The 46,418-nt window shown below is 29.1% G+C and carries 34 protein-coding genes and 2 pseudogenes; 4 read left to right on the top strand and 32 right to left on the bottom strand.

Annotation, left to right across the window (positions count from 1 at the left end; translation table 11 throughout):
- Positions 1-186 (top strand): annotated as a pseudogene (locus L3B96_RS25100) (hypothetical protein); the annotation flags it as partial.
- A gap of 156 nt (positions 187-342) precedes the next feature.
- On the opposite strand, the gene L3B96_RS25095 reads toward L3B96_RS25100, so the two are convergent.
- The 3 genes from L3B96_RS25095 to L3B96_RS25085 all read right to left on the bottom strand — a co-directional run bounded on the left by L3B96_RS25095 (position 343) and on the right by L3B96_RS25085 (position 4,490).
- Positions 343-2,046, bottom strand: coding sequence for a [FeFe] hydrogenase, group A (locus tag L3B96_RS25095; RefSeq protein WP_238948900.1), 1,704 nt, complete (start codon positions 2,044-2,046; stop codon positions 343-345).
- Between the two features lie 79 nt (positions 2,047-2,125).
- Positions 2,126-4,006, bottom strand: a complete 1,881-nt coding sequence (gene nuoF / locus L3B96_RS25090; protein WP_238899808.1) for an NADH-quinone oxidoreductase subunit NuoF — start codon at positions 4,004-4,006, stop codon at positions 2,126-2,128.
- Entirely contained in the window at positions 3,996-4,490 is a 495-nt protein-coding gene (locus L3B96_RS25085; protein ID WP_238899809.1) for an NAD(P)H-dependent oxidoreductase subunit E, read from the bottom strand. Before L3B96_RS25085 ends, nuoF begins: the two co-directional genes overlap by 11 nt.
- Positions 4,491-4,900: 410 nt before the next feature.
- Here L3B96_RS25085 and alr point away from each other — a divergent pair, with 410 nt between their 5' ends.
- Entirely contained in the window at positions 4,901-6,064 is a 1,164-nt protein-coding gene (alr, locus tag L3B96_RS25080; protein ID WP_238948899.1) for an alanine racemase, read from the top strand.
- A 442-nt stretch (positions 6,065-6,506) separates the two neighbouring features.
- On the opposite strand, the gene L3B96_RS25075 is transcribed toward alr, so the two are convergent.
- The 17 genes from L3B96_RS25075 to L3B96_RS24995 all read right to left on the bottom strand — a co-directional run bounded on the left by L3B96_RS25075 (position 6,507) and on the right by L3B96_RS24995 (position 31,078).
- Positions 6,507-8,312, bottom strand: a complete 1,806-nt coding sequence (locus L3B96_RS25075; RefSeq protein WP_238899811.1) for a dynamin family protein — start codon at positions 8,310-8,312, stop codon at positions 6,507-6,509.
- 5 nt (positions 8,313-8,317) lie between these two features.
- Entirely contained in the window at positions 8,318-10,090 is a 1,773-nt protein-coding gene (locus L3B96_RS25070; protein WP_065418749.1) for a dynamin family protein, read from the bottom strand.
- A gap of 6 nt (positions 10,091-10,096) precedes the next feature.
- Positions 10,097-10,786, bottom strand: a complete 690-nt coding sequence (locus L3B96_RS25065) for a hypothetical protein (RefSeq protein WP_077843286.1) — start codon at positions 10,784-10,786, stop codon at positions 10,097-10,099.
- A gap of 8 nt (positions 10,787-10,794) precedes the next feature.
- A complete protein-coding gene (locus L3B96_RS25060; RefSeq protein WP_238948898.1) occupies positions 10,795-13,308 on the bottom strand; it encodes a dynamin family protein in 2,514 nt (837 codons plus the stop codon).
- 774 nt (positions 13,309-14,082) lie between these two features.
- A complete protein-coding gene (locus tag L3B96_RS25055; RefSeq protein WP_238899813.1) occupies positions 14,083-14,814 on the bottom strand; it encodes an aminotransferase class IV in 732 nt (243 codons plus the stop codon).
- Positions 14,814-16,169: an aminodeoxychorismate synthase component I gene (pabB, locus tag L3B96_RS25050; protein ID WP_238948897.1), complete on the bottom strand. Its 1,356-nt coding sequence runs from the start codon at positions 16,167-16,169 to the stop codon at positions 14,814-14,816. The genes L3B96_RS25055 and pabB overlap by 1 nt, the downstream gene beginning before the upstream one ends.
- Positions 16,156-16,746 (bottom strand): aminodeoxychorismate/anthranilate synthase component II, encoded by a 591-nt coding sequence (locus L3B96_RS25045; protein ID WP_238948901.1) that lies wholly within the window; start codon positions 16,744-16,746, stop codon positions 16,156-16,158. The genes pabB and L3B96_RS25045 overlap by 14 nt, the downstream gene beginning before the upstream one ends.
- Before the next feature lie 312 nt (positions 16,747-17,058).
- Complete coding sequence (locus L3B96_RS25040) at positions 17,059-18,240, bottom strand: cyclopropane-fatty-acyl-phospholipid synthase family protein (protein ID WP_238899815.1); 1,182 nt, start codon at positions 18,238-18,240, stop codon at positions 17,059-17,061.
- A 228-nt stretch (positions 18,241-18,468) separates the two neighbouring features.
- Complete coding sequence (locus L3B96_RS25035; protein ID WP_238948896.1) at positions 18,469-19,656, bottom strand: class I SAM-dependent rRNA methyltransferase; 1,188 nt, start codon at positions 19,654-19,656, stop codon at positions 18,469-18,471.
- 342 nt (positions 19,657-19,998) lie between these two features.
- Positions 19,999-20,436, bottom strand: coding sequence for an Hsp20/alpha crystallin family protein (locus L3B96_RS25030; RefSeq protein ID WP_238899817.1), 438 nt, complete (start codon positions 20,434-20,436; stop codon positions 19,999-20,001).
- A 208-nt stretch (positions 20,437-20,644) separates the two neighbouring features.
- The gene (locus L3B96_RS25025; protein ID WP_238899818.1) at positions 20,645-22,345 is read right to left on the bottom strand and encodes a methyl-accepting chemotaxis protein; all 1,701 of its coding nucleotides are present in this window, start codon (positions 22,343-22,345) and stop codon (positions 20,645-20,647) included.
- Between the two features lie 432 nt (positions 22,346-22,777).
- Entirely contained in the window at positions 22,778-24,151 is a 1,374-nt protein-coding gene (locus L3B96_RS25020) for an MFS transporter (protein WP_077829434.1), read from the bottom strand.
- A gap of 242 nt (positions 24,152-24,393) precedes the next feature.
- Positions 24,394-26,055, bottom strand: a complete 1,662-nt coding sequence (locus tag L3B96_RS25015) for a glycoside hydrolase family 43 protein (RefSeq protein WP_275297368.1) — start codon at positions 26,053-26,055, stop codon at positions 24,394-24,396.
- Between the two features lie 161 nt (positions 26,056-26,216).
- Positions 26,217-27,953 (bottom strand): dihydroxy-acid dehydratase, encoded by a 1,737-nt coding sequence (ilvD, locus tag L3B96_RS25010; protein WP_077829436.1) that lies wholly within the window; start codon positions 27,951-27,953, stop codon positions 26,217-26,219.
- Between the two features lie 65 nt (positions 27,954-28,018).
- A complete protein-coding gene (locus L3B96_RS25005) occupies positions 28,019-28,906 on the bottom strand; it encodes a dihydrodipicolinate synthase family protein (RefSeq protein WP_012060285.1) in 888 nt (295 codons plus the stop codon).
- Positions 28,907-28,990: 84 nt separating this feature from the next.
- Positions 28,991-29,767 (bottom strand): IclR family transcriptional regulator, encoded by a 777-nt coding sequence (locus L3B96_RS25000; protein WP_236898731.1) that lies wholly within the window; start codon positions 29,765-29,767, stop codon positions 28,991-28,993.
- A 150-nt stretch (positions 29,768-29,917) separates the two neighbouring features.
- Positions 29,918-31,078 (bottom strand): MerR family transcriptional regulator, encoded by a 1,161-nt coding sequence (locus tag L3B96_RS24995; protein ID WP_173715272.1) that lies wholly within the window; start codon positions 31,076-31,078, stop codon positions 29,918-29,920.
- Between the two features lie 189 nt (positions 31,079-31,267).
- Here L3B96_RS24995 and L3B96_RS24990 point away from each other — a divergent pair, with 189 nt between their 5' ends.
- Positions 31,268-32,089: a FlxA-like family protein gene (locus tag L3B96_RS24990; protein WP_238948895.1), complete on the top strand. Its 822-nt coding sequence runs from the start codon at positions 31,268-31,270 to the stop codon at positions 32,087-32,089.
- A gap of 94 nt (positions 32,090-32,183) precedes the next feature.
- Here L3B96_RS24990 and L3B96_RS24985 read toward each other — a convergent pair whose 3' ends face one another.
- The 5 genes from L3B96_RS24985 to L3B96_RS24965 all read right to left on the bottom strand — a co-directional run bounded on the left by L3B96_RS24985 (position 32,184) and on the right by L3B96_RS24965 (position 39,921).
- Positions 32,184-33,359: a DegT/DnrJ/EryC1/StrS aminotransferase family protein gene (locus L3B96_RS24985; RefSeq protein WP_238948894.1), complete on the bottom strand. Its 1,176-nt coding sequence runs from the start codon at positions 33,357-33,359 to the stop codon at positions 32,184-32,186.
- Positions 33,360-33,756: 397 nt separating this feature from the next.
- Positions 33,757-35,472, bottom strand: coding sequence for a ribonuclease J (locus L3B96_RS24980; RefSeq protein ID WP_238948893.1), 1,716 nt, complete (start codon positions 35,470-35,472; stop codon positions 33,757-33,759).
- A gap of 233 nt (positions 35,473-35,705) precedes the next feature.
- Entirely contained in the window at positions 35,706-36,476 is a 771-nt protein-coding gene (locus tag L3B96_RS24975; protein ID WP_012060291.1) for a DUF4931 domain-containing protein, read from the bottom strand.
- Between the two features lie 28 nt (positions 36,477-36,504).
- Positions 36,505-38,478 carry a type I pullulanase gene (pulA, locus tag L3B96_RS24970; protein WP_238948892.1) on the bottom strand — a complete coding sequence of 658 codons (1,974 nt, stop codon included), beginning with the start codon at positions 38,476-38,478 and terminating at the stop codon, positions 36,505-36,507.
- 99 nt (positions 38,479-38,577) lie between these two features.
- Complete coding sequence (locus L3B96_RS24965) at positions 38,578-39,921, bottom strand: alpha-amylase family glycosyl hydrolase (protein WP_238948891.1); 1,344 nt, start codon at positions 39,919-39,921, stop codon at positions 38,578-38,580.
- 259 nt (positions 39,922-40,180) lie between these two features.
- Between L3B96_RS24965 and L3B96_RS24960 the strand changes: the two genes are divergently transcribed.
- On the top strand, positions 40,181-40,654 hold the full coding sequence (locus L3B96_RS24960) for a hypothetical protein (protein ID WP_238948890.1): 474 nt from the start codon (positions 40,181-40,183) through the stop codon (positions 40,652-40,654).
- Positions 40,655-40,724: 70 nt separating this feature from the next.
- Here the strand turns inward: L3B96_RS24960 and L3B96_RS24955 are convergent, their stop codons facing one another.
- The 7 genes and pseudogenes from L3B96_RS24955 to L3B96_RS24925 form a co-directional block, all read right to left on the bottom strand.
- Positions 40,725-41,753: an alpha/beta hydrolase gene (locus L3B96_RS24955; protein WP_238948889.1), complete on the bottom strand. Its 1,029-nt coding sequence runs from the start codon at positions 41,751-41,753 to the stop codon at positions 40,725-40,727.
- 299 nt (positions 41,754-42,052) lie between these two features.
- Positions 42,053-43,120 (bottom strand): HD-GYP domain-containing protein, encoded by a 1,068-nt coding sequence (locus L3B96_RS24950; RefSeq protein ID WP_238948888.1) that lies wholly within the window; start codon positions 43,118-43,120, stop codon positions 42,053-42,055.
- A gap of 339 nt (positions 43,121-43,459) precedes the next feature.
- Positions 43,460-43,618 carry a hypothetical protein gene (locus L3B96_RS24945; RefSeq protein ID WP_170816496.1) on the bottom strand — a complete coding sequence of 53 codons (159 nt, stop codon included), beginning with the start codon at positions 43,616-43,618 and terminating at the stop codon, positions 43,460-43,462.
- A gap of 117 nt (positions 43,619-43,735) precedes the next feature.
- On the bottom strand, positions 43,736-44,083 hold the full coding sequence (locus tag L3B96_RS24940) for an arsenate reductase family protein (protein WP_238948887.1): 348 nt from the start codon (positions 44,081-44,083) through the stop codon (positions 43,736-43,738).
- Between the two features lie 396 nt (positions 44,084-44,479).
- Complete coding sequence (deoD, locus tag L3B96_RS24935) at positions 44,480-45,193, bottom strand: purine-nucleoside phosphorylase (protein ID WP_238948886.1); 714 nt, start codon at positions 45,191-45,193, stop codon at positions 44,480-44,482.
- Between the two features lie 74 nt (positions 45,194-45,267).
- Positions 45,268-45,918 (bottom strand): deoxyribose-phosphate aldolase, encoded by a 651-nt coding sequence (gene deoC, locus L3B96_RS24930; protein ID WP_023973129.1) that lies wholly within the window; start codon positions 45,916-45,918, stop codon positions 45,268-45,270.
- A gap of 210 nt (positions 45,919-46,128) precedes the next feature.
- A pseudogene (locus L3B96_RS24925) lies at positions 46,129-46,418 on the bottom strand (ABC transporter permease); the annotation flags it as partial.

Here is a 46,418-nt window from a genome sequence, read left to right as displayed (position 1 = left end):
CCTGTGCTCCCTTCATTTGATAATTTATTATATCATTCTAATGAAGTTTACACAGACTATTTTACACTCTCATCCTTGAAAAAAATGTATGGCTTAGATGATACCATCTTTGAAGTGTTTTATCTAGAAGATGCCGTTGTAACATTTAATTCTTTTTCTAGTGGTCCTAAAACAATTAGACTATAATAATTATTTGTAATAGTCTAAAAAAGCTATACTCTTGCTTGATGTATAGCTTTTAATTTTATGATTGCCAAAATACCTAACTAATCTCAATATACCCTAATTATATTTCACAAGTATACGTTGATATTTCTATTAATCCTTCTGCGAATTCATATTTTAATGTTCACTTTTATCATAATGAACATGTAGTAATTCTTTCGTCCTATTCTTTAGCAATCCTTCATATAAAGATTTAACCACCAGATTTTCTTCGCTTCTTTTAATTTGCGTAACCTTATCTATCTTATATAGTCCCTTTGCCCTTTCATTTTTCTCTTCCATTAATCCAAAATGTTGCCCCGCACCAGCTATGCATCCTCCAGGACATGCCATAACTTCTATAAAGTCAAAATGTTCTTCTCCACTCTTAATTTTTTCAATTAGATTTTCTGCATTTCTAAGTCCACTAACAATGCCGATTCTAATGGATTCATCTTTAACTTGAAGTTCACATGTTTTTACTCCTTTCATACCTCTAACACCTATAAATTCTATGTCCTTTAATACTCTTGAAGATTTATCTTTAATAACTTCACGAATAACAGCTTCCGTTACTCCTCCAGTAACCCCAAATATTACTCCTGCTCCAGAGTAAAGGGAAAGTGGTATGTCTGAAGCTTCTGCCTCAATTTCATCAAACTGTATTCCAATTTCTTTTATCATTGCACATAGTTCCGCTGTAGTAATTACATAATCAACATCCGGAATATTATCCCTTATAAATTCTTCTCTAGCCGCCTCTGCTTTTTTAGCTGTGCATGGCATAACTGCTACAGATATTGTTTCTCTATTCTCTAAAGAATCTTTTTCTTTGAAATACGCCTTAACAACAGAGCCAAACATCTCCATTGGTGATTTACAACTAGATACATACGGCAATAATTCAGGGTATTTATTTTCTACATATCTTACCCATGCTGGACAACAAGAAGTAAATAATGGAAATTTATTATCATCAGACTCTAACTTCTTTAAGAATTCTTTTGATTCTTCAATTACCGTTAAATCAGCACTTAAAGAAGTATCATAAATATTTTCAAAACCCAATTTTCTCATAGCCGCAACAATTTTCCCCATAACATTTTCACCAGATTTTATACCGAATTCTTCACCTAAAGCAACGCGCACTGCAGGAGCAACTTGTACCACAACCCTCTGCTTAGGATTATATATTGCTTTCCAAACATTTTTAATATCACTCTTAACAACTATTGCTCCTGTCGGACATACAGTTGCACATTGTCCACAATTCACACAATCTGTCTCTGCAAGGCTTTTCCCAAACGCTGGACTTACTACCATATTTGAACCCCTATTGACGAAATCAATCGCTCCTACACTTTGTATTTCACTACACATCCTAACACAGTCTCCACATAAAATGCATTTATTAGGATCTCTAATGATTGATTTAGATGATGTATCTAAATCTTTTTTTCCCTCAATGCTTTTAAATCTAATATTTGTTAAACCAAAACGTGATGCTAATTTTTGGAGCTTACATTTTCCATTCTTTTCACATATAGTGCAGTCTCTACAATGTGTTGCAAGTAGTAATTCTAAAATTACCTTACGATACTTTTGAAGCTTTGGTGTATTAGTTCTAATTGACATCATATCTTTTGGTGGCGTAGAACAAGATGTTAAAATGCTACCTCTTTCATCCTCGACCACACACATTCTGCATGCCCCATAAACTGATAAATCTGTATAGTAACAAAGAGTCGGTAAATCAATTCCTGCTTTTCTAACTAAATCTAAGATATTCTTTTCTTTATCAAATTCTATCCTATTGCCATCAATCACCATATATTTTGACATAGTTTCTTACCATCCTTTCTGTAATTTATAAATTTCATATGATAGATAATGAGAAGAGATAATATTATAGAAGAAATATTTAAATTACTCTAATCGCCTTAAATACGCAGCCTTCAATGCAATTACCACATTTAATGCATTTTGACTTATCAATGACATATGGTTTCTTTATTTCTCCTGTAATAGCTTCTACAGGACATCCCTTAGCACACTTTGAACAGCCTCTGCATTTCTCCTTATCAATCTCATATGAAATTAGTGACTTGCATACACCCCCTGAACACTTTTTATCTACAACATGTTCTATATATTCATCTCTAAAATACCTTAATGTGCTTCTAACTGGAAATGCTGCGCTCTTTCCAAGCCCACAAAGCGCCGTATCAGAAATAGTCTCTGCTAATTCTTCTAATGTATCAATATCCTCCAAGGTCCCTTTACCCTCTACTATATCATTAAGTATTTCTAACATTCTTCTAGTACCTTCTCTACATGGTATACATTTACCGCAGGATTCATTTTGAGTGAAATTCATAAAGAAACGTGCCATTTCAACCATACAATTTTTATCATTCATAACGACTAGGCCTCCACTCCCAATCATTGCACCTACTTTCTTTAACGAATCAAAATCCAAAGTTAAATCAAGATGATTTTCACGAAGGCATAGACAACCTCCAGACGGTCCACCAATTTGGACTGCCTTAAATTCTCCACCTTTTACTCCTCCTCCAATGTCAAATATGATCTTTCTCAATGTTGTCCCCATAGGAACTTCTATTAATCCTGTATTATTAACATTTCCCGTAAGAGCAAATGCTTTAGTTCCATAATTATTTTCGGTTCCCATAGTTTTATACCAATGTACCCCTTTGTTAATTATTGGGGATACATTACAAAATGTTTCTACATTATTCAATACTGTTGGTTTACCAAACAAGCCTTGTTCTACAGTTCTTGGAGGCTTAACTCTAGGCATACCACGATTCCCCTCAATCGAAGCTGTTAGTGCACTACCTTCCCCACATACAAATGCTCCTGCTCCCTGATTAATCTGAATATGAAAATCAAAACCTGAATTTAATATATTATCACCCAAGAGTCCTTTTTCCATAGCTTGTTCAATAGCTATGCGTAATCTTTTTACTGCAAGAGGATATTCTGCACGAACATATATATATCCATTGTGTGCTTTTGTTGCAATTCCTGCAATAATCATCCCCTCAATAACACCGTGAGGATTTCCTTCCATCATGCTTCTATCCATAAATGCTCCCGGATCACCTTCATCGCCATTACATACAATATATTTTTCTGATTCTTTCTGCTTTAATACCTGAGCCCATTTCTTTCCTGTGGGAAATCCTCCACCTCCACGCCCTCTTAAATGTGCCTCAGACATTTCATTTATAATTTCTTCAGAAGTCATGTCAAAAAGAGCTTTCGCAGTAGCACTATAGCCACCTTCTGCTAAATATTCTTCAATAGACTCCGCATTAATATGACCACAATTATTTAAAGCTACACGAGTTTGCTTTTTATAAAACGGAATATCTTCTTGCTTACTATAAAGCTTATCTCCATCCTTATAACTTAAACCAGTAACTACTTCATTCCCAATAATACTTTTTTCAATAATTTCTTCACAATCATCTATACTTACCTTTATATATAACCATCCCTCTGGTTCAATTCTTATTAAAGGTCCCATTTCACAAAATCCATGACATCCGCTCTTTTTCAAGCCTATAGTATTGTCATGTGGTTCTTCCTTTAATTCTAATGTAACCTCCAATCCCTTTTCTTTTATTATCTCCTTAAATCTTCTATAAATGTTTAAAGATCCACCTGCTACACATCCAGTGCCTGCACATACTAATATTTGCTTACGTTGCCTGACTAAAGCAGCCTTATATTTTGAGCTTATAGAATTTAGCTCTTCTCTTGTATTAATTCTCATTTGATAACTCCTCCTTTAACTGCTTCACTAGCTTTCTTGCTTTCTCTGGTGTCATTGACGGATATACTACATCGTTTACAGTACAAACCGGAGCTAATCCACATGCTCCTAGACACGATACTGTTTCTACTGTAAAATGCATATCATCGGTTGTAAGTTTTTTCCCAGAAAGCCCTAATTCACTCCTAAACTCACTAAGAATAGGATCTGATTTCCTTACGTGACAAGCAGTTCCATCACAAATTCTAATCACGTATTTTCCTTTCGGTTCTAAAGAGAAATTTTCATAAAATGTTGCTACTCCATATACTTTAGCTTCACTAAGCTTAAGTTCTTTTGCTATATAGCACAACGCCTCTTCTGGCAGGTACCGGTATTCCTTCTGAATTTCCTGCATAATAGTAATAATTTGTGTCTTGTCATAATTGTTAGAAATTAAAATATCATCTAGTCTTTTTATTTCTTTTTGATTTACCATGATCATCCACCCTCCTATTATATATAATTAGGTACCTTTTATATCAAGACCACTATGAGTCAAGATTTCTCTTATTAGTATCTATTATTCTACATGTAATCATTTTCTCCTTTGTTTTAACATTGATTACATAAATAACTCACTATGTAAAATAATGTATGTTACTTCACAATTATTTATCCATATAATTTTTTGCAAAAAGAACATATAAAATATTAAAAACTCCTAATTAAACAGGTAGAAAATAGTATAAAAACCACTGTATATATAAATTCTAACATTAGTGGTTCTTTTTTTATTTCTATCTATTAACTAAAATATATTTTGTAAGAATACTTAAATTAGTTTATAATCAATAGCGATTAATATACTAAACATAGTTTTTAATATAAATAATAATTGTGAGGTGTAGGCAAATGCAAAAGATACTTAGACCTGTATATGCAGAAATAGATTTAGATGCAATAGCTTATAATATGAAAAATATAAAAAACTTAGCGAAAGATAAAGAGGTAATCGCGGTAGTTAAAGCGGATTGTTATGGTCATGGAGCTTTAGATGTGGCTCCAACTTTACTTGAAAATGGTGCATCAAGACTTGCCGTAGCAGTCTTAACAGAAGGAATTGAACTCAGAAATGATAATATAAAAGCCCCTATTATGATACTCGGATATACCCCTTCATATTTAAATGAAGAATTAATAAAATATGATCTTGAACAAACTGTATACGACTTAGATTATGCGAAAGAATTATCAAAAACAGCATTAAGCCTTAATAAAAAAGCTAAAATTCACATAGCGATTGATACTGGAATGGGAAGAATAGGATTTCTACCAACTGAAAAAGCAATAGATGATATTTGTAAAATCTGTTCTTTAGAAGGACTAGAAGTAATCGGAATATTTACTCATTTTTCTACTTCTGATGAGAAAGATAAAGAATATACTAATGAACAATTTGAAAAATTTACGAATTTGCTAAAGAAGCTTTCAAATCTTAATATAGAAATTCCTATAAAACACGTCTCTAATAGCGGTGCAATCATGGACATGCCAAAAACTTACCTAGATGCTGTTCGTGCTGGAATCATACTTTACGGATATTATCCATCAAATGAAGTAAAAAAAGAAAATCTTTCTTTAAAACCAGCATTGACATTAAAAGCAACTATAACACGTGTTCAAGAAATGGATGCAGGTATGTCTATAAGTTATGGAAGAACTTTTAAGACTGAGCGAAGAAGTTTAATCGCTACTATACCAATAGGATATGCAGATGGTTATTCTAGATTACTAGCTAAAAATGCTAAAGTCATTATAAATGGACAATTTGCTCCCATTGTCGGAAGAATATGCATGGATCAATGTATGATAGATATTACAGATATTAATGGTGATATAAAAGTTGGCGATGAAGTTATAGTTCTCGGCGAACAAGATGGACTCAGATTTAATGCAGATGATTTCGCTGAAATAATGGGAACAATCAATTACGAAATACTTTGTATGCTTAAATATAGAATTCCTAGGGTTTATGTTAAAAACGGAAAAATATTTAATGTAAGAAATTATCTCTAGATCCAATCAACTTTACTCATAAAAATAAACTTGATATTTAATTATTTCTAATTAGTTAATAAGTTATAAATAAGATACTTCTATGTGAGCGCAAATAACGATGTATATGTAAATATGCATATACATCGTTATTTATATTTATTAATAAAATCTTATATTACTAATTTCAATGTTTATCCTATAAACATTCTGGCATACTAATTTCAGAGAATATCGCCTCAAAATATAACTTTAATTGACTACCTTCCTATAGATCAAAGTTTATAAAGGGTTCTTTATTAAAAATCTGAAATATATCCAGCAGCGAAATTTTCATATTCACATGGAACAAATATGTATTCAATTTCGGCTGATATCCACATAAGTTTAGCTCTCATTGCAGAACCCTATATTTCTGTGCACTTTGAATACATTAAATATTCTTATTTGCTTGAATATGCCTTTACTTTGTCAGATTTATAAGCAGGCATTTATATAATAAGAATTCTATTTCCTTCTTTAATCTAACTAATTCTTCGGAACTTATATTTTTCAATTCATCTTTTGTATTGGTGAATTCCTCACTTAATTCATCAAATAAAACTAATACTTCTTCTTTACTTATTTCTTTCAATTCATCTAAGTATTTTCTTAAAGACCCTTCAATATTATTAGCCCAATTATCTATAGCAGTTACAGATATTTCATTTATCTTTTTCTGCCATGTCAATGAATCATATAAAAAGAATATTGAATCCGTAAAAACATTTAAAGATTCAGTAATTCCCTTTAAAGATGTAGCCCTTATTGTTTTTAATAAATGATTTAAATTATTATTAACTTCTCCAACAGATGATTTTTCAAATGTATTAGAAAGCTTCTTTAAATTTTTACTAATAGCATAATCCTTTTCTGAATTATTGAATTTACCTTTATATACTGTCCTAAACATTTCTCCTGTAGCTCTTTCAATAGAATCCCCTCTATGCTTTTCTATGATATCTTCTACAACCTTGTTATATGAAGGTGTACTTCTTTTAACATTCTCCTTTAGCTTAATAATTTCTGCGTTTAGAATGTTCTCAACTTCTCTATTTAAATTAATAACTTCATCTTCAATATAGGTATTTAAGTTTTCAGTTTCCTCGCTTGTTAACTTTGGAACATAGTAGTGCTGCATTAAGGTGAAGGTTTCTTCCTTCATTGACCATTTGCTTTCATCGTATATATAGTTCGTAATATTCTCTTTGATTTTCATATCGGATTTTCCTATAAGCCTTACTGCTTTTAATTTTATTTTTACAAATCCGTTTTCTATAACATCTAGTATCTCATCTTTTTTATCTAAGAATTCCTTAATTACATTAGCTTTTTCTACTACCTCTTCTTTTTTACATTCTATTTCCGCAATTCTAGAACTGATTTTTATATCGCATTCACGCAATAAGTAATCCTGATAATTCTTTAGAGTTTCTGAAAGCTCTCCTTCTTTATCTGGATCATTAACTTTTTTGTATATATAGTTCCAGAGCTTATCTGTGTCAGGATTCTTTTCAATACTGCTTTCAATAAGAAATGTTTCTATATCTTTATGGATACATTCACAAACGCTATTTTTAATTTCATTGATTCTTTTATTATCCATATCTATGTTTTGTGGGCACATATTTACTGCGAGTACAACTTCCACATTATTGTTTATAATTTCGCTAACATACTTTAAAAACTGAAAATCGTCTTCTCCAACTCCAGTTTTATACGACACAACATATATTATAAAATCACTTTCTGGTATAAAATTCTTTAAAACTTCTTCGTGCCTTTCAACAAGTGATCCATATCCAGGAGTATCGAAAATCCTCATTCCAGAATATCTCGAATCTTTACATGGTCCAATATATCTTAATCTATTTATATTACCATCTGGTTTTACTGTAAAATTCGAAAAACTATCATCATCCAAAACATCTATGCTTAAATCATTATTTATAGCAAATAAGGTTTCTTCAGAACTCTCGTCTATTATAACTTCTGTGACAATTCCAGTTGTTGGTTTAACGCTCTCCACTAGTATTTTCCTTTGAAAAATACTGTTTATTAACGCACTTTTTCCTGAGCTAGTTTCGCCTAGCATGACAATATAGTGAGCTGGATTAATTATTCTATCCTTTATTAATAAATTCTTCGATGTAATTTCATCATTATCAAGAATATTAACTACCTTATCAATCCTGTTTTGTCTATCAACGCAGTTTTTAAAAATATTCATAATATTTATTTCTCCTTATATTCCTCGATTAATTCCCTTAATATTTTTAAATCTTTTTCAAATTCTAAAATACTTTCTTCGTTATAAGTAGTTTCATACTGTTTTTCCAAGTCTTCCATATCTTGTTTAAAGACATTTTCTAAATTAGATTTCATTGCCTTTATAGATTCGTCTATTTCCTTTTGTTTTGCCATTAAATCTCCGGTTATTTCTTCTTTTAAATATATTTCTAAATCTTCTATCATTGGCTCCAAATCTTTTAAAGTATAATTAGCTCTACTTTCAACTATTTTTTTCCTCATATGATCTCCAATCAAAGAAAAGGCTAAACTTATTCCCATCCCAACCAAAATTCCTACAGGACCACCAAGCATTCCTACTGCTCCAACTGTCCCAATTACTCCGGTTGATACCCCAAGTAATGCTGGAATTGACTTTTCATATTTTATTGAACTCTTTTTATTAAAGAATGATATATTCTCATAGGTTCCATTAAAACCTTTTATTCTTATATTTTCAAATCTGCTATTTATATTTTTTATAAATTCACCAATACTGTTCAAAATCTCATCCATTATATCATTTATTGCTTTATCAGACGTCTCTTTATATATTAAGCTAAGTCTATTGCCATCAACTATTCCTTTATTTATAATTCTTCTTAATTCTACTCGTAAATTTTCAATGTTCTCTTTTATTACTTTAGATGAATTATCTATAATATTATTCATTTCATCTTCTGCATAAGTTCGAAAATCTCTTAATTTTCTTTTATTCTCCGATAACATTGTTTTTATCTCTTTGATTCTTTCTTCCTTTTCTAAAGTATTTTGATTGTCCTTATTTAATGCTAAAGTTTTATAAGTATTTATCCTATCATTAATGTTTTCTAAAGCTTCATTAACTCTTTGGCTTAAGACCTTCATTAAATCTTTATTATATTCCTTTGAAATATTTTTAATTTCTTCTATTACATTAACTATTCCTGAATTATTATAAGCTGCTTCATCTCCAGTGAATTTCCCTTTTACAGCCTCATAAACATTTACTATATCAACTTTTATATCTCTTTCTTCATTATGAGAATAACTTATACTACTTAATACGCCAGAGTTATGTTCTCTTGCCTCATTTGCATCTTCAACACTTTCATCATTCCATTTATTTTGAACAAAAATAGTATTAGCTAATTTAGGCCACAAAGCATTTATAAAGCTTTTCTCCGATCTTGTAATTGGTGGATTTGTCCTAATTAAAAATATTCCTGCTGTTAGCTTGTCTACATATTCTAAAGTAGTCTTCTGATTTTGTGGTGTCAAACTTCCAACACCAGGCAAATCTACAAGTACTATATCATCTTTTAAAACATCGCTCTTGTTATATAATACTATTTTCGATACTTTAAGATTATTGGCTTCATTATAATCATTATGTACATATTTTTCCAATTCTTTTATGCGTATATGCTCTTTTCTTCCGTTTAGATAATATACTACAGCTTCATCAGTATTTTCTCCATATCTAACCTCAACTGGTACGCAAGTTGTTTCATCAACATCTGTGGGTAATACATTTTCCTCCATTAGTATGGCATTTAAAAAACTACTCTTTCCTGCACCTTGAATCCCTAAAACAGGAACCATTATTTCTTTCTTATTCAAATTCTCAATAAAATGTTCAAAGTATCTGTTATAATCTATACCTTGCTTATCATTATTAAGATATTTTTCTAATAAGTTATAAAACCTTTCATCTTCTATTAAATTTATATATGTCATTTCCTATTATCTCCTTCTTCCAAAAAGCTTAGAAAAGAATGATTTATTTCCCCACTCTACCTCTTCTTGTATATAATCAATCTTATTATTAAGCTCATCCTCTAATTTACTTATTAATTCTATTATACTATCTTTATCTTCAATTTTACTGTCAATATCCTTAATTTTTCCTAAAATTGAATTTTTATTATTAATTAGATTATATTCTATAGATTTGTCTAAATATTCAACTTTATTTTCAATAGATTTTTCAACCAAGTCTACTTTTTCTTCTATCTTATCTAAGTTAATATTATCTAATTTATCTAAAATCGCTTCTTTATTACTTGCCGCATCTTTCACTACCTTTAATCCTAATATTGCCAATCTTTCTTCTATAGATTCAAATAATACCTTACTTTGCTCTTCCACACTCTTTTGTATTACTGCTTCCAATTTCGTTTCTGTCATTTCTCTTATTTTTAATATGCTTTTATTTAAATCTTCAAGTTTTTCTTCGAATTCTTCTTCATGAAACTCTTGAAAATTTTCTCGCAAGTCATTTATTTTTCTCTCAACTGGCTTTAATTTTTCAGTTAGCTCTTCTGTCATATTTCTAGATGCCCTTGAAAGTAAACTTAACATATCGTCCTGTATTTCGCCCATTATATTTTTTGTAACTTCATCGCTTTGAATTAAAATTGATCTTTCTTCCATATATTCATTCATACTCCTTCCTCTTTAGAGGTATTCAAAAAATAGCTTAAAATCTTTTCAATAGTTTCTTGTTCTTCTACTCCTCTTGACAAAGGATTTTCAATCAGTTTTTCTTTTATAACTTTATAATCACTTATCAAAAATTCATGAATTTCCTGTGATTCTATTAATGCCATATTATATATTGGATTTTTGGAATTAATTAATATATATTCAGTCCTTATACTACTAAACCTACTAATAACTTTATCTTTTAGGTTTTTAACTTCTATCAGAAGCTCCTCTATATTATTTGCATTTATAAATTCTCTGCATGAATCTATTACTAAATTCACTGATAAATTACTATTCTCCTTAAAGAAATAGTTTAAATTTCTGCTTTCTAAAATCTGCTTCTTAGAATTTCCAATTTGTATTCCATTAAAAATAATAAACATACTATAAGTCATATCTTTTATCTGTTTAAGTTTTTCATAAAATTTAAGCGTACCTTTTCCAGATTCATAGATAATAGCTATATCTTCAAAACTATATAAACCTTCTCTCTTTATTAATTCACATTCTTCAAAATCTAGATCAATTCCATACATTCTAGAAATGAAATCTCTGCAAGAATCTATATCCCATGTCCAAAAAAGCTTTAGGCCCATACTGTTAGACTTTTCTTCACACTTTTTATTTATATATTTTCCAACTAATAGGTAGTTCTTTTCTAAAATTTTATTACTCAGCATATAAAAGTTATAATGTAACCTTGAAATACTGTATGAAATATTTTTTTCATAATTATCACTTGTTATTGCTACCTCATTTTTCACATCAACTCTTAAATTAGAAAGCTTGTCTTTAATACCTATTAGATCCTTAGTTACTTCTCCTATATCATAAAGCTCTATATTTTGCTCTTTTTTTTCTTCAAATTCTTCTGTTCTTCTTGATACTTCCTCATAGAAAGTATCTATTGCTTTTGTATATTGATTACTCCATTCCTTTAATATACTTATATATTTATTCTTATTTTCACTACATATTTTTTGGGCCCTCTTAATAGTCTCATCTTTATCAATTATTCTCTCGTCATATCCTACTTCTTTATATCCCCAGTCCTTGTCAAATATATTAGACAATAATCTTTTCCCCTTATTTAGAACCCCTTCTTTCTTAAATAACACAGTTCTTTCTTCATATTTATGCTTAATCTCAATATTTTTACTTTCGATACTCGGCAAAACATAAGAGGATCTTATATCTAAATTAAGACTATCATATATTCTTCTTTTATCTTTTTCACACCTCTTAACAGTGCTTAAAATATCACTTTCAATATATAAATTTTTATTGTTAATTCTATCTACTATGTCTAAATAATCTTCAATATTTTCAGATGATACAGATGATATTTCCTTTATTATATTTGAAGTAATGTTTTCAATTTCTTTAATCTTTTCAGCTATTTCATTCCGAGCAATCTCAAATTTATTTGCAAGATTATCAAGCTCTTTATTACTTACTTTTATTAAATCTTCTATTTCACCTAAATTATTTCCCTTTATAATTTCTTGATCAGTTGAAATTATGCTATTAATTTTTTCTATTAGACTTTCAGCTCTCCGTCCATTAAGCTTTGGAATAGTATTTTCCGCACAATTTTCTATAGCATTAATAAACATTTCAAAATTAGAATTATCATATCTTTCCTTATCTTTATCTACAATTCCCAAAAGTCCATTAAGTGCTGATATTTGAATAACTTCCGATATTTCTTTATCATCTGTAATTTCCATTAAGAGCCTCTCTGCTCTCTTTTTATACTTTTTTAATATAGTAACTTTATCTTCTTCAACTATTCCATTCCTGCCAATCTTTTCTTCAATTGAATCTATCATGTTTTGTACTAGGATTATCTGCTTGTCTTTCTCACTTACTATCTTAATTTTTTCAGCATTCGTTGCATCACTATTAGCCTTAACCGTAGTCACAAATATGCATATATCTATAGTTGGAAGTAATATCTCCAATGTCAATTTTTCATGATTTTCTAAGTTCCATGCATCTAATCCTGGACTATCGATTATATGTATTTTCTCATCTAACATAAAATAAGGTGTTTTTATATCAATCTGAGTAACATTAAGCGTATTTCCAGGATTCCTGCTCTCATCCGCATATTCTGCTATAGCATCTTCATTTAGATTTTCCGTCTCTAATATTTTAGGTCCACTATCCTTAAAATAAATAACAGCTTGTCTCTTTAGTCCTTTTGATGCCGTAATTATAATACTTGAACTAGGCCTTATAGCCATTGGTAAAATCTTTTCACCAAGAAGTGCATTTACTAAAGTAGATTTTCCACTACTAGTTATTCCCATAATAGCAATTCGTATTATATTATCATTATAAATACTTTTTCGTTCTTCAAGCCACGCTATATCCCTATTGTATCTATTCTCTCTATAATTATTTTTACTTAAAACTCCTCTTATCTGATCAATTATATTCAATATGTAATTATCTTTTCTCATAAAACTCTCCATAACAACTATACTAATTCATACTATATCTTCCTTATGTATTTTCATAGTTCTGATAAGGCATATGAAATAAAATAACAAATTCAAAATGCCATGATTATTTTTCATTAGGCAAAAAATGGACTCATAGCAAGTCTATTAGTGCAATCTGCTGATAAGTAGATAAGTTAAAGTCCAAATCTATGATTTGGTTTCTTGAACTTAGTTAACCTATTTATTAGTTAATCTCCTATAAAAATTATTTGGTGTGACTCAGTTAAGCAGACATCCAAATCTGTGATTTGATGATGATCGCTTACTCTGTGAGTACTCATGGAGCGTAGCGAGTCGAGTTTCCTCTATAATGAGAAATAGACTCGACAGATGAACTTATTGTTTTTTTAATTATGCCTAAATATATCTTATCATAATTAAGCATACTTATCTAAGCAAATACTTACTGAATAATAAAAATTTCACAATTTTATTTCCAAATTCTACACAATAATATGTGTTATTGCTAAAAAACCCCTATTATATATTTTAACTTGTCAGATTTATTATTAATTAAGAATCACTTATATTAATTTGCCAAATATAAAAACTTGAAAGAAATATCTAAGTATTCTTTCAAGTTTTTTATAAATGTATATATTGCAAAAATAATTTTTCATCATAATTCTAAAAATATTGTAAGGATTTTAGTCGTGATTGTGAATTTCAATATATATATCAAAATCTTCATAAACCAGAAATTTGTGCTTTGTTTTAATTATAAGTATTATTCTAATTTCTCAAATTTTCATTAAATATATGTCTAAACTTTTCACTATTATATTTAGTTTCATTAATCTGTTTTATAGACATTGCCCCCATTATACTATTTGTTATAATTACCTCTTCTGAATGTGTTAAATCATCTATAGTAATGCTTTTTTCAGTCACCTTAAATTTTTTCATAATCTTATCTCTTATTATACCTTTTAATAATCCATCTTCACTATTTGGAGTAAAAATTTCATTATTTTTTATCATAAATATATTTGCACAGCTCGTTTCTGTAACATTACCTTTTTCATTTAAAAATATCACATCATCGTAGCCTAATTTCTTAGCATTCTCTTTTTCAATTATGTTTTCTATATAGCATGTAGATTTGATAGAGGCCAATCTTGAAGTACTGTTACGTCTTACCTTTGAAATTGTTAACGACATTCCTTTTTTATAATCGTCATTTTTATATGCAATTTCTCTTTCGGTTATTATAATGTTTAAAGGTGTAACAGTTATTTTTAATACTTTGTTTTTTATCTCCAACTTATTTAAATGATCTCTTAAAAATTTTTCTTCCACTAATGGCTGTAAATTTAATTCCATCATATCTTTTTTTAATCTCTGTAAATGCTCTTCTAAATATATTGGTTTTTCCTTACAAAGAATTGTTTCAAATATTCCTCTTCCAAAAAATAATCCATCGTCAAGCATTACTTTATCATAATTATGAACTATCCTTCTCACTATAATACCTCCATCAACGCTTTAGCTTTGTCTATTGTCTCTAACCACTCCTCTTCTTCAATAGATTCCCATGTTATTCCTCCACCAACTCCTAAATACGCTTTATTACCTTTTTTTAATATAGTTCTAATAACTATATTAAAATCACTATTTCCTCTTAAATCGAAGTATCCTATAGACCCTGTATATATATTTCTTTTTAGCTTCTCAAGCTCTTCTATTATTTCCATTGCTCGTATTTTAGGCGCTCCTGTAATTGATCCCCCTGGAAAACACTCCCTTATGCACTTTACTGAAGACACATTTTCTCTTAATCTTCCTTCTATTGTTGCCACAAGATGAAATACAGTCTCATACTCCTCTAATTTAAAAAGCTCTGTAACTTTTACTGATTTAGGTTTACAAACTTTACTCAGATCATTCCTTTCTAAATCAACAATCATTAAAAGCTCGGATTTATCTTTTTCCGAAGCCATTAACTCATTTCTATTTCTCTCATCTTCCTCATAATCTTTTCCTCTAGGTCTAGTTCCTTTAATTGGCCTTGTTTGAACCTTACCATCTAAAATTGATAAAAATCTTTCAGGTGAAGAACTTATTATTTGAAAATCCTTAAAATTCATATATGCTGAAAATGGTGCTTTATTTGTATTTCTCAATTTTCTATATATTTCATATGGCTTTTCATTATTATTACACCATATCCTTCTAGTCATATTAGCTATATATACATCTCCACTTCTTATATATTCTTTAAGAGATGCTATAGCTTTTTTATACTCTTCCTTATCAAAATTTGAAAAGAATTCATTATTTGTTTTTTCTAAATTTACTGGAATCCCCTTAATATAATTCTCTAGGCACTTTTCTATATTTAATATGCTATTTTTAGATTCTTCAAGTTGCCCAGCTGAAGTTATATAAGTTTTTTTATTTTGTAAATCAAATATTATTAGATTGTCAAAGAAAATAAAAATACTATCAGGTATACTAAAATCTTCCTTTGATTCATCTGGCAGATCCTCTAACACTCTTCCTATATCATAAGAAAAATAACCAATAGCACCACTAACAAAAGGAAGTTTGCTATTAATACTAATTTTATAACTCTCAATAATTTTATCCAATTTTTCAAATGGATCTACATCATTATATTCTTCATTATCAATAGTTACTTTTCTCCCCTTAGAGATAAATTTTTTATATGGATTCAATCCGATAAAAGAATACTTGGATAATAATTTGTCTTCTTTCGAACTATCTAAAAATATAGAATCTTCACTATCTTTAAAAATATCATATGTATAAAAAGGATTATAATATGTATTTAACTCTTTAATCTTAAAATCTACCATTTCTAAACCTCTTGCACTCTAAAATAAAATTTCCTAAGATTTTATGCCCTTCTTCCGTAAGTTCTGCTTCTGGATGGAATTGAACTCCATATATAGGTAATTCATTATGTCTAATTCCCATGATTACCCCATCTGACGTTTCTGCCGTAACCACTAATTCTTTTGGGAGTTTCTTCTTATCAATAATTAGAGAATGATATCTTGTTACCTTTAATGGATTTTTAACATTATGGAATATTCCGCTATTATTATGTGTTACTTCACTTATTTTACCATGCATAGGCCTGTCGCCTTTAATTATTTCTCCGCCAAAATAATGTCCTATACACTGATGTCCAAGACATATACCCAATATAGGAGTTTCATTTTTAAATTTATTAATAATATCTAGGCACAAGCCTGCTTGCTTGGGATCTTTAGGTCCTGGTGAAATAACTATACCATAATATTTATTGTTTCTGATGCTCTCAATATTAATTTTATCATTTCTAACTACATCCACAATTTCTCCAATCTCTTCAAAATATCTGACCAGATTATATACAAACGAATCATAATTATCTATCATTAGTAACACTTTAATCATTCCTTTTTAACTTTAATTATTATAACTATATATGTTATTATTAAGTTTCTGCATTTCTATCTTAATTGGACTCTTGTTCTTGAGCTACTATAATTTTAAATATAAATTTATTATTTCAACATATATACTATTAGTCACATATTTATTTTAGCATTAAATAAAACTCTGTTCTATTGGTTGTATTTTCTCGTTCGTAATTTAAAATAATATCTAGTCAGTCTTACTCTTCACAATAAATTACATTAAGTATCTTGTATTACTACATAAGAATTACTTATATGTATAATAAATAATATATAAATTTTATTTATTGTACATATATTCTCTTGTCATAGGAATATCATCATTTATTCCTTTAGAAATTAGTAATTGATGAATATCTATCACTCCATTATTAAATATTGCCGCACATGAACAAAGATAAAGTTCCCACATTCTTACAAATTTTTCATCAAACATTTTAGAAACTTCACTTAGATTGTTATTAAAATTCTCTCTCCAATATAGTAAAGTCTTAACATAATGCCTTCTAAGATTTTCAACATCGATGGTATGGAAATTATAATTACTACAAATGTCTATAATTTCTCTAAAACTTGGAATAACCGCTTCTTTAAGAATATACTTTTTAATCCATGGATCTACAGAATATTCTTTTAATGAATTGATATAATCTAATAAACATAACCCTTTTGGTTTTAAGACAGAATCAATATTTTTTATAAATAATTCATAATTCTCTCTTCCTATATGCTCAACCATGCCAACACTTACAATTCTATCAAATGATAATCCACTTTCAGCTAAATTTCGGTAATCCATAAGTCTAACTTCTAGTAATTTTTCAAGCTTTCTTTCTTTTATTCTTTCATTAAATTTTTTATATTGCTCTTTGCTTAATGTAATTCCAATACCATGAATACTATATTTTTCTGCTGCTTCAATAAGTAAAAATCCCCACCCACATCCTACATCCAAGACGCTCATACCTTCTTTTATGTCTAACTTTGCTAGTATATGATTAATTTTATTAATTTGTGCGTCATGCAAACTATCATTATTTGATTTAAAATATCCACATGAATATGTCATAGTATCATCAAGCCATAAACTATAGAAATTATTCCCTATATCATAGTGCTCTTGAATCTCACCTTTTTGTTTTTTTGAAGAATTGGATTGAAAAATCGTATTTTTTACTGGCTTACTACCTGATGAGATTTTATCAATCTGACTAATAAATATATTTATAACTTCAAATAAATCTCCTTTTATCTCTATATTCCCTTTCATGTAAGCTTCACCAATAGCAAGGAACGTACTTCTAATTAAGTCTGTTTTACTTATTTCTCCCTTAATATTTATTTCGAATTGAGGTGTGCCCTTCCCTATAATAAATTCTTTATTATTTTGAAACTTAATCCTATATGGTATATCATCAAACTTTGACAAATATTTAACATAAAGACTATTTATTAGATTCATATAGAATTCCTTTCTATAATTTAAATACTGATTAATTTATACTATTATATAATTTCAAATATGCTATACATTAAATTCTATATTCAATATAAATAATTAAAGAGACAGTCGAGAACGCACAATAATTTTACGCTTCTCTAACTATCTCTTAACTAACTTCTCAAGTCATTTCATTTTGTATAATTATCTTTTTCCTCATTTTATTTGCTAATTTTTTTGTTACTTTCTTTAGTACATTTTTACAATCACAACTTTTAAATAATTTCCCTCAGGAAATTTATCTGTAACTGCAAAATCTTCTGGAAGAGTATGTTCTTCTAGAATTTCATAATTTCTATGTGATTCTTTAAAAGCTTCATATATAAATTTCTTAAATTTGCCCATATTAAAAGTAGCACAGTTTGTTGAAGCTACAATTACTCCTTCATCCTCTGTTATATCTATAGCTGATTTAACCAATCCTTTATAGTCTTTTGCTGCACTGAATCTATTATCTTTTGATGTTGCAAAGCTTGGCGGATCAAGAATAACCACATCAAATTTTAATTCTTCCTTTTTTGCACGTTTAAAATATAGGAAAATGTCTTCAACAATTATTTCATGTTTTGTGAAATCAATATTATTTATAGTAAAGTTCTCAGTTGTTTTTTCTAGACTTCGGCTTGCTAAATCAACACTTGTAGTAATAGCACCACCTTTTGCAGCTGCCATTGAAAATGCTCCTGTATATGAAAAAGTATTTAAAACTTTTTTATTATTGGAGTATTTATCTTTGATAGACTTTCTTACTTCCTTTTGGTCTAAAAATATTCCAACCATAGCCCCATCATTTAAATAAATTGAGAAATTAACTTTATTTTCTTTAACTATAAGAGGTTCAGGTGCTTTTCTTCCACAAACATAGCTATCTTCATCTACAACCATACCATTTTCTTCAAATCTCTTTTTTTCATATATACCATCAAAAGAAACTAAGCTTTTTATAGCTTTAATTATATTGTCTTTAAATGTATATATACCTCTGCTATACCAAGTGATGAGATAATATTCATCGAAATAGTCAATCGTAAGCCCACCTATTCCATCGCCTTCACCATTAAATACTCTAAATGCAGACGTGTCTTTTGAATGATAAAATTTCATTCTTTTGGAAAATGCATTCCTAATCTTATCATAGAAAAATTTATAATCCAAATTGCTATTTTTACTGTTACTTAAAATCCATCCACAGCCTTTATTTTGTTTCCCATAATACCCCTTTCCTAAGAAAGTCTTTTTTTCATCTATAAGGGTTATGATTTGTCCTTCCTCTTTTAAATCTTTTATATTATCAAAAGCTTCTTCAAGAATTAAAGGATATCCATTTTTATATTTCTTAACAAATTCTTTTTTTACTGTAAGTATTGCTTCTTTCATATATGTATTTACCTTCCCGAAAACTATTGTATTAAATTCTAAATAATTATACCATAAATCTAAACTAGTTAATTACTAATTTAAAATTACATATTTTATCGTGTACACTATACATTATTGTTTCTTTGCTCCAGATTAGATACTGATTAATTTATACCATATATAATTTTAAATATGCTATAGATTAAACGCTATATACAATAGAAGTTATTTAAGAGATAGTCGTGAACCCGCAATAATTGTACGATCCAACTATCTCTTAAATAACTTCTTTATTCATTTCATTTTTGTCTAATATTTTATACATCAAATTACATATAATATACTTGTTTAATCTATAAACTATTGAATTGAAATTCTACTATCGTCTCTTATAGCTTCGTTTAATTTAGGTAATATAATTTGCAATTCTCCATTTTGGAATTTTGCAGAAATTCTTGATTTATCAACGTTCTCAACATGAAAAGTCCTTGATATTTTTCCATAAGCTCTTTCTCTTCTAATATAATTATCTTTTTCTTCATTTATTTCTTCATTTCTAAGAGCAGAAATAATTAAAGTATTGTCTCTGTATTCAAGGTTTATATCTTCTTTCTTAACACCTGGTAATTCTGCACTAACTAAATATTCATTTTGAGTTTCTCTTATATCAGCATTAAATTTTTGGTTATTTCCAAGGCCAAAACTCATTGGTGAAAAGAAATCATCATTGAAAAAATCTTCAATTGAGCCTCCCTTCTTGTCTAATCCATTAGTTCTAAAAGGTATCAATCCAAACATACTAAGACCTCCTTAAGATATTTATTATTTGTTTTTACAAGTAAATTATAGCTAAAAGGTCAAAGAAGGTCAAAATCAGTTTTTGTCCTTTATTTTTTTTCTCTTACTATATATTTCTATAATATTAAATTATCTTTTACTTAATAGTATTTGCTTTTATTTTCTCTAATTTTTTATTGCTTATATATTTTTCATAATCTCTATTCTTTCACTTTGATTTCAAATCATATTTAGACATCTTTTCGGCTATATTTTGGGCTTGAAGTGATAATTCTTCAGTTGATGCCGCAGTTTCTTGTGCCTTAGCTGTGTTAATCTGTATAACTTCAGAGATTTGGTTAACTCTCGTTGTCATTTTCATTATCTCATTTGTTTGATCTTGCGATGCTAGTGATATTTCATTGACCAATTTAGCACTATTATCTACATTAACCACTATATTTTGTAATGAATTCGAGGCCTCTTTTGCTAAACCTTCACCTTTTTTAACTGCAAATAAAGAATTTCCTATTAACATATTAGTATTTTTAACTGCATTTGAGCACTGTTCGGCTAAGCTCTTAACTTCATTAGCTACCACCGCAAATCCTTTTCCAGTTTCTCCAGCTCTCGCAGCCTCAATAGCTGCATTCAGCGCCAAAAGGTTTGTTTGTGATGCTATATTTTCTATAGAACTTGTAATCTTTGAAATCTGATCGGAAGATTCAGCAATCTCCTCTATAGATTTCATTAACTCTTCCATTTTGTGATTTCCTTCAGATACAATATTCTTGGTACTTTCCGATACTTTATTAGCTTCCTCTGCATTTTGGGCGTTTATAGTAACTTTAGTTAATATTTTATTAAAATTGTCTAAAAGTTTTTCTATTATACTTGCTTGATTTGTTGCTCCATCTGATAGTTCTTTTGTAATTAGTGATATTTGTTCTGATCTATTTGATGTTAACTCTACCGCCCTTGATATACCATAGAAATCACTATTCAATGTGTTTATAATACTCTCAAGCGACTCTTGTATCGGAATAAAATCGCATTTATATTGCACATTTTTCTCTAACTCTATATCCAAATTTCCAACTGATATTTTTTCTAAAATTGTTGTAATATCATCTACATATGAATCTATCATCTCAATAGCGCTAATCAAATTACTTGCCATCTCCCCCATTTCATCTGTAGATTCATAGCTACTTTCAACTTTGAGATTTCCATATAATAATTCTTCAGATATTTCTTTTATATTATTAATTCCTTTAATAAATATATCTGTCAACACACCGCTTATTGTTGACGTAATTATTAATGTACTGATCATTATGATTATTATAAATCCTAATATTATATTGTTAATTATATCTACCTTATGTAAAAAATTAGACGTTTGTTTTTGAGACTGTTTATATACTTCTATAACTTTATCTGCTATTCCATCTATTTGATAAGAATATGTATTTTCCATTACTGCTAAGGCTGATATCTTCTCTTTCTTATTTATCAATTCCACTATATCACTTCTACTTTTTGCGGCTAATTCTACAGATGAATTAATCTCATCAATTAGCTCATAATCAGGTAGTGTTTCTTTTAAAATTTTAGAATTACTATCGAATTCTTTTACTTCTTCATTTACTAATTCTAAATATTTTTGTTCTTTCTCCATATCTTCCTCAGCTATTGCTTTATAAAGATTTTTCTCTATTTTTTGTAAACTAATTCTCATATTTGATATATTATCTGAAAGTGCATATGATTTCCTATATGACAAATTGGTTTTATAAGAAAACATATATAAAATACTTACTATTATAATCATGCTTATTATTGTAAACATATTGATTATTAAGAATGATTTTTTTATTTTCTTATTTATTGGATCTCCTGATATAAGTTCATGTAATCTTTGGTACATAACTGTTTCCCCCCGAATAATAAAATACATTTTTCCTTTTTATAATCATGATTAATTTATCTTTCTTGCTAATTAATCACCGAAATTAATGATGGTATGAGTTTTAATTGCATTAATTTTTCTTTTCGCCATTTAATTGATAATGAATTTCATTTACTATTATATCAATTTATGTACCAAATTCAAGACATATATGAAAAAATATGAAATTTAAGTAATTCTATAATTTTTTATAACATAAAAAAACCTCTCTATAAATTTGATATCTATAGAAAGGTTTCCCCTTTACTAATAATTGGACATTTCTATTAGCTGACAACATTTCATGTGCTTATCCAAACACATCTATGAATCTTTAAAACATAACTATTACTTTTACATAAATATTTTCCCTCAACACCTAGTCTTATATATAGAATAAATTTCCATAAATTATGCTCTTGTATTTAATTCACTCAATACTCTTTCATGTTCTTTTTCATCTAAGTTATAGAAGAATATTGCAACAAGTTCAATAATTACAAATATTACTGGAATTGCAGTCATTGTGATTAAAATGCCATGTAATGCTGTCTCAGTTTGAGCGTGATTTGCAACATAACCGAATTTCGCTAGTATTAATCCAGGAACAATTCCTCCAATCGCCATACCAAACTTGAAGAAGAATCCAACTAGCGCATAAATAACACCACTTGCACGTTTACCTGTCTTATATTGACCATAATCGATAGTTTCAGGAATTAGCGCCCATGTGAAGGCACCTGCAGTGATGGTACCCAATGCTGCGATTAATCGTCCTGCAAATACAAGTGGAACCATTGTTGCAGGAATAACAAATAAAGCTATTAATCCAATTGCTTTCAAAGATAAAGCAGTAAATAATAATTTTTTCTTACCCATCCATTTATACATTAATGGCATTAACGGCATAAGTATTAGTGCAGGTAGAGTTCCCATTAAACCATACCATTTTACTAAATCTGGTCTTGCAACATTATAAGTAACATAATAAATTCCAACAGAATTAACTATTGAGTTAACGCCAAAATTAAGAATAAAGAACATACATATGATAACTAGTGGACGATTTGACTTTAACTGAATAAAAATATCTTTAACATTGATTTTTGCATCTTCAGAATGATCTATTTGAACGCGCTCTTTAGTATTCAAGAAGCAAAAGATTAGTAGAAGTGCACCTAAAATCCCCATTATTGACATGGTAATTTGCCATCCTGTGCTTGTTTTTCCAGTCATATTTGTAAATATTCCAGCTAAAAGCGGTACACCAAAAGAAACAATTAATCCTCCGGTATTTGAAAATAACATTCTGATTGAAGTTAGGCTTACAACTTCCTTGTTATCTTGAGTAATCGCTGAAGTAAGTGCTGCATAAGGAATGTTAACCACTGAATAAGTTACTGATAATAGTATATAAGTAACATACGCATATACTAATTTCATAGGATCTGAAAATGCTGGAGTGGTAAAACAAAGTATAGCTACTCCTGCAAAGGGAAAAGCACCATATAAGATATATGGACGAAATCTTCCGTATTTTGTATTCGTTTTATCCACCACTGTCCCAATTAGTGGATCCATTACAGCATCAAACAGTCTTACTATTAGAAACATGAATCCAGCTGCTGCAGCCGAAATTCCAAAAACGTCTGTATAGAAGAATAGTAGATAGCTACTTACTGTTTGATAAATAAAGTTACAAGCTAAATCTCCTGTGGCATACCCCACCTTTTCTTTCATAGTAATTTTTTCAGAAATCTTAGATCTTACTTGACTGATATTCATTTAAAATTCATCCTCCATTTTTAATTTATAATATTTTTCTTCATACACTTCTATAAAATTTTGTATTTTCTAAATATCTATCCTCCTTATAATTTAGTATTTATATAGTCGGTTGCGGGATTCCGCAACCTTTAACTGGTCCAATCTTTTAAAAATCATATATTTACAGCTTGTTTTGATAAAAGCATAAAATAAATCGTTTACCTCTATCTGTTTAATAAGCAATTCATATTTTAATAAAACTATATTAGGTTTTCTTTATACATAAAGTAATCAAAATCAGCAGATTTATTATTTCCGCTAACATCCTGACAGTGCATACCTACAAATGCCCCTGTAAAGCACGCTCCTCCACCTACATAATCATCTGATAATTTTTTAGATTCAAAACTTGTAGGTACTTCCTTCCATTCCACTCCATCAAACGAATAAAAGAACTTATATTCCTCAACCCTAACTTCTACTTTTAGATGTACGTATTCAACATTTTCTGGCACTGGTATCATATTTTGAGCTAGTGGTTGTGAAAATTCAAAGTTATCACAAGAAATAATATCAATTACTCTTCCTTTTTCTTCATTCCAAGTTACATCAATTGTTGTCCAATTTTCTGTGTTATAGTAGCATACAAGACCTGCTGATTGCTGAAAAGTATCTGGATTGAAGGACACACCTGTTGCCGCATCAAAATTAAAAGATTGCCACCTTCTAGCGACTAAAGCCTGTGTAAATTTAGATATTAATGATTCTTTTCCGTATAATCTCATATTTCCTGGATTTTCTGTTAAGGACATTATATCCTCAGTCAACGGAATACGTAGTGATTGAAAATTAATGTTCAATTTATCATTGTCGAAATGATCTAATTCCTTAAAACTAGGTTCCCATTTTACTTCTTTCATATTAGGAGCATCAATTTCTATTGAACCTTCTTTACCACCTACTACATATGGCCATCCATCAATCCACTCAAGTTTTTGGATAGCTGTTTCTCTTCCAAGTGGACAATATCCTCTTGGCGCTGTATGTGGAAGTGGTTTCCCAGTTTCTTTATCATATCCTCTCACTTCAGTGCCAGGAACTTCATCTGATGGAAGTGGCCTTCCTGTTAAATGAACTAAATACCATTCATCAGTATGAGTGTGTACAATAGATGCATGACCACATTTTTGTAATTCATTTCTAGGCTTGTCCCACGCAGTAAGAATAGAATTATCTGGGTGTATTTCATAAGGTCCTTCAATATTTTTAGAACGTGCTATTGTAGCAGCATGCTCATATTTTGTTCCACCTTCAGCTGTTAAAAGATAATAATAATCACCAATCTGATATAAGTGAGGACCTTCTGTTAGTTTAAGATCTGTCCCCTTAAAAATCAGTTTAGATTCCCCAATTAATTTTTCTTTTTCTGGAGAATATTCTTGCATTACAATACCTGCAAATCTATGGTTATATACCCTATTATCAAACAGCATATTCAATAAATATTTTTTCCCATTTTTATCATGGAATAAAGAAGGGTCAAAACCTGAACCATTTAACTTAACTGGTTCACTCCAATCTCCATCAATAGTTTCACAAGTAACTAAATAGTTGTAGCAATCTTTCCAAATTCCTTTTGTAACTTTTACATCTGTATATATTAGCCAAAATTTATTGTCACTATAGCTTAAACATGGAGCCCATATACCACCAGAATCAGCATTTCCTTTCATGTCAAGTTGTGAAATTCTATTTAGAGGGTGAGCAACTAGATTCCAATTAATTAAATCTTTAGAATGATAAATTTGCACTCCAGGAAACCATTCAAAAGTGGATACTGCAATATAATAGTCCTCACCTACCCTACAAATACTCGGGTCTGGATTAAATCCTCTTAATATTGGATTTTTAATTTTCATCATTAACTTCTCTCCTTTAACTAATAAAATATTTATTATATTTTTGCCTAAATCATAATAATTAATAAACTTCTATTCTTAACTTTCCTTTATAAACTTCAGACATTTTATGCTAAATTAATTTTTTATCAATAATCGTTTACAAAATGCTTATTATTATATACTTACTCTAAATAAGCGCCTTTCATTGCTGATACAGCTCCCCTTGTATAACGTCCAAATATCCCTTTTCTTGGTCCTGTTTTAGGGAGACTCCAATTTGCTTTTCGTTCTTCTAATATTTTTTCTATCTCCTCCAATTTATATGATTTTCCATTGATTCCAACAATATTTAGCTTTCTCTCATTTATATCAAGCTCAATTAAATCTCCATCTTTTACTAACGCGATTGGCCCTCCGGTTGCTGCTTCAGGCGATATATGTCCAACACATGGTCCTCTTGTAGCTCCTGAAAAGCGCCCATCTGTTAATAAAACTGTTGATCCATTTAATCTGCTATCACATACTATAGCCTCTGTTGTCATAAGCATCTCTGGCATCCCAGATCCCCTTGGCCCCTCATAGCGTATAATCAAGACTTCTCCTGGATTAATCTTATCTTCAATTACAGCATTATGACAATCTTCTTCACAATCAAATACTCTTGCAGCTCCCACATGATACATCATATTTTCTGATACTGCTGCATATTTGATAACTGCACCTTCTGGAGCTAAATTTCCTTTCAGAACTGCAATAGATCCCATTTCCTTTGTTGTCTCAACTGGTTTTATTAACTGATCCCGATTTAATCCATAATTATGAAGATATCCTTCTATTCTGTCAAAGAAACCATCATTTTTTATATCCTCAAGATTTTCTCTTAGGGTCTTACCTGTTACTGTTAGTACATCCAGATTTAAATAATCCTTTAATAACCACTGTACCATAGGAATACCTCCAGCAAACCAAAAGGCTTCAGTTGGGTACTCACCACTAGGATATATGTTTCCTATGTGTGGAATCTTATGATTAATCTCATCGAATATTTCAGGTTTTAATTCTATGCCAAGTTCATAAGCTATAGCAGGAAGGTGCAACATTACATTAGTTGATCCACCTATAGCCGCATGTACAACAATTGCATTGTAAAATGCTTCTTGAGTAAGTATATCCTTTGTTGTAATATTTGCCTTAACCAAATTCATAATTTGCCTTCCAGCTTTTCTGGACATTGCTGTTATATCTCTCATTGTAGCAGGCGCAAGTGCACTTCCTGGCAACGCTAAACCTAGTGCTTCAGCCATACATTGCATGGTGCTTGCAGTACCAAGAAACTGGCAAGCTCCTACAGATGGACAGCCAGTCAATTTAAAATCTCTGACTTCTTGATCAGTTATAGCACCTTTTTTCTTTTCTCTTAAAGAAATATCTCCAGCCTTAATAGATGTAGACATATATGGAGCTGGTCTCATGCTTCCACCAGGAACAAATATAGTTGGTATATCCATACGTGCAGCCGCTTTAAGATGCGCAGGGATTGATTTATCGCAAGAAGAAATTAAAACCATTCCATCCCATGAAACAAATGATCCATGAATTTCTACCATATCCGCAATAACTTCCCTTGAAGCTAATACAAAATTCATTCCATCATGTCCTTGAGCACATCCATCACAAATATCTGTAACGTGAAATTGTCCTGGACGTCCTCCTTTTTCATACACACCAATACTTACTTGATGCGTTAATCCCATAAGATGAGAACTTCCTGGATGACTATCTCCAAATACATCATCAATAAGTATTTGTGGCTTTTTTATATCTTCTTCATCCCAATCCATTCCCATTTGAAGAGAATCAAATTGTGACCAAAGCTTACGCTCTGGAATACTTTTTGGTGTTATAGAATTCTCTAACATTAGTAATCTCCTTTCAATAATTTATTACTTTAAATATTTAATATAGTCTAGACATAATCATCTATTTATTTCTCAATAATTTCTTGTATTTTCTTTTTTATATCATCGTTTATTTTAATATTATAATTTCTAATAGATGTATTCATATCTAACTTTAAAGATATATTAACTGCTTCTTTTAGTCCTACTATAAATGGATTTGTCAAATCATACAATTCAGTCAATCTATTTATTTTATCTTGGAGTATAAATAATTTTTCAAAGTCTTTATTTAGAACAGCTTTATACGTATCTACAAATAATTTTGCATTTACATTAGTTAATCCACCTATAATACCATCTCCTCCAGATAATAAGTTAGGTATTAAGTATTCATCAAATCCAGAAATTACACAGAAGTCTTTACGAACTTTCTTTACTTTTTGGACGAACCTTCTAATATTGCTAATAGAATCTGTAGTATCTTTAATGCCAACAATATTATTAAATTCATTTGCTAATCTTAACACTAATTCATATGATACGTTTATAGATGTCCTAGCAGGAAAATTATAAATTATAATAGGTAATTCCGTATTCTTCGCTATTATTGAATAATATTCGTATATATAATTTTCATCTAAACCAAAAAAATATGGAGTTATAATCAAAGCAGCATCTGCTTTTGCATCACTAGCACATTTATTTAATTCGATAACTTCTTCTATATTGTTATCCCCAGTTCCAACTATTAATTTTGTTCTCCCATTTATAACTTTAGATACAAACTTAATATAATCTTTTTTTTCTTCTAAAGAAGAAAAATTAAAAAATTCTCCAATCGATCCTAATATGACAATCCCATTTACTTCGTCTTTTATTAATTTCTCAATCAAAATCTCTAAACTTTTCTTATCAATCTTCCCTTCTTCATTGAAAATAGTCACTATTGGTGTATAAATTCCTTTAAACATAAAGCCTCCTTGTGTTCCATATTTGAAACGCCATTCTATATATTGATTATTTTTTTGAGATGATTGATAAAATCATCTCAAAAATTAAAATAAACTTTCTTTTTTATATCCTAATTTTTTTGAAATATCCAGTGCAACTTTAGTTATAAGTTCTGCACACACTCCAATACGCTCATCATTAATTTTCATCTTTAACGTAGAAATAGATACTGCTGCTATTGCTTGACCCATCCTATTATATATAGGCACAGCTATACAAAATAATCCTTCCTCATTTTCCTCATCAGAAATAGAGTATCCTCTTTCTCTAATTAAATCTAAGTTTTCCATTAAGGATTCTTTATTCGTTATTGTACCCTTAGTTTTAGGAATAAATATAATCTGTTCAAAATAATTATTTAACTGCGCATTATTATAAGTTGCTAAAATAGCCTTACCTAAACTTGTTGAATACATTGATGTTCTAGATCCCAAATTACCAGTTGTTCTTAAAGTGCCTTTTGATTCATGCTTATCTAAATATACAAGTTCATTATCATTTACTACTGCTAAAAACACTGTTTCTCCAATATCATTAGACAACTTTTCCAAAAAAGCACTAGATATCTTAGTTAATTCCATCTTATTTAAATATAAGCTTCCAAGTTCAAAGACTCCTACCCCTAATTCATAACTCTTCAATTTCATGTTTTCTATTGATAGAAACTTTTCACTTACCAATGCATTAACTATATTAAATACACTGGTTTTAGGTATATTAAGATATTTACTTATTTCAGCAATTGTTACGGGTTCATCACTTTGCCCAACAAACCTTAAAATTTCTATTCCTCTTAGAATTGCTGTGTTCAAAAAGCTCACCTCACTGTTCCATATATAAAACACCATTCCAATTATCGTATTTATTATATATTGTGCTATTCTTTCTGTCAATCGTATAATTAAATAAAATTAATATTTTATCCATTAATTCTTTTCTAATATATTCTCTAATTTGAAATCTAAATATTCTTATTTCATTGCTTTAAACATACATGTTTTAGTTGTTATTGATATATCTCCATTTTTCTTAATATATTCTTCTAAATATTTCGTAAATTCTTTTTTCTTTTCACCAACAAGTATTGAACTTCCTTGAATAGTTGAGGCTTTATATGATACTACTGGTTCAGCATTATCTACTATTATTTTACCATCTAAAATTTCAACATCTACTTTATGAAAATATTTTTCAAGCATTCCTCTTCCGTGCTCTAGGTCAAATCTTTCTGAATACCCATTGTTATCTAACCCAGAATTAGGCGCAAAATTTTCTGAAAGTCTATTTAATTCCTTCATAGAATTACAAGAATTAGCTGTCACATAAAATACACCATTAGGCTTTAGTACTCTTTGTATCTCAGCTAAAGCCTTTTCTATATCTGGAACAAAATAAATCATATGTTGAGCGATGATTATATCAAAAGTTTCATCATTATAAGGTATTTCTTCAGCATTAATTTCTTCATAATGAAAATCATGATATACATCTTTCAATCTATTTCTTGCGATTCTAATCATACTTCTAGAAAAATCAGATATTGTAATATTTAAAGTATTCTCTATATAATCTTTATTCTTAAACCAAAGCTTTCCTGTTCCACATCCAAGTTCCAATACATTTGCGTTTAGTGAGAAATTTATTTGATTAAAACACCACTTATCAAAGTCTATTTTATTTACATTATAGCTATGAAGATTACTCCTAATATTTAAGTTCTTATCTGTTTTATATTGTTCCCTAACCCTACTTTCCATATTAGTTACTTTTATGATATCAATCAAATTATTTGCATCTAGAAAACCATTTTTCTTTGCTGTATTTTGTGCTTTATTAAAAACATCAATTACAGCATCAATATGTTTCTTCTTTTCTTCCAAAGCTTTCTTTTGAATGCTTATCATGTTCTCTAGGTTTTCTCCACTTTCATGTAATATATGACTTATTTCATTTAGCGACAACCCAATGAATTTTAAGGTTGTAATCTGCTGAAGCTTTAATAGGTCTTCTTCACAGTAAATTCTATATCCAGAATCAGTTTTTTCACTAGGCTTAAGTAATCCAATTTTGTCATAATGAAGTAATGTTTTCACTGTCACTCCTGATTTCTTAGCAAATTCACCAATTTTCAATTTATTTCCCTCCATAACATTATTCTAATCCATTACCTTAGGGTATAGTCAACTCTAATTTTAAAGACACACTATCTTTCATGACCTTTCCGATAAATTTTAATTAATATTATTAACCATTTTATACGTTATACTCTTATTTTTCCCCATATAATTCCGAGAAAATAATTGAAGGAGGAATAATTACCAATGAGCAGTATAACTATAAATTCAAATCGAACCAATTTATTCAAAAATATTAACATCAATTCAACTGATGACAAAAACAAAAATGTTGTTAATGGTAATTCTAGTATTACTAATAAACAAGATAAAAAAGAAAGCGATTTAATGCAAAATCTTCTAAAGCAAAAACAAGAACTTAAAGAAGAAAAACAAGTATTGATGGCTAAAGAAATGGACGCAAAAGAGAAAAAAGCTAAAATGGATGAATTAAATCAAAAAATAAAGGATGTTGATTCTCAGATTCAACAGCTAAAGATTCAAGAAAAACAAGAAGAACTTCAAAAGAAACAAGATGAAATTTCAAAGAAAAAAGCTAAAGAGGAAACATCTAACAAAGATGAAAATAAAACAAAAAGTGACGTAATAATTTCTGCTAGCTTAGGCGAATTCATTAAGATTAACGGCTCACAAAAAACTATACATTTGCTAAAGGATAGTAAAAACAGGCAAAAAGTAGAAGCTGAATATATCAAACCAAATAATATCGAAAGCAGCTACGATAACAATCGTTTATCGCAAATAGGCGCAAGCATAGCCAATATAAACATGACCATTTCCAAAAAGATTGGAGATATAAATAAAAGCGCTGAACGCATTCAAGCTAAAACAGAATTAGCTCTTAAACAAATCAAAGATAAAGATGACAATAAGTTAAATGAAGAAACAAAAGACATAGATAATAATACTAATAAATTAGATAAAAGTTCAAAAGATAAAACTAATAGTAAATTAGATATGGAACCTAATAATAATCCATATAATAAAACTACCGAGACTATAGTTTAGCTTCTAAAAAACATATTAAAATATTGCATCAGATTCAAAAAAATATAAGACAGCCCATCTCATTGTATGGGCTGTTTTATATTCATAAAAAAAATTACAACAATTCTTTTACTACTTTTATAACTTCTTTTGCTATATATTCAGCATCTTCTAACGATAATGTAGTATATACTGGAAGTGTAATCTCATTTTCATACTGTGCATAAGCATTTGGATAATCTTTAATATCATATCCAAGGTTTTTATATAGAGTTAGCATAGGAAGCGGTTTGTAATGAACGTTTGTTGCTATTCCTATATCTGCTAACTTTTGAATAGCTTCATTTCTCTTTTTCTCATTAAATCCTTTAACTCTGTAAAGATATAAATGATATGATGTTTCAGTTCCATTCTCATCTTTTGTAAATGGAATTATTGAAAATTCTTCTTTTGATAAAATATCACTATATATCTTAAATATTTGTCTTCTCTTTTCCAGCATTTTCTCATATCTTTTTAATTGAACTAAACCTATAGCTGCCCCTATATCTGTCAAATTACACTTAAGTCCATCATTTATAATGTCATATTCCCATGCACCTGCTTTTAGCTTACTTAGAGCATCTTTTGATTGTCCATGCATGGCAGTAAATCTCATATATTTAAGTAAATCCTCATGATCACCAAAGTGGTTGTCATTAAATGTAACAGCTCCACCTTCTCCTGTAGTTAGATTTTTAACTGCATGAAACGAAAATGAGTGAAAATCACATTGAGATCCAACTGGTTTCCCTTTGTATTTAGCCCCAAAAGAGTGTGCTGAATCACAAAGTATTATTATATCTTCTCTATTTTTATCCTTTAAAACTTTCTTTAAAGCATCATAATCAAATGGTACTCCTGCAATATCCACTGGCATAATTACCTTTGTTTTATCTGTAATCTTATCAGCAATTTTATCTATATCCATTTCAAAAGTATCTTTTTTAACATCAACATATATAGGTTTAATCCCTCTATGAATACCAACACTTGAAGTAGCAGTATATGTATATGGAGTAGAAATAATTTCGTCCCCCTCTTTTATATCAAATACTTTAAGCACTAGTTCCATTGCAGCAGTCGCACTATTTAATGCTAATGCTTTATTAACATTTAGATAATTTTGTATTCCTTCCTCAAACTCGGCAAGTTTTGGTCCAGAAGTAATCCAACCTGATCTTAATACATTACCTACTGCTTCTATTTCTTCTTCAGTTATATCTGGTGGTGAAAATGGTATCTTTTTCATACAATTCATCCTCTCTAATTTAAGCACAAAATTTTAATATATATGTTGCAATCCATAATGCATATTTCACAATTACGGCTAAAATTCTTTCAATATTTTTAGAATTATGATGAATAATCATTTTTGTAACATATATATAATAGAATCTCTAAAAGTAATTTATAGGAAATAACTTTTATATTAGACTCTCTTTTATATTATTATAAACTCCACCCTTAGGTAAGAGTCAAGTTAAAAATATTTATCTTAGAATAATAAATAAACCACCATTTTCAGCTAGTCTATTTATAAACTAGTTTTTTCTAAAAATAGGTGGTTGTTTAATCAAAAAGCCATTTCTACATGCAATGATAATCTTTAACTATTTATTATCCCTGTTTTTTACGGAGCTAGCTAATTATAATTCAACAATTACTGGTAATATCATTGGCTTTCTCTTCATTTTTGTATAAACATAATTGTCAACTTCTCTTCTTATTCCATTCTTTATTTCTGCCCATTGAGTTATGTTTCTATCTAAGCATTTTTCTACAACGTTAGTAACTATATTTCTAACTTCGTCTATTAATTCTTCAGAGTTTCTTACATATACGAAACCTCTTGACACTATGTCTGGACCGGATATTATAATTTTATTTCTTATGTCTATAGCTATAACCACTGTGATTATACCATTCTCTGCTAGATTCTTTCTATCTCTAAGAACCATACTTCCTATATCTCCAACCCCCATACCATCTACAAGAACTCTTCCAAATGGTACTTTTCCTGATACTTTTCCAGTAGCTCTAGTTAATTCAAAAACATCACCATTTTCTAAAATAAATGTCTTAGATTTGTCTACTCCCATACTTTCTGCTATTTTAGCATGAGTAATTAAATGCTTATACTCACCATGAACTGGTATAAAAAATTTTGGTTTTAATAAAGCTTGAATTAGCCTTAATTCTTGTTCACAGGCATGCCCAGAAACATGTATATCTTCTATTGATTTATAGATTACATTGGCGCCTTTCTTTATTAAATCATTTATTAAGTTAGATACCGCCTTCTCATTACCAGGTATAGGACTTGCCGAGATAATAACCATATCTCCTTCTATTATTTGTATATGCCTATGTGTTGATGCAGCTATTCTTGATAATCCTGCCATAGATTCTCCCTGACTTCCAGTTGTAACAATAGTTAGCTTATCATCTGGATAATTCTTTATTTCATCTAGACTTATTATCATATCTTCTGGAATAAGTAAATATCCAAGTTCCATAGCAACTTCAGATATATTTTCCATACTTCTACCGCTAAAAGCTATTTTTCTGTTATATTTTATTGAACAATCACTAATTTGTTGTAACCTATGAACATTTGATGCAAATGTAGATACTATAATCCTACCAGTAGCCCTACTGAAAAGATTTTCTAGTGTTTCTCCAACTGTTTTTTCAGACATAGTGTAACCTTTATGAAGAGCATTAGTACTATCCGCCATTAAGAGAAGTACACCTTTCTTCCCCAACTGAGCATACCTTTGTAAATCCATAACCTTCCCATCTATTGGTGTAAAATCCACTTTAAAATCACCGCTATGAACAATAACTCCTATTAGGGTATGCAATGCGATAGAACAGCTATCAGGTATACTGTGGTTATTCCTTATATATTCAATTTTTATTTGCTCTAATTTTATTAGTTCTCCCGGTTCAACAACATTTAATGTACAGTCACTAAGCATAGTATGCTCTTTTAATTTACCTTCTATTAATCCAAGTGTTAATCTAGTTCCATATATAGGAACATTAATTTGCTTTAATACATATGGTAGTCCACCAATATGATCTTCATGTCCATGGGTGATAAAGATCCCCTTAACTTTATTCTTATTTTTAATCAGGTATGTTACATCTGGAATTACTATATCAATTCCATATAAGTCTTCATCTGGGAATGCTAATCCACAATCTATAACTATTATTTCATTATCATATTCAAAGGCAGTCATATTTTTTCCTATTTCACCAAGTCCACCTAATGGAATTATCTTCAGTGGAATTTGTTTAGATTTTGTTTTTTTATTGATTTTATTTTTACTAATTCCAATTTCATTATTCTCCATATTATCACACCTCAAAAGTTTTTATTCTATGCTTTAATTATTTACAATTAACTTTAAATATATAAGTAAACTTTAAAATTTATTTTAACCTAAAAAGTAGCATCATAATTTAAAAATTATAATGCTACTTTTTATAGTTATATTCGTCTTTAAATATCATTAAATTATTTCGATATTAAGCCCATAAATTATATTTATATATATAATATGCATGGAATAATATCTTAATATTTTTACTGAAAATACATTGCTTTTAATTTATCAGCTATTTCATTTTCACAACTTGATATTTGTCTGATTCCATATCCAAGAAGCAATGGTGAACTGCTGAATCTTGGCATAACCTTACATAAAATTTTATTTTTTATATGATAGAAAAATATATTAAAACTATCACACTTCACGAAATAATTATTTAAAAGGTAATGAACTACCTTTCTAAGATTATATGCCAACTCATTTAATGCATATAAATCATCACTTATAATTATATTAAATTCAGTAAATCCATTAAATGGTTTATGTGATAGATTAACTAAACAATTATCACTTTTATGAATTTCTATTCCTTCAAAATAATCATCTTTTATATTTAATTTATAATCAATGTCATCAAGACCTACTATCTGCATATGAGGATGTTTTAAGCTTCCGCCAGAATTTGGACCATGGTTTTTATAAAATATTACTGATTTATATTCTCCGCTTGCCTCTATTCTTAGCCAATGTTTAACACTAAATCTTATTAAATCCTCCATATACTCTGCAGAATACTGTCCCATATCAGTATTACAATTATACGTTTCTATAATAACTAATTGATAAGTATCTTTTATAGTCGGATACTTATTTTTTAGTAATACAAATGGCCCGTCTTCATCAATAACATCTGTAAGTGTCTCTCTATTGCAAAACGGACATTCCTTTATATTTATTTTTTTAAATTCATTTGGCTTATCCTTATTAATTTCATTTAAAAATACTAAATACTTATCGTTTCCCATTTATATCACCAAAAACCTTCCATCAAAATCATTTTTTAATTAATACATGTGCACACTTTGAAGGAACAGTTATACTATTACCTTCTATCGCGTAAATTTCATCTACTCCAGCTCTTTCCTTATTAACAAGGACACTCCATCCACATTCCTTTAAATCTATAAATGCTTCCTCATCATTTGGGTTAAATATTACAACTATAGTATTACACAAGTTTTTCTCACTGTTATCTTCTATCTTATATGCTACAACATTTTCTTTGTAAAAATCCTCTCCATACTCTAAAAATGTTAAATTCTTTCTAATTTCTTCACTTGAATTCATTCTGAACGCTTTATATTTCTTTCTTAATTTAATTAGACCTTTATAGTAATTTACAATTTCTTTATATTCAAAAACTCTATCCCACTCTAAATTATTTACGCTATCAGGAGCATTATAACTATCATGACTAAAGCTTCCATCATCATTTTTCTTAGTCCTTAAAAATTCTTCTCCCGCTTGAAAGAAAGGTATCCCTTGAGATGTTAAAACTATAGCCGCTGCTAACTTGTTCATATTCTTACGTTTTTCTTGAGAAGACTCATTGTTAGTTAAATATAGTTTATCCCATAATGTATAATTATCATGAGCCGAAATGTAATTTATACATTGATAAGGCTCATTTGCCCATGCAAAGCGTGAGTATATGACTTTATCATAGTTAATGCCTTGTTTACCAGTAGCTCCTACAATACAGAATTTAATACTTTCTTCAAGCTCGGTTCTACCATTTACATATCCTTTTTCATTTATATTAAACACATGTCCTTTAACTGAATCTCTAGTATCATCACTAAATGCTGCAATTTGCATTTTATCAAATTTCACTATATTTTGCTTTACTGATGACTCTTCACCACTTAATGGAGTCCAGCCTCCAGTCCAACCTTCACCATACATAAGTATAGATGTATCAATCTTATCTAACTCAGCTCTAATTTGCTTCATAGTCTCAATATCATGTAAACCCATTAAATCAAATCTAAATCCATCTATATGATATTCCTTAGCCCAATAAATTACTGAATCAACAATAAGTTTTCTTACCATATATCGTTCTGAAGCTAATTCATTGCCACAACCAGATCCATTTGAAAAATTTCCATTTTGATCCTGTCTATAATAATATCCTGGTACTGCCAGATTAAGATTAGATTCATGACTTTTATAGGTGTGATTATAAACCATATCCATAACAACTCTAAGTCCAGCTTCATGTATACTTTTAACCATTTCCTTAAATTCTCTAATTCTCTTTTCTCCATTAAAAGGATTTGTTGAATACGATCCTTCTGGCGCAAAATAATTCTTTGGATCATATCCCCAATTATATTGTGGCATATCTGGTTTACTTTCGTCAACAGTTTCATAATCAAATGCCGGAAGTAAATGAACATGAGTTATTCCCAATTCCATTAAATAATCTATTCCTGTCTTTGTATATTTTCCTGGAATTGTAGTCCCATGCTCACAAAACGCGGTATACTTTCCTTTTTTATTTGAGCTTATTCCTGAATTCTCATTTATTGAAAAATCTCTTACATGAACCTCGTATATTACAGCTGCCGTTGCGGAGCTTAGCTCTGGTTTTCTATCTTCCTCAAAATTTATTGGATCTGTTTTTTTAAGATCTATTACCATTCCCCTGTTTCCATTAACCCCAAGGGCTTTTGCGTATGGATCTACAACTTCTCTTTCATTTCCACTATTAATTATTAAGTAATTATAAAATTCACCTTCAAGATCTCTTTTCACCTCTATGTTCCAAGTTCCTTGTACTCCTCGATTCATGTCTAATATTTCTTCTGGTGCATTTGTATAATTCTTTTCATCCTTTCCAAATAGCGCCAGTCGGACATTATTTGCATTTGGTGCCCAAACTATAAATCTTGTACCATCTTTACAATATTCTGCACCAAGATTCCCATCATAGTTATTGTACTCATTATCTAATAAATTCATTATATTATTACCCCTTTTACTAGTTTTATTAAATGTTTTTCATGTAAATAATATTTACCCTATCCATATATTCTTAAATTCTAGCAGATTATCTCCATGTTACTTTCTTAATTCTGTTATTATTTTACCCGAAAATGCTGGGACCACTATGCTTGTTTCATTAGCATTAATCACTATTTCATTTTCATCTAATAAATCAATACCTTTTTCGAAGGGTAATTTAAATTCTAAAACACTTTCTTTATCAGATAAATTTAATATTACAAAAACTCTATCATTATCAGTATTTCTAGAAAATATGAATTGTTCATTCTTAACAACAACTTGTTCATAATCCCCATATCTTAATGCTTCACTATTAATTCTAATATTACCTAACCTTTTAATTAATTCAAATAACTTATCATCTTGTTCATCTATTTTTCCAAATTCTAATTCTGGTCTTAAAGGTAAGTCTGTACCATTTCCTTTAACTCCCTTGAGACCATATTCACTCCCATAATATACACTAGGCACACCTGGCATTGTATAAAGCAATATATATGAATTATATATATATTCTGGCTTTTTTAATGTACTTGCTAGCCTGTTAACATCATGATTATCAACGAAGTTATATAGACATAGATTCTTATAAATTCCGCCTAAACCAAATAATCTATTTAATGAATATGCAATTTCAAAATAGTTCTTATCGTTATGACTTGAATAAATTCCCTTATAACATTCATAATTTGTCACAGAATCGAGACTTTCAGGATTAGCCCATTTATTATAATCTCCATGAATAACCTCACCCATTAGCCAAAAATCCTTCTTCTTTCCTTCTACAAATCTCTTTAAAACTTTAAAAAACTCAAAATCAATGCTATCAGCTGCGTCTAACCTTAACCCATCTATATCAAATTCATCTATCCATGTACTTACAGCCTGTAACAAATGATTTCTAACTTCTTCATTCTTCAAATTAAGTTTGACTAAATCATAACAGCCATTCCAGCTTTGATAATTAAATTCATCCCCCATCGGACTTTTGCTATTGAAATTTAAATCTGCAAACCAGCTACAATACTTAGAATTTACTCCGTTTATCTGAACATCTTTAAATGCCCAAAATTCTCTTCCTACATGATTAAATACCCCATCTAAGATTATTCTTATATCATTCTTGTGTAACTGCTCACATACTTCTTTAAAATCCGAATTAGTTCCAAGTCTTTTATCAACTTTGTAGTAATCCTTGGTGTCATAACCATGATAACTCGACTGAAAAATTGGTGAAAAATAAACAGCATTAATTCTCATTTCTTTTAAATGAGGTATCCATTTTTCAATTTTGTTTAACCTATTTTTTTTATCATATACTTTACCTGGTTCTAAAACACCACAAAATCCAAGTGTATAGAATTGATAAAATATACTTTCCCTAATCCATAAATTCATAATCTCATCCCCTTTAGTTTATATACATTATACCACTTTGACGCCATTTTTTTACACCACTAGTTTATAAATAATAAACCTGATTTTTAGACGCCCTTATATTTATCACCTTCCTAATTATATAAAAACTCTCCATAATTAGAAATACATATTGGAAGTTTATATATTTTATTTCTATAATAAGAAAATTTATATAAATATTATTATCATTTTTGTCACATACTAGATATTGAAATTAAATATCTACGGAGGTATAAAAATGAATACAAAAGCTATAAAATACATAACAACTTTCTTATTGGCAATAAATTGCCTAACATTTCTTCCCAAACCAACAGTTGCAAGTGCAGCTTCTTACTCACTTGGCGGCTTAAAGATTTCAACTTACTATGCTCATAAAGATAAATCTAATGGTTTTAATGTGTTTGGAGAGGAAAATTATAAATATCTTTCTGCCGAACAAAAAAAGGAATTGCTTGAATTAAAAAAATGTAAAAATAAAGGTCAGGATTTTTCAGAAGAGCAACAGAAAACTCTACATTCACTTATAGATTCTATCATCAAGGGAAAACTTGGAGATAAGGACTATGTAGATTTTAAAAGTTTAGTTGAAAAAAAACGTTCTAATGAGAATTTAACAGATGAAGAAAATGAACGATTAAAGGATTATACAGATATTATTAATGGTAACAAACTTTCAACGAAAGATATACTTAGTCAATTTCTAAGATAAATTGTATCTCATGCTTATAAAAGAACAAACTCTAATCGATAGAATTTGTTCTTTTAACGTTATATTATTATTAAATGCTATTTTCGTAGAATGACAGCATCCTATAAAAAAAAGAAAAAGCTATTTCATCTCTTTCAAAATACGATTCATGTTTAGAGCCTTTCATATGAACCACCTTACAATCTTTAGCATGATGTGCAAACCTATTCTGTGCTTTTGGGATAACATGCGTATCATATTCAGCTTGAAATAATAGTATTGGTATCATTATTTTTGAGATATTCTTTCTTCTAATTAATTCTTTAGTTGCTTTTAAACTTTCGGTATACCATAAAGCCGATGATCCACCACTATGATAATTATCATTCTTTTTAATCTTTTCCAAAAGATATTGATATCGCTCCTTACAACTAGTCGATCTACTGTAAAAATCCTTCTTTTCAACATATGGCTTCTGGCCTGGAAGATATGAATTTCCTTTTCCGCAAACCCTCATTGCTTTAGAAATAATATTTGCTAAAATCTTAGGTGCTTTCCCAGTATTAATTTCATGCATTGGTGAACTTAACACTGCAGCTTTAAAATAACTATTATATTTCTCTAAAAAAACAGTACCTATACATCCACCCATAGAATGTGCAAATAATAACAACTTCTTATTCCTACTATCTGGAATAACAATTTCATCTATAAACTTTTTGAAATCTTCTACATAGTAATCAAAGTTTTCAACATTAATCTGATAATTATCCATCCCAAGTCTTTGTGATCTACCATGCCCTCTATGTTCAAGAATAAAAACAGAGTAGTTTTCCTTTATAAAATAATAAATTAGTTCATTGTATTTTTCAGTAAATTCTCCAAATCCATGACAAATGACTATATTAGCTTTTGGCTTCTTTACAATGAATTTTTCGTAATAAAGTTTTAAGTCATTTGCTCCTAGAATATAGCCACTTTCTAGATTCTTCTTTAGATAAGGTTCAACTATATTTATCATTTTTTCCTTATAATTATCTTGTGAAATATATATTTCAAGATACTTATCCTTAAAATTTGAGTATGAAGATGCCGTTAATGCTAAGTTATCTTCATTCATAATCTTCCCCTCCCTACCTATAAATTTTGGAATCAAAATTTATCTTAACTATTAATATAAATTACTTATTTTAAATCCATTATAATTTCAAGTTAAAATATAGATTGATTTATAAATTTACATACAAAAATAAGGTAAATATTTTAAATAAAATTTACTTATTAGAAATTTTTTAAAACAACTACCTTATTATATACTATTTATCACATTTTTATTTTAAATTTATTTATTTCTAGTTAAATTATATTAATCTCTAATTATATTTTCGTAATAGTTATAAACTACATAAACTTTCTATTTTATAATAATATCTCTTTAATATATAATTTCTTTTCTTTTTCTAAATCTATAAACTCTTCGCCCTTCAAAATCAGAGGCTTTTCTAAATTATTTACATTCATCTGTATTATCTTGCATTTTTCATTAGTATTTAATAATACCTCTTCACCTGTATAATAATCTATAACATGCTCTAAAAATATCTTTACATATTCGTAATCTAGTTTTCCTAAACTTTCGTTTTTAACTATTTGCAATGCTTCAAATGGAAGCCTTTTTTTCTTATATCCTCTATTAGAATTAATTGCATCAAATACATCAGCTATAGCGATGATTTTTGCAAAAGGATGTATAGCTTCCCCCTTTAGCCCAAGCGGGTAACCAGACCCATCTAATCTTTCATGATGCATCAGTACCCCATAGCTCACAGCCTTGTCCAAAAATGAAAGTTCTTTTATTACCATATATCCTTTCTGAGCGTGGGTTTTTATTGTATTAAATTCATTTTGTGTTAATCCTACTTCTTTCATTAGTAATTCTCTTGCTATTTTTGTCTTTCCAAAATCATGAAGAATTGCTGAATATACTAATAAATTTAACTTCGCCTTTTCTAATCCTGTCCATTTTCCTATGAGTGCACTTAGTGCTGCTACATTTACTCCATGTCTATATATTGAATCTGTTCCACTTCCATAAAGAACTATATTCTTTATAACCAAGCTACATGGCTGTATCTCATTTTGAATTTTTCTAGAAAATTCCCTCACTTCGTTTAGAGCTTCTTCATTGTTATTGACAAGTTGTCTAAAAGTTTTTCTTAATGCTAAAGAAATTTCATTGAATTCTTCTTCAATTTTTTTACATTGTGTCTCTTTCTTTAATTCTACTTCAATACTTTTTGCAGCAATATTTTCACAATATATCTCTACATTCCCAATAACATATAACTTTTTTATTTTTTCTATAATTTGTTCAGTTACCGAAATATCCTTTTTAAGTAATACACTCCCATTTTGCTCTACATTTTTAGCTATTACCATTCCTTCTTTTAACTGGTTAAAGCTTATTACTTTTGTACTCTTCTCCATAATACTCACACCCATCATATAACAAATTTTATGTCTCTAAGTATAGACAGAATATATATCTATCTCTATGACCTAAAAATTAAAAAATCCCCTAATTAAATATATAAGAACAATAATAAATAAGATTATATTAAACTTATAAAACAATATTCGAGTAAAAATTTATTTATTATTTATATTATTCTATATCTTTTATATTTTGTCAAAATAAGTTTTAATTTATTTTGAATTGTAGTTCTTCCATAATATTGAGAAAATATATGTATATAATATAAGGATGAAATTTAACTTCCATCCTTACACTACATCACTTCTACTATGACTCTATTTATACACACATTATTCTATGGGAGACGCTTTCTTATTTCCAGTCTTAGCTTTTCCTTGTATCTCTATTGGAACATCTTTTACCTCATTTTTTTTATAATGTGTTTTATGATTACTTTCTGTTCCATGTGGTTCACTCGGGTCTGGTCTTCTCATTCCTGCTTTTGCCATAACTACTTCATATCCTTTCTAAAATAATCTCAATTTTAGTATTCTAAAAAAATTCTATAGTATACATGAGATTAAATAGAAACTGTTGGTATAGTAGCATCATCTTCAAAAATTATTTTAGTTGTTTTCTATCCATATATTCCATTCTTCTGCTTTATATCCAACTGTTGCTTCTTTACCATTTCTTACTATAGGAGTATTTATAACTTTTTGATTTTTTAATAATAATTCTGCTTTAATCTCTGCACTTCGTATATTATTAAAGTTTAATTTTACATATTCCTTTGCCTTCGTATTTATTAATTCATTAATACTCACCGCTTTAATTATGTTATTAAATTCGCCTTTGCTCATAGGCTTTTCATTTAAATCGATAAACTGAAATTTTATATTTCTTTCTTTAAAAAATCTTTCTGCCTTTTTAGTATCAAAGCATTTCTTAGTTCCAAATATTTGTATATTCATAAATCCATTTCACTTACTTTCATTTTAATTTTCTTTAGGTCTCCTCACACAATATTCCAATCTATGTATTATTTTAAATTATATATATATTTAAATATATGTGTTGCAATTCACAATGCACATTTCATAATTCACAATAATGGTTAAAATTCATGCACTATATTTAGAATTATTATGAAGCATTATTTTTGCAATATATTGATGGCTAAATCATAGTTTGATTATGGACAAAAAACAAATATATTTTGACTTTATATTGTGTATTAACAATTTAAAATTTGCATTATAACAAAAGAAAATCCTTACTTTTAATTATATACTAATTACTAGCATATGGTTATCTCTAACCTCAAGTAAGAATCTTCTCTTTCAAATTACTATTTTAACTCTTTGATATTAATTCTCTATTTTTGCTATAGTATCTAAAGCAACTTCCATCATATTTGTAAATGTCAATTGTCTTTCTTCTGCGCTTGTAACTTCTCCAGTTACAAAGTGATCACTTACTGTAAGTAATGATAATGCATTAACTCCAAATTTAGCTGCAATTGTATATAACGCTGCTGCTTCCATCTCTACTCCTAAGCAACCAAACTTAGCCCACTTCTTCCAATCTTCATCATCATCGCCATAAAATACATCAGAGCTATATATGCTACCAACCTTAGGATCAAAGCCTTTTTCAACCGCTATATCGTATGCTGGTTTCAATAATTCAAAACTTGCTGTTGGCGCAAATGTTCTACCTTGAAATCTTACTAAATTAAGATTTGAATCTGTTGATGCAGACATAGCTATTATAAGATCTCTAACCTTAACTTTTTCGCTATATCCACCGCATGTTCCAACTCTTATAAGATTTTTAACTCCATAACTTTGTATCAATTCATTTGCATATATTGAAATTGAAGGTATTCCCATTCCTGTTCCCTGAACTGAAATTTTCTTACCTTTATATGTTCCTGTAAACCCATACATACCTCTAACTTCATTATAGCAAACTACATCTTCTAAAAAGTTTTCTGCTATAAACTTTGCTCTTAAAGGGTCTCCTGGTAATAATACGCTTTCTGCAATAGCACCTTCAGGTGCATTAATATGAACACTCATTTTTTACCTCCATAATTTTAACCACATCATCTCAATTAATGATCAATATATTTAAACTATTTTATAATAATAATTTATTTGCTTTCACTAACTATAGATATACTAGCACTAGCACCAATTCTACTTGCTCCTGCATTTATCATATCCATAGCCGTCTTAAAATCTCTTACTCCTCCAGATGCTTTTACACCTAAATCTGACCCAACAGTTTTTCTCATTAACGCAATATCTTCTTTAGTTGCTCCACCACTAGAAAATCCTGTTGATGTTTTAACAAAATCAGCTTTAGCTTCTTTAGCTATTTCGCAAGCTTTAACTTTTTCTTCATCACTTAATAGACACGTTTCAATAATTACCTTTACTAATGCTTTTCCTTTGGCTGCATTTACAACTGCTTCTATATCTTCTTTAAGTAAACTATAATTTTTATCTTTTAATGCTCCAACATTTATTACCATATCTATTTCAGTAGCTCCATTTTCAATGGCTTGATTTGTTTCAAAAGCTTTAGCTTCCTTTGTCATTGCACCTAATGGAAATCCAACAACTACACATGTCTTCACATCAGTCCCCATAAGTTCAGTACTTACTAATTTTGCATAACATCCATTTACGCAAACTGAAGCAAAATTGTATTCTTTAGCTTCCTTACATAATTTTTTTACATCCTCTACGGTTGCCTCTGGTTTTAATATTGTATGATCTATATATTTAGCTATATCCATATTTCATTACTCCTTAAATTTATTTTATAACTATATATGTTAAAATTCACAATGCACATTTCACAATTACGACTAAAATTCTTTCAATGTTTCTAGAATCATGATGTAGAATTATTCTGTAACATATATATAACTATAATTTGAATTAACAATCAGCACTTTCAGCGAAATTTTCGCAGTCCTGTGAAATAGCAATCTTTCTTCTTTCTATTAACGAGTACCTTTTTCGTAAGGAACTCCATCAGCTTTTGGTGCAACTGATTTTCCAACAAAAAGAATCAATACTACAATTGTTAGAATGTATGGTAGCATTGCAAGTATTTGCGAAGGAATAGCAAAGTTTCCACCGCCTAATACAACTGTTAATGCTTGAGCAAATCCAAATAATAAGCAAGCTCCATATGCACCATGTGGAGTCCATTTACCGAAAATAACTGCTGCTAATGCAATAAAGCCTTGACCGCTGATTGCTGTTGGAGTGAATTGCGCTATTATTGCAA

Origin of the sequence: Clostridium sp. YIM B02569 (assembly GCF_022320765.1) — a bacterium.
Lineage (GTDB): Bacteria > Bacillota > Clostridia > Clostridiales > Clostridiaceae > Clostridium > Clostridium beijerinckii.
This window is presented reverse-complemented; position numbering and strand designations above follow the sequence as displayed.

Excerpts from the sequence above, each read along its gene's own strand:
- L3B96_RS25095 (WP_238948900.1), bottom strand. The coding sequence starts at position 2,046 with ATGTCAAAATATATGGTGATTGATGGCAATAGGATAGAATTTGATAAA.
- nuoF (WP_238899808.1), bottom strand. The coding sequence starts at position 4,006 with ATGAGAATTAATACAAGAGAAGAGCTAAATTCTATAAGCTCAAAATAT.
- L3B96_RS25085 (WP_238899809.1), bottom strand. The coding sequence starts at position 4,490 with ATGATCATGGTAAATCAAAAAGAAATAAAAAGACTAGATGATATTTTA.
- alr (WP_238948899.1), top strand. The coding sequence starts at position 4,901 with ATGCAAAAGATACTTAGACCTGTATATGCAGAAATAGATTTAGATGCA.
- L3B96_RS25075 (WP_238899811.1), bottom strand. The coding sequence starts at position 8,312 with ATGAATATTTTTAAAAACTGCGTTGATAGACAAAACAGGATTGATAAG.
- L3B96_RS25070 (WP_065418749.1), bottom strand. The coding sequence starts at position 10,090 with ATGACATATATAAATTTAATAGAAGATGAAAGGTTTTATAACTTATTA.
- L3B96_RS25065 (WP_077843286.1), bottom strand. The coding sequence starts at position 10,786 with ATGGAAGAAAGATCAATTTTAATTCAAAGCGATGAAGTTACAAAAAAT.
- L3B96_RS25060 (WP_238948898.1), bottom strand. The coding sequence starts at position 13,308 with ATGAGAAAAGATAATTACATATTGAATATAATTGATCAGATAAGAGGA.
- pabB (WP_238948897.1), bottom strand. The coding sequence starts at position 16,169 with ATGGTAGATTTTAAGATTAAAGAGTTAAATACATATTATAATCCTTTT.
- L3B96_RS25040 (WP_238899815.1), bottom strand. The coding sequence starts at position 18,240 with ATGAATCTAATAAATAGTCTTTATGTTAAATATTTGTCAAAGTTTGAT.
- L3B96_RS25035 (WP_238948896.1), bottom strand. The coding sequence starts at position 19,656 with ATGAAAGAAGCAATACTTACAGTAAAAAAAGAATTTGTTAAGAAATAT.
- L3B96_RS25030 (WP_238899817.1), bottom strand. The coding sequence starts at position 20,436 with ATGTTTGGATTGATACCTTTTAGAACTAATGGATTAGACAAGAAGGGA.
- L3B96_RS25025 (WP_238899818.1), bottom strand. The coding sequence starts at position 22,345 with ATGTACCAAAGATTACATGAACTTATATCAGGAGATCCAATAAATAAG.
- L3B96_RS25020 (WP_077829434.1), bottom strand. The coding sequence starts at position 24,151 with ATGAATATCAGTCAAGTAAGATCTAAGATTTCTGAAAAAATTACTATG.
- L3B96_RS25015 (WP_275297368.1), bottom strand. The coding sequence starts at position 26,055 with ATGATGAAAATTAAAAATCCAATATTAAGAGGATTTAATCCAGACCCG.
- ilvD (WP_077829436.1), bottom strand. The coding sequence starts at position 27,953 with ATGTTAGAGAATTCTATAACACCAAAAAGTATTCCAGAGCGTAAGCTT.
- L3B96_RS25005 (WP_012060285.1), bottom strand. The coding sequence starts at position 28,906 with ATGTTTAAAGGAATTTATACACCAATAGTGACTATTTTCAATGAAGAA.
- L3B96_RS24990 (WP_238948895.1), top strand. The coding sequence starts at position 31,268 with ATGAGCAGTATAACTATAAATTCAAATCGAACCAATTTATTCAAAAAT.
- L3B96_RS24985 (WP_238948894.1), bottom strand. The coding sequence starts at position 33,359 with ATGAAAAAGATACCATTTTCACCACCAGATATAACTGAAGAAGAAATA.
- L3B96_RS24980 (WP_238948893.1), bottom strand. The coding sequence starts at position 35,472 with ATGGAGAATAATGAAATTGGAATTAGTAAAAATAAAATCAATAAAAAA.
- L3B96_RS24975 (WP_012060291.1), bottom strand. The coding sequence starts at position 36,476 with ATGGGAAACGATAAGTATTTAGTATTTTTAAATGAAATTAATAAGGAT.
- pulA (WP_238948892.1), bottom strand. The coding sequence starts at position 38,478 with ATGAATTTATTAGATAATGAGTACAATAACTATGATGGGAATCTTGGT.
- L3B96_RS24965 (WP_238948891.1), bottom strand. The coding sequence starts at position 39,921 with ATGAATTTATGGATTAGGGAAAGTATATTTTATCAATTCTATACACTT.
- L3B96_RS24960 (WP_238948890.1), top strand. The coding sequence starts at position 40,181 with ATGAATACAAAAGCTATAAAATACATAACAACTTTCTTATTGGCAATA.
- L3B96_RS24955 (WP_238948889.1), bottom strand. The coding sequence starts at position 41,753 with ATGAATGAAGATAACTTAGCATTAACGGCATCTTCATACTCAAATTTT.
- L3B96_RS24950 (WP_238948888.1), bottom strand. The coding sequence starts at position 43,120 with ATGGAGAAGAGTACAAAAGTAATAAGCTTTAACCAGTTAAAAGAAGGA.
- L3B96_RS24945 (WP_170816496.1), bottom strand. The coding sequence starts at position 43,618 with ATGGCAAAAGCAGGAATGAGAAGACCAGACCCGAGTGAACCACATGGA.
- L3B96_RS24940 (WP_238948887.1), bottom strand. The coding sequence starts at position 44,083 with ATGAATATACAAATATTTGGAACTAAGAAATGCTTTGATACTAAAAAG.
- deoD (WP_238948886.1), bottom strand. The coding sequence starts at position 45,193 with ATGAGTGTTCATATTAATGCACCTGAAGGTGCTATTGCAGAAAGCGTA.
- deoC (WP_023973129.1), bottom strand. The coding sequence starts at position 45,918 with ATGGATATAGCTAAATATATAGATCATACAATATTAAAACCAGAGGCA.